We start from the raw sequence: 54,086 nt of genomic DNA, 5'->3' as shown, positions 1-54,086 counted from the left end.
GCGTGGTTTTTCCAGCCAACCTCAACATTGGCTTGCCATTGTTATGCGAGATTGCAAGAAAAAGGTACCCAACATGTTTCATGTAGGAGCACAGCATCTATGGTTTGACGTTTGGCAACGAATATCAATTTAATGCGCCAAGTCATAGCAGAAATGTGCGTCGCAAACCCCGTCATGGAAAATTTGCTTCCAAACTTTGGCTAAGAAAAAACAACAAGAGGCAGGCGTTTGGCAATCTGACTCGTTTGGTGTACCTTGGAATAGATCACGTTCGAAATATCATAATAGACATTGCCAGATTATCCGAGCATTCGGTGGTCACTGCCATTGATTCATACGCAAAAGGTATCAGCTCCAAGAAAACTATTTTTGAATGGTCAGAACAGCTCAGGGTGTTGCAGGACGAGGTAGGCGACCTTGCAATTGAGCTTATCGCCTGTTACCAGCCTGTAGCGACTGATCTTCGGTTCATTAGATCGTGCATGGAGATTGCATATGGATTTTCAAGATTTGGCCGATATGCCTACGATATTGTGGACGTGCTTGAAACAATGGGCTCAATCTCTGAATGCGACAAGAGTGCTGTTTTGGAGATGGCCAAGACAGCAAGGGGAGATGATACACATGAGCGTGGAGACACTTCAATCCAAGGACAAAAATGCTGCCGAAAAGCTGTACCAGATGGACAACACTGTGGATGCGCTTTACAAAAAGTATTTGCGTGAAGCCATTATGCCACATGAAAAGACTGACAAAAGGTTTACAGATCCTCGCTGCTATATTTCCGCCCTGCTGATACTGCGGTACCTTGAGCGCATATCGACCATGCCTGCTACATCGGCGACTCGGTGCATTATATTGTCACAGGCGAGTTAAGCCCTAGGCGCTAGGAGCTAGGTGTACTATTATATGTGTATATAGAACACATGCAAGTATATAGTGGCATATAGTCTATTCTCGTAAACCGTTTATTCATAGCTTTATTTTACAAATACATGAGAACGGGGTCGGACTATAAGGAGGTCCGCAAGGTGCAGTTCACCGGCAGGTCCACGTATGTTCTGTCGCTGCCAAAAAAGTGGATCGAAGAAATGCACCTTCACGCAGGAGATCAGGTGACCATTGCCCGCGAGCTGGACAATTCGCTGTCGGTGGTCCCGGTCGCTCTGGGGTCGTCAGACTCGCTCAGCGAAGCCACCGCAATAATACTGCCAAGTGAGGGCAGCAGCACGCTTAAGCGCAAGGTCGTTTCCATGTATCTGGCCGGCTACAACATTATCCACCTGAAACTAAAGATGGGCAGGATAAACCCGGCGCTCCGCGACGCTGTCAGGGAGGTAGTAAGGCGCAACCTTGTCGGGACAGAGATGATAGCCGACGCATCCGACAACATCACCCTGCAGGTGCTGCTGTCGCTCCCAGAGCTGTCGGTCAACACCGCGATCCGGAGGATGTATCTCATAGCCTCCTCGATGCACAAGGATGCCATGTCCGCCCTTTCAGAGCTCAACTATGAGCTGGCAAAAGAGGTGATAAAGTCTGACGATGAAGTTGACAGGTTCAGCCTCTATGTCCTACGAAACTTGGTGATGGCCACGCAGAATGGCCGGGTGCTCCGCGAAGTGGGGTTAAAGAATCCGTCTGACTGCCTGAGCTACCGCGTAGCAGTCAAGAGCATCGAGCGGGTGGCCGACCACGCATGCGGGATAGCCGACAAGGCAGCCAGGCTGAAGGACAGGATTCCAAGGGACTCGCTGCAAAAGATAGAGAGGATGAGCCACCTTGCCCTGATGGTGCTGGGCGACTCGGTCGAGGCGCTGCTGCGGCGCGACTACCATCTGGCGGACAAGACAGTTGACAACGCGGAGAACATCCACAAGCTTGAAGACTACACCATAGCGGCAGTGGAAAAGGACAGGGTGCGCGACTTGGCAAGCATCAAGCTGGCGCTTGAAGACATCAGAAGGACGGCCGAGTACGCAAGCGACATTGCAGAGGCGGCCATGAACGAGACGATTGATGAAGTGATAGAGAAGCACAACAGCAGCCCCAGCAGTCGCGGCAAACAATAATACACGATATCATGGTTAGTCCCTGCTAGAGTTTGGCAGCTGTTGACATACTGCAGGCGATAATCCTAGGCGCAATTCAGGGGCTGACAGAGTGGCTTCCTATCTCTAGCTCGGGCCACCTAGCCCTCGTCCAGCTTGCCATGGGCCTCAAGGTTCCAGTTTTTTATGACGCCGTCCTCCACTTGGGGACACTGACGGGCGTTTTTGCAATATACCGGAAGGACATCGCCAACGTTGTAAAATCGATCTTTGGCCAGAACAGAGCAGAAGCAAAAGAAGGTGCGCACCGCCCTCAGGGGGGAAGGATGCTGTGGTTTATCGTGCTTGGCACGATACCAACGGCGACGATAGGTCTGGCCTTCAGCTCTTTCTTCGAGTATTCCTTTTACGATCCACTCTCAATTGGCGTCGGCTTTATCGTAACAGGCGTCTTTGTGCTGATCACGCTATTCCTAAAGGCTGGCAGCAAAAAGCTAGATGCAGCCGACGCGGTGCTGATCGGAGTCGGGCAGGGGCTTTCAATATTCTCAAGCATTTCAAGGAGCGGCGCGACCGTTGCTGCTGGGATGTTCAGAGGTGTAGAAAGAGAACAGCTTGTGCGGTACTCGTTTTTGCTATCTGTCCCCGCAATTCTGGGCGCGGCGGCAGTCGACATGATTTCGGCAGACGAGCAAGAGCGAGCTGAATTGTACTCGATAGGCATCGAATCGTACATCGTAGGGGCGGCAATTTCTGCGGCAGTAGGCTACGCGTCCATCCGCGTCCTTATCAGGCTAGTGATCAGGGGCAAGTTCTACCTCTTTGCGTTCTACTGCTTTGCAATAGGAATCGCGACTTTCCTTCTACTCTGAGAGATTCATCTTTCAAAAGAGAAAGCCTTCATTTTTGAAGTGCTGATTGAAAGCGTTATCTGCCATGCGGCGCAAATTTGCACATGACGACAGCCGAAGTCATGACGTGCGTGTGCACTAACTGCTCGCACGAGCTGCGGGCCGACTGCATCAACATGCAGTGCACATGCTGCATGCAGCAGGACGCGGAGGACATGCTGACGCACGCCCAAGATTAACTAACGGCGAGGATACTGCGTCCAGCTGATCTTTCTTTTTAGAGCCTGCTCGCCGGCAGCAGGCTTTCTCATTATAAAGAGGTATTTGAAGCCGCGGAGGTAAAAGTTGAAGCGGAGCGCGCGGCTGTGCCACAATCCAGTGTTGGACGTTTGGCTTCTCCTTGCCACGCACACAATATCGACTGTATCAAAATATTTGCTCAGACCTTCGTATACGTTAAAGCCCACTGGCGTGAACTTTTTCTTGACCCACTGGTCGCCTATCAGCCAGCCGAGCACCTTGCCCGGCTTTAACACGCGGTGGCATTCGGCCATGACCATGTCAAGCGCTTTGTAAAACTCGTCAGTCTCAGCAGAGAGCTTGCCTATGTTACCCGGCTTGTCATTGTAGTCGATGTTGTCGCCATACGGCGAGTCAATAAATATCATGTCGACGCTTTCGTCGGCAAGCGGGATCTTGCGGGCATCGTTCTGCTTGATATCCGGCCTTGTAGGCGAAATGTCGTACGCTATGCACCTGCGGCCCTCCTCCTTACACACGTCTATGGTGGTGCCGCTTCCGGCCATCGGGTCGAGCACGAGGTCGCCCGGTTCTGTGTAGCGCTTGACCATGTTGTAGATCACGAACGCCGGCGTCACTCCAGCGTACTTATTGTTCCCCTTTTGCGTCTTGCCGTAGCTCTGTCGGGGATAGTCCCACAGCGTGGTTGATTCGAGCCGGGGCTTGTCCTCGATAACATCCTTTTTTGCTATCTTGATTATTGCCTTGCCATCCGGGTTCTCGATGTATTGGGAGAGAAATCGAGCCTGCTCGCCGTCAAGCGTGTCCCGCCAGCTTAAACCCATGCCTGATAGGACTTTTTTCGCACCCGCAAGCGAATGAACAGCACCGTTGCGCGATACCTGCACTTGGTAAGGGTACTTCCCATTCCACGCTTCGGGCACCAGATCCTTGGCACCGGCAGATTTTGCCCTGAATGTTCCATAGAGCGTATCGGTATCCAGATTTAGCAAGAACAGCAGGTCGCCTTTTTTTATTTTCAACACGCTTTCGCCGTAGACTCGGCTTGTCGCAAAGAGCATGCGGTCAAAGCATTCCCGCTCGCTCTTGCTGGTGCACGCGAAAATGTGCCCGCAGGTCGCCTTCATCTGAAAATTGCACATTTGCTGCGCCTAAAAAGCATTTGGAGATCTAGATAACCGATATGGAGGCTCGGGCAAGATGATGATATCAGAGGATATGTCAGAGAAAGGGTTTGTGCTATGGTTTACCGGCCTACCATCGTCTGGCAAGACCACTCTGGTCGAAGTGTGGCTGATAAATTAAGGGAGCTTGAGGTCAAAGTGGAACTGCTCAATGGCGACGAAGTGAGAAAATCATTATCTCCCGATCTTGGCTTTTCCAAGAAAGACAGGGAAGCCCACGCCCAACGCACGGCGTACCTATACAAGCTGCTCTCCAGGAACGGCATAGCATCGATAGTATCATCGCTCATTTCGCCGTATAGGGCGTCGCGCCAGCAGGCCAGAGAACAGGTCGTTAGACGAATGCGCTGCAAAAATATTGCATTATCTGGCTGAGCGCAACTACCTAAAAAGATACTACTACAGCAGCCGGTTTGACAAAACCTTTTACGGCGGCATGTGCATTACTATGGTATATGACCCTATGTTACATTTGCAACATAAGGACGGCTACGATGTCATGTCCCGAATGCAAAAAGCCTGTGTGCAAAAAATGCACAAAGGATTTCCCGTTCTCTAAAAGCGCGTGCTTGGAATGCGCGGCCACAATCAAGACGGGGCTTGGCGGCATAAGGAAGGACGAAGAGATATTCTGAACACAACCTGCAACTTTATCTATCTTCCAAGTATGAACATGCTGTTTTTAACCAGCAAAGCATTTCAGCACACCAATCGATTGACAGAGTAGGATCTGGATGGCTTTTCTTATGCTAACGAGTATATTCATAATTCAGTACTTTTCCAGTACCGATTTAACCACAGAGAATAAAAGAATCCAAAGATCCAGAGTGTCATGGCTCATACCACTCCAGAATATGAGCGTAGAACCACGTTACTTCCAACAATCATGATGATTATCATTACTGCCGTGCTGGTAGTAGATATCTCGCTCTCGTTTGTTCCTGATCTTCAATCGATACCCGGTAGCTGGACCAATGCGACTTTTGTGGTTCTTGTTTCCATATTTGCGATCGGTCAATTCATAGTCATACGCTATATCGAACAACTGATCAATAAAGGCGCCGTGCGGGCGAGAGGGATCAAAATCTTTCATAAGGTCACCAAGATTGTCCAATATGTATTGGCAGCAGTTCTGGTCTTTACTGCTCTGCAGCTCTTGTTAACGTCAGAATATAGTACTGTCATTCTCCAAATGGGATCCAGCATTGCATACGGCTTGTCTGTAGCAGTAATGGCCTTTCTCTCTTTCTTGTTCTTGTCATGGTATAGGTCAAACAAGAATCTCGTAGTGTTTTCCTATGGTGTGTCAAGCGCAATTGTTTGCATAAGCTTATCCTTGCTAATCGCCCAGAATTACGCACTTTTATCTGGCTTGCCAGCTGAAAGAGATGCACAGTCCGAGCCAAATCTCCCTTTCCCTAATGATATCATGTATCTGACTGCTCTTTCTAGTGCGGTGAGCTTTTTCTTGCTATGGTTCAGTACAGCCCTCCTTTTGCATCACTATTCATCTAGAATTGGACGTGCCAAGTTTTGGCTGATTATGGGCGCTCCAATATTCTCTTTTGTTATCCAGTTTTCAGTATTACCTCAAATCACGGCAGCCTATGCGAACCCATATACAGATATGCTCTACTTGGTGCTTCTTGGCAACGTATTGCCTGCAGTAACAACTGGCATTCTCTTTGGCGTGCCATTTTGGATAATCTCACGGACTATCAGGAATGAAGTCCTAAGAAGATGCATGAGCATAGCCGCGTGGGGGTCGGCCTTATTGCAGCTCTCCTCTCTAGCGGGCATCTATCTGGCGCTCTATCCTCCCTTTGGGCTTTATGGTTCATTATCTACCGGCCTTGCATGCTACCTGATTCTAGTTGGCATATATTCCTCGGCACTGATGGCATCAATCGACAGAAAACTGCGCCTGTTCATAAAGAAGAACACTATTGAAAGGACAATGAAGCTCATCAATGTCATCGGTGAAGCCGAAATGAAAAAGGAAATAGAGGGACAAGTCTTGCAAATCTCGCAAAAATACGCAGATAAAATGACCGACGAAACAGGGATGCCTTCTTCAATTACTCAGCAAGAAATCGAAAAGTATGTTGAAACTGCAATAGAGGAAGTGAGGAATAGCAAGTCTCTTGCATTAAAAAATGATGCAAGAAGAAATTCAAAGGCTGATAGCTTGGCAGAATAAAGATCTAAAATGACATACATCCAATAAATGAATCAATATCGATGGAAACAAGATGGCAAGATTTGTTGCGCAGTTTTGCCCGTAGAAATTCATACCAACAAAACTTCTACTTTATTGTTAAAAATTGTCTAATACAACAAAAACTCGAAGTTTCTAACGAATTATGTAAATACAATCATTTAAACTCATATTTTCCAAGCCATGATGGAGAAATATTTTCTCCGCGTCACTGTCCTTGCAGGGTTTTTCTTCATGTTGATATTGAGCTTGCCCGCTGTGGCAGTAGCGCAACTTTATTTTCCTCCAGCTGATACTAAGGCAGAAAAATTGTCGCCAAAGAGATCGCTCAATATCAATTTTCTAACGATAGACGAAATTCTCAAGGCTCAGAAGAAACTGGGTTCAGACATATATGTACAGATAAGCAATACCAGCCAAGGTCAGCCAAGCGAGGTGCAAGCAGTTGTCTTGGGGAATACCATGTACGTCACATGGATTGGCAATGGGACTACCGTCTTTCTGGCCAAAGTGCAAGGTAAAGGGGCAGTCCTTAACTCGCCAGTAGTTCTTTCGCCGAAAGCTATTTCGCTAAACAATACTGTCAATGCTAGCAACTTGCAAATTAGCGTCGAGCATAATCTTGTTGCAATAACGTGGTTAGCGGTAAAGGCTGATACCGGACTGTCAACAGTTGATGGTAGCCTGAGCCGCGATGGTGTAAATTTCCATTCATTCCAAATAAGTACTAATGTATACAATGCTTCTGCTCCCTTCCAGCCTAATGCTCATTTCGTCATATACATAGTGCATGATGATCCGAATGATGACAAAAATCCTTGTGGCCCTCCCCGCCCGCCACTTGACAGATATGCACTCCTTGATAATAATACCAGTATAACAACTGTAACAATACCTGACTTGCTGGATAGTAGTAGTAATAATGCTACAACGACATCTAATTCCGGGCAGCAAATCTCGGAGGCCATTAGTTTACCTGGACGCCCTCCTGATATCGTCTGTTTGTATCGGTGGGCGTAAAGGTGGGTGGATGGTTGATTTGACTTACAGATAGGATTCGTTAACGTTTAAGGAACTTTTGCCAACCTTGCATGTATGCTGCTGATTGCAGCAATAATTATGGCTGCGACAACAGCGGCATTAATTGTGGCTGTATAGAATATATCGACTATTTGCTGCAGATAGAGCATACTAAACAATGTAAATGCTATGATGGATGCCAGTGCAGGAGCTCCAATAACTAATGTTGCGTTCATCAATCGTAGAGTTCTCCGCCAATGAATTAAACTGTTACAAAAGATTTTGCAGGTTCACACCCTCCTTCCCTCGATCAAGCATACTGTGAATATATACCAAAAAGAATTATTTCATTTGCAACTAAAGCCTATAAGCAAGTCTGGCTTAAGTCTCAAACAGTTCTATGACCCAATCTATCGCCTTTCACTCGTACAAGGGCGGTACGGGAAAGACCACCATAGCCTGCAATCTGGCGGCAATGCTTGCAACAAAGGGGTACAACGTTTCCATGCTTGACTTGGACGTGTATGCGCCCAGCCTTCACGCTTACTTTGAAAAGACTCCTTACAAATGGATAAACGATCTCCTCTCGGACAACGCCAAGATTGACGACGTGATGGTGGATATGACATCCGTTATAGAAGAATATGCAGGCCTTGGAAAAAAGGGCGGCAAGCTATGGATAGGCTTTTCTAATCCGCAAAAAGAAGAGGTGTACAAGCTAGAAGGCGGCGGAGGCAAGCAGGCCAACGCCAAGATACAGCTCCTTCGCAAATTCATACAACTTCGCGAAGACCTGATCTCGGAATATGATTCTGACTACATCATAATTGACACAAGCCCCGGCATAAGGTTCTGGTCGATAAATTCCCTGGCGATCGCAGATACCCTTTTCCTGACGCTAAAACTTGGCGACCTTGATATTGAAGGCACGAGAAAAATGGCCAACGACATTTACGGATCGTTTACAAAGTTTGGCGCCAAGTCCTACCTGCTGCTGAACAGGGTAGGCGGCTACTGCGTTCCTAACACACCGATTGTTCCACGTAATAATCATCACAGATCAGAAGAAGAAGGGAATGATGCCGTCGCCCTGCCGCCGCAATACGATGAAGCCGACCTTGGCAAGTCTTTATCTGACGAGGTATCAATGGACCTCATTTCTGCCATTCCATGCTACTGCGACATACAGTTCAGCAGAAAAGAATTCCTGACAGTCCTGCAATATCCTAACCACCCATTTGCAAAACAGCTCGAAAAGCTTGCCACTGCAAAGCAGATCAAAGTTTAATTATCAACCAGAGCCGCTACTACCTCAGAGAGAGACTGACTGACTGTTGGACATCGCCACTGGCTCAAAGTACCCACAGATCCCTGGCATATCCGAATTTGTAGATGGGACCATATCATCAGGACTGCTACTGCTTCTTACAGGGCCGGCAGGCGCGGGCAAGACCATGTATTGCCGGCAATTTCTTGCTGATGGATTGCTTGATGGCGACTACTGTCTGTTAGTCAGCTCTCGCCTGACAGAAAAACAATGCAGGGACCTGTTTTCCAGAATTGATCCAGAGCTGGTTAAAAATCTCAAATTTGTAAACCCTTGCGCCAGTTCGTCTTCAAGGGTAGATGTTATAAAAAATTTGTCAGCGATCTTGAAGGATGTCCGCGCTGCCATGGATAAGGCAAGCGAGACTGGAAAATCAGTTCGCATAGTTCTCGATTCACTTACTCATTTGCTGCTCTTTAGCGGCGAGAAACCGCTGCTAAAGTTCACTACCGATCTGTCCCTGATATTGAGAGACGGCCCTGCCATGGCAATTTGCACCCTTGCATCGGAAGAGCGCTTGCGCAGAATGCTAAGCGCCGTTGCCGAAGGCATCCTAGAAATGAAACTTGAAGACAACAACGGGGCGCTTGATAGGAGCATCAGGCTTTTTTCCATCAAGGGGATTCACCACGAACCCACATGGGTAAAATTCAAAATTGCCGATAATGGCGAGCTCTCTTTTGAAGGCCGCGCGTCCCCTGTTACGTTAAATTGCACGCTTTGCGGAAAAGCTATTACGGGAATACCCTTTACAGAGTCGGATTTTGTCTTTGACACCAAGGCATGTATGGAGACTTACAGAAAGCTTGCCGATGCCTATGGCTCTAGCATCTCCGAGACGGGCCTCCCATTGGAGGTCTTTAACGTGAGCTTTTTCTTCATAGACATCGTCGGGCTGTCGGATCCTTCCCTCTCTGTCAGAAAACAGATCCAAAAGATCGAGGCCCTTAACAGGCTCATAGCTTCCTGTGACGCCTTCAAGACATCAGGCGGCAAGAGGATCATTCTGCCAACGGGAGACGGCATGGCGATTGGATTCTTGCTAAACCCGGAACTGCCAATAGAATTGAGCATCCAGCTTCACAGGCAGCTCCGTGCCTACAACAAGGGCAGGGTGGAAGAGGACAGGATAGGCGTGCGGATCGGTCTGGGCTCCGGCCCGGTGTTTGCAGTCACCGACATGAACAACGTCCAGAACGTCTGGGGCCCGGGTATCATACTGGCCCGGAGAGTGATGGATGCAGGCGACAATGGGCACATCCTTTTGGCCGACAAGCTTGCAGAGGAGCTCATTGCTCTAAAGGACGAGTACCGTTCGATAATCAAGCCGATCTGTCAGTCATATGAAATAAAGCACGGCCAAAAAATAACGCTGTATTCTGCGTATTCGCACGACTTTGGCAACCCTGAACTGCCTGTCAGGGTTCCGCGCATCAAGTGAAATTGAAGCAAAAATCGCTTCCGTATACGCTCTTTAGCTTTTTTAATGTCAGCGCGCATTCCTGCTTGTCAAAAGAGTATTCCCTGCCGTTTATCTTCTCAACTATCGGTCTTGCCACAATGGGCTTTCCACAGAGTATGCATGTGTCCCTGCCTGCCACCTTATCGCCAGTCTGTTCTATAATTGTAGGGGTAATACTTTAGTTTTTTCCACTATCAGATCTCAGATTATCCTTCATCGGCCAAACTCCACTTCCTTCTATACACCTCGTCTTTGAGCTTCTGGCCTTTGAACATCTGGAAATATGCCTGCCTTACCTTGCCCTGCCTTTCAAGCTCTGCCTGAATCCACAAGTTCTCAAACATTGAATAATACGTGAACACCGTTGATTCGCTGTTGGAGTAGGTTGATAGTCCTGTAGCCGCAGAAAAGTCATTCTTAGAATCGTCGCCAACCTCAATTGCCAGAGAAAAAGTTTGGTCGATAATGATTGTAGTGATCTTGCTTCTTACGGACCTCTCGATGAAATTGACGTTGATGCGCTCATGCTTTTGCTTGATTTTCTGCTTTGACGCATCTTTCACTGCTTCGTCGTCAATCTTGATCAGCACCTTGACAGCCACGCCATGGCTGCTGGCTTCGCCTAGCAGGTCCAGCAAACCATCTTTCTCTGCCCTGTAGAATGAATTGATGGTAGAGAAGAGCACAAGGATTTCAAATGACGCAGAACGCACAAGCTCTTTTGCCAGCTGCAGCGCCGAGGAAGGATCCTGGATCGTTTCAATAAATTCTCTCTCGGTCCCCCTTTCGATCTGTTTTAGTTTTTCTTTTGCCGGCACCACCCTGCTCAGTAGGTTTTCAAAAAGCTGCTGCTGCATTTTGACAAACTGGGGGTGCGTAGAGTACAAAAGCCGATGGGGCCGCTGCTTCTGGTGGTCGTCAACGCCATCGCTTTCTTGCACGTCATAGAGATACGCGCTGCTATCAACTATGTAAAAGCTGCCAGAAAATCCCTCCATGTGGTATACTTCTGAAGACTTCATCAGCTGCTTGATGATCGGCAGGCTGTCTTTGGTGATGTTTGTGACAATATGTATCTGCAACTCTTTTCTTTTCTTAGGCCCTGCAAGCAAGTCCATAAGCTCTTTTGCAAACGATGGGTCTAGCTTGGAAACGTGATCAAAATAGCAATCGATTCTTTTTGATGCGCCTGAAAGAAGCCGCCAGAATATAGAGTTGTAGCTGTCTTGGTCATCATCGGTTACTGTCCCAAAAGCATCCTGATTATTATTATTGTCGGCGATCTTGCCCAACTATAGGTCTCTCCACAGAATCAGGATATAAAGTCACTTTACTGCACGGGACCTCAATTATAGTAGTTTTTCAAAGAAATCTTATATATTGCAGGTGGTTCTGTGAATTGTGCCAATCTTCCTCGATGTCCACAAGGTGCCGTTTAGCGAGGCAAACCTCAAGGAGCTATGCATGTCTCCTGTGGATGAATTTGGAGTCAGCCACGTCAACCTGTTTTACAACAAGGACTCTGGGATCTGCTTTTGCCTGCTGGAAGGCCCTGACATGGACGCCATAGAGAAGCATCATGCAAAGGTCAACATCAAGTGCGAATGGATCACCGAAGTTTCTCTTGCAAGGCCGTTCAAGCCGTCCAATTGATGCTAAAAGAAATAAGGCATCCCGGGGATAAGCAATTAATCAGGTTATGGACCAAGCCTGCATATTTGCGCTCTACCACCTGTCAATTGCCTAACCTTTGATTGCATGACAAGATATGTATCACAATGGCTCAAAGACGTACATTTCCGACAGGTTATTGTGCTCTCCGCAATTGGGACAAACATAGGTGTTTTCATCAAACTTGTTCAATTCTGCTATTATGAACTGGAAGGCGCATTTTATGCAAAATCCGCGCTTCACCTAGTCAATTTCTCCTGCTTCTACTTACACATGCATGGTAGATTAAGATATTGGTTAGAGCAGGCCCTCATAGCTTGGCGTGTAATCCTTGCAAGGATAGCAGCAGGCTGATTGATTAAGGTATTGTTAATATCGGGCAGAGAATGATTCACAGCAGTAAAATAATGCCTGCTATGCTTGAAAAGCTCGTTGATCAGGATTTTGGCAAGATATCGGGACAGATAGAACGCTCTATCTCTGGCTATGTTTCGAAGAGTTCAGCCAAGGGACTGGTCGTGGGCCTGAGCGGGGGTCTGGACTCTTCAGTGGTTCTCAAGCTGGCAGCAAACGCACTTTTGCCGTCAAGGGTGCTTGGAATAGTCATGCCAAGCGACACCACGCCAAAGGAGGACGTTGATCACGCCGTCAAGCTTGCCGCGTCGTTTGGAGTAAGATACCATGTCATAGACATCAACCCGCTGCTTGAAAAATATGCAGAGGTGCTGCCAGAAGACAAGAAGGCAAGGGGAAACCTGATGGCAAGGATCCGCATGAACATTCTGTATTATTATGCAAATATTAATGGCTACATTGTTGCAGGCACGTCCGACAAATCGGAATTGCAAATCGGTTATTTCACAAAATTTGGCGACGGGGCTGCAGACATTTTGCCAATAGCAGGCCTGTACAAAACACAGGTAAGAGCCCTTGCAAGACACCTAGGCATTCCAAACGAGATCGTTGAAAAAAAGAGCAGCCCCCGGCTGTGGCTTGACCACTTGGCAGAGCAGGAGATAGGAATGGACTATGAAGTCATGGACCCGATACTCTACCTGCTGGTCGACAGAAAGATGAAGCCAAAGGCTGCCGCAAAAAGGCTGGGACTGCCAGTAAGTCAGGTTAACAGGGTTAAGGGTATGATCGAGACAAGCTTACACAAGCGCAGCATGCCTGTGGCAGTCTCTTCTATCAACAACTCTTCTTTTTAGGTTGCTGCTATAACATTCAAAGCTAAAAAACATCCTGCAACTTGACGGCGTCCTAGTCAGTATTGTGTATCCCACTACTTAAGCGAACGGGCAATTTTCATTAGTTCTTCATATGCAAGCATGCTCTGAATGTAATAGCTATCTCTGGCTTGAAAGAGATTTAGTGTATTGATAGTATATTCTGTACCATTCCAATTTAGCGATCTTGTACCCAATACAACAGGGTTGCCATCGATGTATTCTATTTGGTATTCTGAGTTGTTAGCATGAGAAGCCACAATCTTTGACTTGTTGTATCCAGTATTGCTTTCCCATCCGCTTGAAACGAAAGGATTGGTGTAACCTATCGTTATTCCTCCTTCAGCTAGAAATTCATTTCCCAGGTACCTATCAGAATCGTGATTAGAAGGCGCATAGGCTGCTATAAATTAAAGTTGCTGTTATGAATCCTGCATCGCAAGCTATAACTCTGGAAGATACATTGGAAATTTTGGGTCACAGCTCCATCAGGCGAATAGTAGGACCTTGCTTCGTTTATGTCATTAATGCACATAGGATGTGGTCTTTTGGTTATCGTTCCCTACAGCCCATACGGCATTACAGTATGAAATATGTCCGTGTAAAAGGGCCGTCTTGAGATTGTTCATCCAGAACATCTCTTCCATAGCTTACCTGAAGCATCTTGCCTGCCGGTATAATCCGTTCAGAGATTCTTGAGCCATTATTCTCCTTCATTGGAATCAATGGATTTTCGTACTCTAGCGTACTTCCGAGCCCAACTTGTTGATAAAGAGGACAGTAGCATTTACATCGCCGCTAGAGACAACAGTATCCGGATTCAGTATTGTCGGCTTGCCATCTTCGCTTGATGTAAAGTTGACTGTGACGAACCTGACATAGCGAGGATAATAGGTGTCAAAGTAAATCTGAGCCCAATATTGATTTTCATTATACTCGAAAAAGCATTCAAAGATGTAGGTGTTGTCTTGGATTTGGCGGAAATTCTGCCGCGTGGTCTCTATCTTTGAATAGAAATGATACTTCTTAAGTATTTCCAAAGTACTATGATTGTCCACACCTTGAACGGTGGACCATGAATATACGAGAGGCCCGATTTCAGAGCTTGGAAGGTCCCTTTGCTCTTCAAAGTTTCTGTCCGCCTCGGAAATAGAATCAATTACACCTGCAGGAAATTCTTGTTTGTTCTGCTCTGTAATGGCAAAGCAATTTCTATCCGGTATATTTTGGATTGTTCTTGCAATTGAAAAGCTCATTTCTCTTGAAATGAGATCAGAATATTCTATGCCTTTATAATTGAATGACGCCATTGCGGATTGACAGTAGAATAGGCGAATGTCAGATATTGTGTTGCCCTATGCCCAACTTGAAAAAAGAAATCGGTGTAATTGTAAATGATCTGGGAATCTACCATAAAGGGCTTGAAGTTGCCGTAAGACGTAACAACATCAAAGACGAGGTCAGCTATGCCCTCTCTGCCATCCTACCTCTTGAGCAAAAGGCAGAGGAAACAGAACTGGTCAAAAGCTGGGCATACAAAAAGACATTGCAGATTACCGTTCAAAGGTCAACAAGTTAAAAGGAAAACTAAAGGAATTGAAGTAGTAGCAGCCTCTAGAGTCCCACTATAGAGGCAGACTCTAGCAAAAACCAAATGATTTATGTCTGTTCCCAGATATGGACACAAAAGCACCAGCACAAAATGGCCGAGGACAGCAACCTTAGATATCGAAAAAGAAAACAAACCATAGAAGGAGCATTGGAAGTGCTAGGGCCACAAGCAAGGGAAATCATTCTTGCCTACCTCTTGCATCAAAAGAAAATCATTATAGGAAATGATTATTGCTCACCCATCGCCGAAATAGAAGCATCTCTTAGAGAATTGCTCGGCGGGACTACGCTCATCGTACATTCAATAGTGACCAGAGAGCGCGGTGCAAACTGACGAGTATCACTGATCCTTGGAAACTCTTGCAGCGGTGCTGTTGATTACTGCTTCTGCATATCTCGCTAAAGGGCCGTTATCTTGGTATATTGCCGGGTATTGAACCTCTGACAATGTCTGCTGCCCATTGTCCCTATCTATCATCCACTTTACAAAATCCAATGTTGCATTTTTGGTAGTGTCTTCTAGCATATCATCATCGCCGGGCAGCGAGGCGTAGTAAAGCCCAGTAAGGGGATACGAGCTGTTCCCAAACATGCTTGCGTTCAGGAAAGGCGGGATGGCAGCAGCTTGGTTGATGACGCCAGTAATATTTTGAACCTGCATCGAGCTGTTAACTGCCTGCCATATCGAGTCGGCTGAAGGGAGGATATATTCGCCGTGGCTATTTGCAACGGCTGCAAACGTCATCCTTGTCTGGGTCGCGTACGAGAAATCGACATATCCAATAGAGTATGGTGTCTGCCTCACCGTGGCGGCGAGCTCGTCGGGCCCAATCACGCCGACGCTGTTATCTGGCCACCTGATGATATTATTATCTTCTTCTGCTGAAAGGTACCTTTCAAGCAGAGCCAGAGTGCTGCTGTTCCTGTTTTCGTGAACTACAACTATCCTTTCGGCTGGAAGGTTGAGGTTTTGGTTCAGATCCCTGATAGCCGGATCGTTCCATCGAGTCACCGTGCCGTCAAGTATCGACGACAGAATAGTTGCATTCAGCTTCAGCCCAGATGGTACGTCTGGAAAGCTAGGGATGTTGTAGACTATTGCTGCTGCCTGGGCGCTTACAGGGATGTTGTGTGACCCGCTGGCGGCGTGCCGGACGTCCTCTATAATCATCAGATCGCCTAGAGCATTGGGCCTCTCAAGATAATAGTTGAGCTCTATGCTGCCTAGGGCGTTTTCATCGTTGTTGTACTGGGAGGCCCACCGCTGGACGAACGGAAACGCGGACCTTGCAGACATGACGCCGACAACCTCCTTTGGAGCCGGCTCCGTGCCGTTGGCTACGATCGTCCCACCGTCTCCGGGCGCTTCGGGCCTTGGCTGCAGCAAGGCTACAGCTGCCAATACCACCATTGCGATGGCCGCTATCGCTGCAACAACGATTGCAACCATCGCTCTTTTATTGCTCACAGCAGTACATCATGTTATTCGACTGCAAAACTATTAAGAAATGTCACGTGTCCAGCTGCTCCGGCACAACCGGCATTTTCCTAATTATTCTAGAAGTAAGATAGTACAAGAAAAGAGCCCCCCCAAATGCGACAGGATACCACCACACTATTCCATAAAACGAGATGTGGAGGGGCGTCATGACATCCTTTGGCCACTCTCCAAAAAGCACCCAGTAGAACATGTCTTCGAGCCATACGAAATTTAGGATGTTGCCGGTGCCCCACAAGAGCCCCTGCAGCCTTATGTTCCTGCTTGTTCTGAATATCAGCCTATCAAAGAATGGGTTGAACGAAACCAGTATCGCCATTATCAGCATTATAACATGGTACAAGTAAAGCTGGCCGGCAAGATGGATGTTCATGGGGTACGTCAGCACGCTGATGCCTAGCGGGCTTGCAAGCAGCATGTGTTCTATCAGGCCATATATCATTGCAAAAATAAAGATCGATACTGCCGACGTGATGTTTACGGGCCTTAGCGGGAACCTTTTCTTCTTGGTGTAATATGGCCGCATATGCAGTTTATGTATTATTTACAGCAACATTGCTATTATGGCTGCTATTCCCTCTCTGTTATCCTGTAGATCTTGCCGTCAAGGTACGTCAGCACGTATAGGTACCCGTCAGGGCCTGTCTCAATATCGGTTATCCTTCCAAAGCGCTCGCCAATTATCACAGGAGACGCCTCTCCTAACATGTCGTCTCCGACAGGATCGGCGACCAGATCCGCCAGCCCATTGATGGAATCTAGCTCAAGGCCGTCCCTTTCTTTATTGAGCTTGAAGAAATAGAGGTTGCCATAGTTGATGTCGCCCACAAAGATGTTGTTTTGATATTTTTCCCCAAGCTTTGGAGAATCAAAGAATTCGATATCGGTCACCCCGATCGGAGCGCGCCAGCTAAAGACAGGATCCCTGTATTGCGAGCCGTTAAAGAGGACAAGGTCGCCTTCAGTCGCGTTGGTCCTTGAGATCGGGCCCATGACCTTGTGCCAGCCGCTGTTAAAGCCTGGCTCGACCACATTTATCTCGTCGTAGCTATCCGGGCCGTTTTCCGTGATCCAAAGCCTGCCAGTCAGTGGGTCAAAGTCCAAGCCAAAGCTGTTGCGTATGCCGTAGGCGTAGTATCGCCGGAGCTTTTCCATGTCACCGGTGTAATTGTTGTAGTAGAACGGGTTGCCCTCCACGGGCATTCCAGTATCCCTGTCCACGCGGAACACCACTGACTTGTCGTCAGGCAGCCTGCCTAAAATCTGGTTGTCGAGCATGCCTCCACCGGCGTTGACATCGCCGATCACCGCGTACAGGTTGCCGTCAGGCCCTATGGTGACCTTGCCGCCGTCATGGAACGGCCCCGGCTCGCCAGGAAGATCTAGAATTCGAGCCCTGTTGATAAGGGTCTTTTCGTTTTCGTCGTAGAGGTATTTGTATACCCGGTTTCTGATCTCGCCGCTGTTATCATCAACTTCTGTGAGGTAGAGAAATACTGAAGTAGTATCGTTGCCGCCATCCCACACGGCTATTCCAAGCAGGCCGCGCTCTGCCTCATTGGCTACGTCGACTTGCAGGACCGGCTCCTCTGCAAGCCTGCCGCCTGAAACAAGCCTGACCTGGCCGTCATTTTTTTGCAGAACCAAAATGCTGCCGCTGTCATCATCAAGGAAGCGCATGCTTGTAGGGTACGCCAGCCCTTCTGCGACAAGCTCTATGTCAAGCCCCGCGTCGTGCAGCAGGGGCATGTTTTTTTCTTGCTCGTGAGCAATACTGCTATCGCTGGCAAGCGCCAAAAACAGAATCACGGCTACTATCCCTACAGCAGCGCCGGCTGCCAGAACGTACACTGCGAACCTGCTCTTTGAGCCTATTATTGCTGATCTGGATATTTCAAGTAGCCTTGATTATATCACGCGCCAAGCTATCTACTGCAAGAATTTTCGTATATCTTGCAAACCATTTTTCTACCTGTGATGATTCTCGCTGCAAAAAATTGTCGTGACCGGTAATGGTCATGGCGTGCTCCCCGATATCCAGCAATGGTAACAAAGGCAGCATGTAGTGTATTGCAAATTTCATACAAAACTGTAAAAAAGTGGAGAAATCCTCCAGCAAACTTATATGGAAATTAACTTCAGTTTTGATATGGAAAATTTAAGGTACCTGCTTGCCACCATAGCAGCACTTACCCTAGTATTGTCCATAGTCAGTAGCAGCATTGACCCGAATTATTTTGTGGGCATGAACGCATTTGCTGAAAATGGCGAGGAAGACAACAGCGACTCGACATCGAACAATGAAGAAGACGTGCTTATCGAGTCTCTGGGCAACAGCAGCAAGGTTACTCTGAAAATAGACGACGATCATGTTAACCTGAAGGTCGAAATAGAGGACAGCGACCTTGAAGATGGCACCTATGATGTCATGTTCGCTTGCAACAGCTCTAATGTCAGCAAGGAATTCCTCGACGCCCTCGATGTAGAGGAAGGACATGGCGAATTTGCCACAGAAGTGGCTCTGTCAAACGGCACCTACATGGGCTGTGAAGTCGATGTAGGAGAGCTCTCTGCGACATTTGCTTCATTTAGCGTGATGTCGGATGAAGATGACGGAGAAGACGACAGGGGCAACCCTGAAAGGGAGAAGCATGAAAGAGGAGAACGCGAGCACAAACAAAGCTCTAGGCTAGAGACCGAAGACGAGGGCATCGAAATCAAAGTCGAAGTGGAAGGTCTTAACATGACAGACGGCTCGTATGACGTAGTCTTTGCATGCCAAAGCCCGAACCTTAACAGGACGCTTGATAACGCGTTTAAAGTAGAGGACGGCAAGGGCAAGTTTGAAGCAGAGATCAGGCTAGCAAACGGCACCTACAGCGGCTGCGAGGTTACCGTTGGAGACACAGTGCTGGCATCGTTTGACGCATTTACGGTAAGCGAAGAAACAGAAGAAGAGCAGGAAAGCAGGGTGGAAGAGAAGCGAAAGGAAAAGAGAGAAAGAATAGTGATCGCCACAAGCGGCAGAGAAATCCACGAGAGGCACCGCAGTGAGAACGCTGCGAACCCAGGCGAGTACGAGCTTGGCTGGAACTACGTGCTGACGGCCAATGGCACAGCCATGCAACGTAACCAGAGTGGAATTGCCGACAGACCAGTTGCCACGGTTGACATCAACATGACGGTATGGAAGTCAACTGGAGCAATAATACTGCTTGATGTGCTCGACGGCACGGTCGAAATTGGAAACCAGACCTACACAGTTGTGCTCGGGTATGCGCTATACATGATACCCCACGACACGCTGAGAGTAGGAGCGCTGGTTGTCGATGACGACGGCAATGTCTACAAACTCAAGCTGCGCGGAACTGCTGAAGAAGATGACGCTGAATTCCCGATGGAGTCAGGCTCGATTGACCTGACATTTGAAGGAAGCAGCGGCCCCTTGAACAACCGGCTTGGAGACTGGGAGCTGACGCTCGAAGGCACCGTCGAAGCAGGCTAGAATCCAGTGCTGCCACACACAAGCGGCAGCATCGCCTTTTTGTTTTAACAAAATTTTTCCAATAGAAAAGGGCAAGTATTACCACACTAATCGTCATCTGTGCCCTGCAGGGACATCTGCACATCATACAAGGCTACAAGGCAGGAGCATGGCAGCTACTACAGCAGCGGCTACAAGCGGTGCAACGAGTGCGAATTGTTTCTTAGGTGGGATGGGCCAAAATGCCCCTGTTGCGCAAAAATTTTGCGGGCTCGACCGCACAACACAAAGCTCAAGGCTAGGCTGAGATAAACGGATCTGGGGAATTAGATTCTGGTATATCGGTGCGCGCGCACACATTTATCGGGATATACAATAATAAAATACCTTTTAGTTGATTATTGACAGGTAAAAGAGCGCGAATGGGTCACCTCGCCACTGCCTGCGTCCACCATTACGTGAAACCCTCTGTAAGGCGTGCAGTGCCATATTTCACTTGTCTTGTACCGGACCTCGACGTTGTATAGCAACTGGCCGGTTGACGAAATAAACATCATCGTCCTATCTGCACTAGCACGGTCAAATTCGTACAGGTAGCTGCGGAATCTCAAGTCAGAGTGAGTCCTCAGTTGCAAGTCCATGTGTTCTCGGGCGATCTTTTCGGCCTCTTCCAAGCTGACCCTCATTTCATAATTGCGAACGTCGCTTTCATCGTACCACATGCCAAGCTGGATGATAGTATTGTCAGAAAGGAAATGAAAATCTGCTGCAAACCCTTCTGCTTTGCATATGGCACCACCCTCCTCGCGTGGTTGAACGTGGCTGCAGATATCTATGATCTGGTATACCTGCACCATTTTGCCAAACCTGTCGTCCGGTTCATAATCAACATCAAATATCTCATGTTTGTTTAACTGATAGCCAGACCTCTCTAGGAACGATTCTGCATAGTCGAGTGCTTGTTGTTCAGTGATAGGAAATCCCACGTCTGGGCCAATTGATGAATTAGTGCTGTATGTGATCAGATAGTCGCATCCGCTTCTGCACTCCGGGATCATTTCCCTCGAAATGGCAATTTCGCCTCCGTTCCTTGTAGCGTATAATCTCGTCATCGCCTGCCCGCCGTCTCCACGCTTTTCACTGACTATTTCGTCATCTTCAGCATTTGCAATCACGGTTGCAATCTCTTCTGGGTCCTTTGCAAGCAGACTGATTGGCTTGATGCCGGGCAAAACCTCGTATGATTGCGGAGCCTCGTACACGTAATATGCGCCAGCCGGCTGTGTAGTTACAAAGTAGTTGAACAAAAGTACAAATGCAATCCCTGCTGCAAGGCCAACCAGAACAGGAATGATGGCAGCTCCCACAACTGATGCAAGGCAGTAGCACTGTTTTAAACTTGTCACATTCTATATGCATATGACAATGTGGTAGTTTCATGAATAAGGCTACACAGAGGATTGTGTCGAATCATCTGCCGTACCTGCGCACCCTGCGCTGGTACGTCCTTATTGCCCTCATGAGGTCTATCTTGCGGAACTCTGGCCAGAACACATCCATGAACATCAGCTCACTGTAGGCGCTCTGCCATATCAAAAAGCCGCTCAGCCTCTTTTCACCCGACGTCCTCAGGATAAGGTCCGGCGACGGCTGCGGCAAGTGCGACGTGTACAGGCACGACTCGATCGTCTTTTCGTTTATTTCGTCAACTTTGATCTTGCCATCCTTGGCCATCTGCGCTATCTTCCTTACCGCTTCGACAAGCTCTTTCTGCCCGCCGTACGCTATGGCGATGTTCAGGAACATCGAGTCATATTCTGCAGTTGACTCTTCCAGCTTTGTCAATATCTCCTGAAGCTTGCGCGGTAGCAGTTTGGTGTCGCCTATCGCCTTTATCTTCATCCTGCGGTTGTGCACGCGCTGGTCGTTGTAGAGCTTTTTAAGCTTGATCTCTAACAGCTTGTAGATGTTTTCAAGCTCTTCGTCTTTCCTTTCAAGGTTCTCCGTCGAAAGGATGTATAGGGTGGTAATCTTGACTCCAATGTCGTGGATCCAGTTGAGCAGCTCTTCTGCCTTGTCGGCCCCGTGGTTGTGGCCGATGGCCGGATCAAGCAGGTGGAACCTGGCCCACCTCCTGTTGCCGTCAAGCACTATCGCAACGTGGTTTGGCAGAGGCGACTTTAGAATTTCTGACTCCAGACGCTTTTCGTAGAAAGAGTAGATGCCGCTGAGCTGTAGGAATGTGTGCGCAAGTGCCCTGCCTCCCTTGTCAATATCTGTCTGGAGCCCCATATTTCGCTGTCAGCTTTTTTACTCTACTGCATTGTTATCATGTGTTTCCATATATGTGGTGTGTTACTATCGTGTATCAAAAGGTCAGAAAAACTTCCTCAACCGGCTCCCTTATGCCCATAGCCCGCACCGACTTTTCAAACTCGCGCTTGCCGTCCGACACGAGGATCTGAAGCTTGCCTGTCCCGCTCTTTTTCGCCATCCTGTAGAACTTTAGAAACTTTCTCACGTCCTTGGCCACGATCTGCGCTGGGTCGACGAATCTGACTGTCGGCAGGAGCGCGTTGAGGTATGTTTTCACAAACGGCAGGTGGGTGCTAGAGAGCGTTATGACGTCCATCTTTTCGTCCACGCCTTCACCCAGCACCCGGGATATTATGTCAAACGTCCGCCGCTCGTTCTCAAGATGGACGCCGTGCTCTATCAGCTCAATTATGGGCGAGGCGTTGAACTTGGTTACAAGGATGTGCTGCGGCACCTCTCTCCTGATCTGGATCTTCAGCTCCTTGCTTCCTATCGTGCCCTCGGTGGCCATGATCCCGATGTGCTTTTTCTTTGTGAGCCTGGCTGCTTCCTTGAGGGGAGGCCGGACCCCAATGATAGGGAGGTCGGTTATCATCCTCCTTACCTCATCGAGCACCTGGACAGAAGGCGTGTTTGAGGCGACCACCACGAGTTTTGGCTTGTATCGCCTGAGGTAGTTTATGGTATTGACCATAATCTCGCGCAGCTGCTGGTGAGACTTGTTGCCGTAAGGAAAGTGGGCCCTGTCTGCAAAGTAGAGCAGGTCCTCGTTTGGCACCTCACGCTTTAGCTCCCGTATTATCGAGAGCGAGCCTATGCCAGAGTCAAACACGGCGACAGGGTTGTTCGTCAACTGTTGCCGTTCTCTAGGTTATGATGTAAAATAAATGTACAGTCTAGAGGTAACATTTACAAAATCATGACCCGCAACCTAACAAAACTTGAAGTGCTATCTTTAAAGCACCCTTGAAATGATTGCCAATGACTGATCGTGAGCATAAAGGGCGCAGTAATAATAGCAGCTGGTATCGTTTTTGTAGCTGCCCTCATCGGGCTCTTTGCCTGATTATTCGACAATAGCAGAGGAGGCTTTTGTCTGGCAAGAGAGTCTTGCTGCGGCAGCTCTTATGCTATTTGTTTTAGCGGCACTGCGGGAACAACAACTATACAACAAGCGCGTCGCCGGCCGCCGGCACCGCTGCATCAGGCTTGAAAACGATCATTGTCGTGGTTGATCTTATGCCGCCTATCTTTCTTATCTGCCTGATGACATCTTCCCTTAGCTTCTCCTCGCTTTCTGTCTCTGCCTTGAGTATCAGGTCGTAGATCCCCGTTGTCATGTGCACTTCAAGCACTCCCTTTATCTGGCTGACATGATCCCTTATCGTTTCCTGGTTGTTTGTGTCGCAGTTGACAAAGATAAGCGCCTGCGTCATTGATATTTTTTCACGCTCCACAAAAACCATTTCAGCTCGCTATAACCTTCAAGCCAGAAATAACGCACGAGCCCGTCGATCTGTACTATGTCTTCGTATTCGGAATGCTGGTACCTTTCTAGGCTCTGTGCTGGTAAACCGCTTTTTGCAGTCATTTTGCATCTTCCAACCCATAACATGCATGTGATTTAAGGAACGCGAAGTGTTGTTATAGTATGTAGAAAAGTTGCTATGCGAGATATTCTGCAATTGACTCCACGTGTTTTACACAGTACGACTGTCGCTGCACACACAGTGATGATTGACATCGGTAAATCAATTGCTTGTAGATCGAAATCATGCATCGTTGCAACATGGAGTCAATCTTTAGTACAAATCTCGAACAAATACTATAATTTTAATATGGAATTCTGACATGCAAGAAAATAGAAAAGATGGTCTTTGAGGGGATACCGACAGGCTATGAGCTGCGCTTTCTGGTAGACATCGGGATCGCACTGGCGTCCGGCTTTGCCATAGGCGCAGAGCGAGAATCAAGAGGAAAACCCGCAGGGATCAGCACGCACTGCCTTGTAATTGGCGGAGCGGCGATTTTTACATTCCTCTCGTCACTGATTGATCCCAACTCTACATCAAGAATCGCAGCGCAGATAGTAAGTGGCATTGGTTTCCTTGGAGCAGGTATCATCCTAAAGAGCGAATCAGAAAAGAGGATCACAAACCTGACCACCGCCGCAGCCATCTGGTACGCAGCAGCGATCGGCATGGCCATAGGCTACGAATTCTATTTCCTGGTAGCTGTAGCTACTGCGTTTGCAGTTGGGGTGCCGAGGATACCTCACATCTCTAAATTGATCAAGAAAGGCGAAGAGGAGTAAAAGAAAGAGGAAGATCATACTGAGTCCTCCTAAAACAATGGTCTTGTGGCAGCTATAACATAGGCATTATGAAAGCAATCGCCCAACAACAACTTGTTATGGCATCTTGCAATTGCAACAAGTAAAGAGGCTGGCAAATTAATATGTATGTACACCTTTCTGTATCAATGATCCTGCCTGATCACGTACGACATCTTCCCCATGTGTTGTATGTGGGAGTACTGTGGTGAAAGTAAGGGATAATTTGAAGATTGACTGGATTAGGGGTGATTGGAAAGGTGAATGAATCTGCGAAAATGGCAATAAGAATATTTAAACAGGCTAATAATCGGCAAACGCTAATCTCTGCCATCATTTTATGACGTCTTGCAGCGGTGTCATTACCATTTTCTACTTCTCTCTCTTCATCATGATCAGTTCATATTCAATTGTGGCAGCAATACCTACAGACTGCACCTGCATAGAGTATATGGGTACAATAGATTCACACTACCTGATTCCAGTGTCAGAGGTCATCGAGCTGATTGAGAAGGGTAAAGACAAGTTCTATGTGATGGATTACAAAACCCAGAACAAAGTCTATGTCAATGTTGCTCAGAAGAAGGAAGGCATGAAATACATCAGGACAGAAGCTTACGATACTTCCTATGACAGGTTGCTGAAGGTTGGCTATTGCAACGTTACAAGAAGGGCTCCATACGAGAGCGGCCCTATGATTATACAGGAAATTAGAGACCTGTTAGATAGCTAATTAAAAGAAGTGATGCAGGCTCATAAGCTTCTAAACTAAAGGCAACATAGTCAGTCGAATTGCTCCAAATCGTGTGTTTCCCCCATTCTTACAAAACCTTATCTGTTGCATAAGGCATAGGTTATAGCTGGAATCGCTATTTGCAATTGGTAAGGAAGGCTAGGAATTGACAATCATTCGTCTAGTTTGCCCACAATGCAGGCATCAAGATATATATGAAGAAACCTTGATACTTCGAAGGAAATAATCTGTGCTTCTTGCGGATTTTCCGACTTGCCTATGGCGTTTGAATTGGCAAAAGACAGCGAAACCAAAAACTGGCAGTTTGCAAAAATCGCAATCATCGTCCTAGCTGGAATTGCATTCATATTTCTTGGGCTTTCGGTTATCACATTAGCTGCATTTTATGCGCCAATTATTATAGCGGTAGTGATTCTTATCGTGTTGTACGAAAGATGGAAAGAAAAGAAGGTCAGGTAGATAAAATCTTCTTTCCAACTATTACCCGGATGCTATTATGTCTAACTTGATTAGGATGGCTATTCTTCTGGCAGATATTGCATTCTTTGAAATCTCCTATCTCTACGTGTGAACTGGAAAGAATAATATCGAAAGAGCAACCCTGCTGATGAAACTCGGTTTTCTATATCTGGGGTTTTTGCCATCTTTATAGCGGTTCTGGTAATCAGGGGTTAATCTGAGTCTCTATGCACCTTAATTGAATAGTATCACTGCATGGGTCGATATTTGACAGCATTTTCTACGATCCGCTTAACCTCTCATAAGGGCTGCTATAACTTGTCGTTTGCTCAAAAAGATATTTAAGATAAAAGCCTAGCCCCGACGATAAGTTAAGGGCGGCCCCGCCAATCATGTCTGCCATCAACAACTTACCAGAATTCTTTTACATAGTGTTTATGAGTTTCTTACGCATTTTATTTTCATTGAATTACCAAATAATAATCTTGTTTCTATATCGTTAGGCCTGCTGTTGATTTCCCTTGGTATGCCTTGGTTGGTAGTCAATCCCTTTGGACAACGATCATACTCTAGGCTTGATAATATGAGGTTCTTAGCCAATTTGCAAGAAGAAGATGAAGAAGAGAATAGTTCAAATGCATCAAGAAATGATGATCCAGTTCTGTCAGATTTAAGATCGGTTTACCCAAACAGTTCGTCCTCTTTTATTCTCAGTATGGTGGTATTGTATCCAGTATCTATCATAACCATATTGCAGCAGTCATTTTCACAGCATTGAGAAAAAATACGTGAAAAAAGGTCGTCGCTGCCGTCAACTATTGCTCTGGCCGCCGGCATTTTAGCCATAATCGGCGGAGTTACTTGGGTATATTCAATTGAATCGTTCAAGGCTCAGTTTAGCCGTGATGCAGAGTTGTCCGGCGGAATAATAGGTGAGGAATGGAAAGGCAAAGCTGACGTTTTTGTAGACCGGTTAATTGTCATGGGAGTTGGTCATTATATCGTGATCATAGCAGGAGTCATTGCAGTCTGCATATTTTATAGAAAGGACGAGCAATTACCAGAGACAAGAACATCATCATACCTCTTCTTTTTCTGGAAACGCAATGTCTTGACAGTTGACAAGTTCATTGGATAATAATATATGCTGCGTTGAAAAATAAAAATAATAAGAAAAAAGATTGGGTTGAAGAGGAGACATTGTTTTTCCTCTCTACTAATCTTTGTCTTCACCACACGATTCGGTTATCTCCTTGCCTGCTTCTGGCCATTCACATTCAAGGTCATCATTTTCATCTTGGCCTAGCGCATGCGGACTATCTACTGCAAAGACGTATGGTGGAAAGTCTGGTACCTCATCGCTTGGATCCCAAAGCGTTACTACTTTGCCGTATGTATGTTTCAGTGTATCAAGCAACGCTGCACCGTCAACACCCTCTGGGAGACTGATTATTTGTGGTTCTCCTCTTTCAGGTGTTAGCTCAACTGCATGGTTATGCCAGTTAAACTTTTCCTTTTCTGGAAGCTGCTGGTACTGCTCGTCTGTGATGATGAATTCTACCTGAGCAAGATGTGCTTTAGTGTCGGTGCCATCAAAGAGCAGACACACTGCAACTATCTTGTCATCTAGCTTGCAGTAATGATCCATGTCGTGGTCAAGGTTCTCGCTGTCGTGCTTGTTTACAGTCACATGAATGTTAAACCCCTCTGTGGGGCTCTCACTGTTGCTGTCATTCGCCGCAATCGAACTTTGAAATGACATTACTCCTCCAATCAGAATGGCAGCCACTGTAGCTATCATCGCGCCAAGAAGTATTTTTCTCCTGTCGGTATACGCTGACATTGAAAGAGTACGTGTTATAGAATATTTACGTGGTCGGAAACTAGCACTGCTAAAATTAACATTTCATTCATTTACTCTTAAATTGTCTTACTTATTTTATTGGAGATCATTTTCCAAATTACGCCTAGATTCACTGTAATGGTAGCTAAATCGGCCCATTGGCTCTATCTTTTGTTTCTGAACACTAAATCCAGAACTGCTCCTTAGGCACTAGAAGGTAGAATATGTTGCTGCTTATTATTATCCATTTTTCATGTTGAATGGGCTCTGTTAACTTATTGTCAGCTATGCTTCTATCTCTCTCCAGTGTGTTATTGAGCAGACGAAAAGTTAACAACATATCTCAAGAGCGTTTAAATATTAGGCACGCCTAATTAGGCGTGCCTAATTAAGGAAGTCTGGCGTTGGCATCTACCAACAACGAGTCATCAAACACCCGCCTGCCCAGCTAGCAACATGCTGGGCAGGCTCCTCTCCAGCTTTTCCTGACAGACAAGAAAGTGAAACAGAACATATGCTGGCAACAACAGCCGGACGCGCAATGAAAGAAAAATCATTGCAATGAAAGTTCACCTTAGATATCATCATGTGTTATTGCCAGAAGCGGGCTGCAAGTATTATCTGGCTAACTTCTCCTTATCTGGTCGACAAGAGTCCCGGACCTGATCTCGTCCACTTTAACAAATTCTACCGAGTCGACCATAGCGTACTGCGCAAGCACGTCAAATTTTTGCGGCTTTGTCAGGTCGTGCCAGCCAAACTTGATGAACGTCCTGCCGCCATAGCTGCTCTTGAACTTGTGCAAGCTATCCAGACTTGAAAATGACCTATAAAGTATGTGGTTTATCTTGTCCGGCTTTAGTTCCACCGGATAGGCGATAAACTCGTATTTTCCCGTGTGCTCTACAAACACTGCGTGAAACAGCTGCGGCTCCATCACCCTCGCCCAAGCCCGCTCGGCGCTCTGCTGCAAGTCAAAGATGGGGGCAATGATGTGCTGCCTGTTGTCGCCAAAGTAGCCTATCCCAAGAAAGTCTGAGAACCTGACGAGCGGGGTAGCGGAAGAATCTTGCAACCTGCCTCACTGAGGCTCAAATCGGTATATAACGCTACGTCAATGTTATATCTTTGAGCCTACAATGTATTATAGTAGCAATGTTCCACAAGATAGGCGCCGTCATCCTGCTTGTTTCAGACATGAAAAGGTCGACCAAATTCTACCGCGACACGCTTGGCATGAAATTAAAACAACAGTCAAAGGACTGGACAGAATTTTCAGAAGGGGGCACGGTGCTTGCACTCCACCCATCAAGCAAGAAAAGGATAAAAAAGAACAATAGCATGCTCGTAGGTTTCAGCATAAGCGACTTTGACGATGTGGTTAGTAGTCTGAAAAAGAAAAAGGTAAAGTTTTACAAAAAGCCAAAGGAGGAGCCGTTTGGCAAGCACGCGATAATTCAGGACCCAGACGGGCACTTGATATCAATAGTCCAGATGCCTCAGGAAGAGCTTGCGCAGATCCCCTACTATCACGGGTTTGCGCCGGCCTGATCGCGGAACCACACGTACACTGGTATAAGAGGGTGAGCCAATCCTGTTTCCTGCGCCCCCTTTCTGTTGCAGCACACCATGACCATCCTGCCGGCAAGCATCGGCCGGATGTCAGACGTTATCTCTGAGTCCTTGAGCGGGCCGTACAGCTCAAAAAAATAGTCCTGCTTGTAATAGGCGATGTGCTGCGCAAAGCAGTCAGACAGTATGGCCGGGTCGCCGGCCATTCGCTCAGGCTTGTTTTCAACAGTCAACTGCAGCTGCCTGTTGATGTACTTGCCCCTGATGTATTCGGGGTCCAGCTTTGCCGAGCTGTTGGCGTAAATGTCGATCTCTTGGCCCAGCTGCGAAGCGGTGCGCTGCGCAAACCCGTTGACCTCTTCAACTTGTTTTTCGCCGATAACCCCTCCGGTCTTGCCGTACAGGTACATCATGCACATCAGCTCATCACGGCCGACAATCGGAAAGCTGCGCCTGCCGGCGATAAACTCTGAAATGCGTGTCGCGATATCGTCTGGCAGCACCATTGCCATGTACGAGTCTAAGACTATCATAATATACGCCGTCTGAAAAACAAAACATTTATCATCTTTATAGCCCTATGCATCTCGCATACATACACAATGTCCGAAATAGACAGCACGAAAAAGGTTCATCTTATAGTTCACGGCCAGCGCCAGCTACTAGAGCCGGTGAAGGACAAGCTTGCAGGCAGGTTCAAGCGGGAGAACATGCAGCCGGCGTCGCTTGACAAGGCAGGCGAGGCAGGCGAGTACGTAGCGATGCTGTGGCCGCCAATGGCAGCTAAAGAGATCGTGGTGAGCCAGATCACCGGCACCGGTGGAAGTGGCAGTGGTGGCGGCGGGCGAGGCATGGGTGCGTGGGGCTCTGTTAGCCAGAAGGAGCTCTTCCGGGTGCCGTTGTAACATTCTCAACCTCCGGGGAGTAATTAGCTAAGCTTATGGTTTACCGGATTACACACCCGCAATTAATAGCAAATCCTAGTAGGCATTCGCATGACTGGTTTCGATAAGAACTGGAGCAACCAGAGTAGGGCAAGCGCCAGCGAGAAACTCAAAGAGTCGCTGAGGCCGCAGGGCCCGCTCAAGCCAAGGATCGAGACTGCCGTTAACAAGCTGCAGTTGCAGACATCAAAGTTAGACACAATGATTACAAAGCTGAACGAGAGGGACGCCTCGCTGTTCCGAAGGGTGGTCGATGCCATGCAGAGGCACGACACAGACAGCGCCAAGGTGCTCTCAAACGAGCTTGCAGAAGTGCGCAAGATCGCAAGAACTCTGGGACAGGCCAGAATGGCGCTAGAGCAGGTATCAATGAGGCTGTCAACGATACACGAAATGGGAGACGCTATGGTCGCGCTCGGCCCGGCGATATCCTCGATAAAGAGCCTCAAGCCGAGCCTTGGAAGGTTCGTTCCAGGCGCAGACAGCGAGATAAACAACATGCAGACTCTGCTGAATGGAATAATGATGGAGTCTCTGCAGGGAAGCAGCGTTGGAATCGAGCTCAACACCAGCGCCGGTGGAGCAGATATCGACCAGATCATGATGGAAGCGTCGGCAGTCGCAGAGCAGAAGGTGAACGACAAGTTCCCATCCATCCCGGCTGGAAGCTTCAGGATCTCCGATACCGAAAGTCATCAACAGTAAGAGAGAGAAGGAGGAGGAGAAGACATGGCAAGAGGGCCTGTACTTGCAATATTTGGGGCGATAGGATTTGCAATAGGGTTCCTATCGTTCCTGGCCGCGCCTCTGATCGCAAACTGGGTGCCTTCGATAGTGATAGATCAGGCTCTGGCCTTTGCAACCATCAGCGGTGCAGCAGGGGCAGCGATCAGCACTACAGTAGTAAGCCTATGGGCGAGAAGACCGTAAAAACCCTACCCTATCCTTTCTTTTCTTCTTCTTTTACTACTGCTTTTCTGTATCCGTGCGTGAATCCTGCATCATACACCTTGGAATATTCGTATTTTGCAGGAGCGATCACGTCGCCTACGATTATCAGCGCAGTCTTGATTATTTTTGCTTCCCTTGTTTTTTTCGCAATGTCGCCTAACGTCCCCTTGATTATTTTTTCGTCCTCCCAAGTCGCCCTGTATACAACGGCGGCCGGCGTATTTTCAGTGTAGACGCCACCCTTTAGCAGCTCCTTGACAACGTCGCCTATCAGGTGCACGCTCAGGTAGAACACCATCGTGGCGCCGTGCTTTGCAAGCTCGGCTATTGATTCGCGAGCTGGTACAGGTGTTCGAAGCTCTGCCCTCGTCACTATCAGGGTCTGGGTGATGCCCGGCAGCGTCAGCTCGAGGTTGAGGTCGGCCGCGGCCCCAAGTATCGCAGTGACGCCGGGTACTACCTTGCACTTTATGCCGTCAGCTTCGAGCTTGTCTATCTGTTCGCGAATGGTGCTAAAGAGCGCCGGGTCGCCATCGTGGAACCTTATCGCAAGCTTGCCCTCCTTTGCAGAATCCCGGAGGATCTGGTAGATCTTTTCCCTGTCAATGACTGCCGCGTCGTATAGCTTGGCATCCTTTCTTGCATACTCCAAGTTCTTTGGGTTAAAGAGCGAGCCGGAGTAAATGATAACGTCTGCCTGCTCTACCAGCTTTTTGGCCTTGAGCGTGATAAGCTCGGGGTCGCCCGGTCCAGAGCCCACGAAATATACGGTGTTACTACTCTCTGGCATTTTTCTTTGCCACCATTATTGAAAAGTACTTTTCAGTTGGGCCTTTCTTGCCGCGAAGCTCTGACAATTTTTTCACGTCAAGTATTTCGCCCTCATCTGAAACGTCCTGCGCTATCGCAATGTTTGCATTATCGGGAAAGCCGGACTCGCCCAGCATTTCGATCACGCTGTCAAAGTACCGCCCGTCCTTGAGAAAAATGACCGTGTCGCACGCGGCCGCGGTGCGCCTGACCCTGTCCATGTCGTAGCACGCCGGCACTATGGCCACCGTCTCCTCGCCTTCTGCTAGGCTGATGCCTGCCTTTGCAGCGATGGCAAACATCGACGCGATCCCCGGCACTATTTCAACTTCAATGTCTTTGTGGTTCCTTTTCAGCTCGCGGTGGACATAGATCCACGTGCTGTACAGCGCCGGGTCGCCCACCGTAAGGTAGACCACTTTTTTGCCGGACCTGACTGCTGCCGCAATGTCGTCGGCGTTCCTCTTCCAATAGTCCTTGAGCGACTCTTTGTCCTTGACCATTGGAAAGACAAGGCTAGCGGTCTTGGCCGTCTTGCTAACATATTTTTCAACAACTGAAAGCGCGATGCTTGACTTGCCCTCCCTTGCAGTGGGCGCGAATACCACCTCCGCGCTTTTTATCAGGTTGACGGCCCGCACCGTAAGAAGCTCGGGGTCGCCGGGTCCGCATCCAACACAGAAAAGCTTCATGGGTTGCTGCACCCTCTCACGGCAATTTAAGTCTACTACGGGTACAGTTGTTCGCCCGTGTAACGGTCGATTATCTTGATCGCCTTGGTGGGGCACGTGGCAGCTGCGGCGTGTATCCTTTCATAGTCGGCGCAGGTCTCGCACTCCACTACCGCCTTGGGGTTGACCCTCTTGTTCTTTTCAACTACAAAGACCTTTGGTGCAAGGGTCTCGCAGCTGCCAAACGCCATGCAGAGAGACGGCTCGACAATAATGTGGAACCTTCCCTTTGGCGTGTCAAGGAAATACGGCCCATTGAAAAAGTCCGCGACCACGTTTTCGTTCGCCATTTTCCAAGGCTCCGGGCTGTTTGGCTGCTGCACCGGCTCTGGCTCGTACGTAGGCTCAGGCTCTGGCGCACTGTCAAACTCGCTCCTATCGTACTGCGCCCTTTTTGTTTCATCAGACAGCACTTCAAACGCGGCGTTTATCTTTTTGATCATCTCTTCAGCAAAGGCAGAGTTGTTCCTGTCAGGATGATACTTGCGAGCAAGCCGCCGATAGGCATGCCTGATCTCCTTGTAGCTGGCTTTTTCCGAAACGCCGAGAACTGCATAGTAGCCCTTGCTATCAGCCAAGATTGGACAGATGATGGTTCAATCAACTATTATGTCTTATTCCAAAATAACGAACGTATTTAACTGCAAATCGGTTGTCAAAGATCCCGTTTCGTGCCTTTGCCAGCCCCACAATCAATAATGTATACGATTTCAAAAATTCTGGATCTAGCTGTACTTGGCCTGCTCGTCGTCTTTTTCATCGGGGTGCTGGCATTTGAGGTCGCATATTTTGGATTGTCCGAACCTATCATTCCAATTCCACACGAAGCCGAGCCTTACTTTGAAGTCCTGCCTTGGGTCATCCTCGGCCTTTTGATGGCAGACATTTACGTCAAATATGTAAAGCTGGGCAGCGACTGGAGGGCGCTTGTCAGGCAACACTGGCCTGACATCATCACTGATCCCGGTGTTCATGCCGATCAAATTCATTAAGCTAGTAAAGGCGCTAAAGACGGCAAGTCCGGCGTGAAAATAATCCAGAAGGCAAAAAAGATGTTCGCCTAGTAGGGTTTCAGTACTTCTTAACAGCTCAAATATCGCTAGCGATATCAATATGCGATTCCGGATTGATCCGACCCAAAAAGAACAAGCTTAAGAACAAGTGCTTATCAATGCTAACCGTATGGCAAAAGCCAAAGCCAAAAGCAAGGGAAAGAAGGGAAAGCAAGCCAAGCTCTCAAAGGGAAATAAGAAGGGGAGCGCAAAGAAAGTCGCGGCAAAGCGCAAGGGTGCCAAGAAAAAGGCAGTAGCCAAGCGAAAAGCAGCGCCAAAGCCACGGGTCACCCGCACAGAGACGGCGTCTGCTCCTTCAGCAGCATTCACTGAAATTGCGCCGGAAGAAATAACGCCATCCGCGCCGGAAACGCCTGAAGAGCCGGTGAAGGGATCATCATCGTCGACTGAATCAATGGGAACTGGCGACAGCGGGTTCACCTCGACCGATGACAACAACGGCACATCAATGTAAGAAAAAAGAAACTGGAAAAACGCCTCTGTTGCATTAGGGAGACCGCACAGAGGCGACTATCACAATATGGAGACTCTTTACATTTTTGACTCACACTATTGTTTAATATTTTCCTGCTAATTTCGAGCAGGGAAATGATGAAACAAAGTTCTATAAGATTCGTCGCAGGAGCGCTTGCCCTGCTGCTGATGGTTCCAGCTGCGGCCGGAATCAACAGCGGCAACAACATGCAGGCTGCAGACGCGGCAACAGCAACCGGAATCATGGTCCCTCTCTACACATACCCGGGAGGGACATGGAATAGAGTCATAGAAACAAAGAACGATCACCCAGACGTGCCGGTTGTGGCCATTGTCAACCCGGCCAGCGGCCCTGGAGGATCGAGGGACTCTAACTACGTGTCCGGCATAGGCAAGCTGAAGGATGCCGGCGTCATCGTGATTGGCTATGTTTCCACTGCCTACACCAACAGAGCCCTCAGCGCGGTCAAGAGCGACATCGACAAGTGGGCCAGCTGGTACGACATCGACGGCATATTCTTTGACGAGCAGACGAACTGGGCCGGCAAAGAATGGTACTACACGCAGGCTGGCGACTATGCAGAGTCAAAGGGGCTTGACTTTACCGTAGGCAACCCCGGCGCAAACTCGATCCCGTCATACCTTGATACAGTGGACGTGGTGCTCATTTACGAGAGCCCCGGACTGCCAAACCTGAACAACTACCAGTCATGGTCGTCATATGATAACGGCAAGCTTGGCATGATCCCGTTTGGCGTGGGCTCGCTCCCAACCAACTGGATCAATAACGCCGCCAAGCTGGTAGGCTGGATATATGTCACAAACGATGTCCTGCCAAACCCGTGGGACTCGCTGCCGCCATACTATGACGAAATGACTGCACTCCTTGACAACGGCTCGACGCCAGAGGAGCCAGGGCCAAATCCTTCAGTGCCAAAATACACGCTCACCGTCAGGTCAGTTGACCAGGATGGCAAGGCCATCAACGGCATGTGGATGGAGGTCAAGAAGGCGGGCGGCTCGACCATCAGGACGGGCTTTACGCCGCTCAGCCTGACGCTGGAACAGGGGACGTACACCGTGTCTGCTGCCAACTACAAGCAGATCATATTCGATCACTGGTCTGACGGCACCACCCAGTCAAGCACGATATCGGTGAACCTGTCCGCCAACACCGAGATAACGGCCCACTACAACAACGGCGAGGCCCCCTCGCCGCCGCAGCAACCGTCGACTGTTACGCTCACAGTGAACACGGTCGACTCTGCCGGCGAGGCGATAAACGGCTACTATACGACGTTGTCGCAGAATGGCGCGACAATTAAGACAGCATTCTCACCGGCCTCGTTCACGCTCAACAGCGGCCAGACGTACCAGGTGGCTGTTGCGGACTATGGCGACTATGTGTTTGATCACTGGAACGACGGAAGCACCACAAGGCAAAAGACAGTCACGTTGCAGCAGTCAGCGACTCTCACGGCGCACTACAAGTCCAAGACGACGGAGGTGCCGCTGCAGGAAGAAGCGACCTTGACAGTAACGTCGGTAGACCTCAGCGGCAAGACGGTGACGGGCCTCTGGACGGTGATAAAGAAGAACGGCGCGACCGTCAAGACCGGCTACACCCCGCTGACGTATAGCGCGCAGGTCGGTTCGACATACGAAGTCTCTGTGGCCAACTACAAGAACTATGTCTTTGACCACTGGGAGAGCGGCAGCAAGAGCAGCACAAGGCAGGTGACGGTGAATGCCGACACGACCCTCACCGCCTACTACAATACCAGATCGTCAAAGATGACTATCACCATAAAGTCGGTGGGGCTTGACGGCTCGCCCATAACAGGGCTCTGGACTGTCATAAGTGGCGCAGGCTCGGCCACCGGCTTTACCCCGTTGTCCTACACTGCCAACATAGGCTCGCAGTACACGATAACAATGGGCGAATGGCAGAACTACAGGTTCGACCACTGGGACAACGGAAGCACCAGCAGATCACGGATCATAACGCCTGACGGCAACAACAGCAACATAGTGCTTACTGCCTACTACAGGCAGTAAACGTCCTTTCTTTTTATTCGAATCCAAATTATATATGGGATCAATCCCAACAAGAGTGTATATATGAGCGATTTTCCAAAGGCCGGCTTTGCCAGGCTGCTAAAATTCTTTACCAATACTGATGATGTTGTCAAGCTTACAAGGGCATTTGGCCTTGCAACCAAGATCCACAAGGGCGAGCTTTTGAACAAGACCGAGCCGTACATCAACCACCCGCTGAGGGTGGCCCTCATTCTGGTCGAGGAGCTCCAGATGCGCGATGCCGACCTTGCATGTGCTGCCCTTTTGCACGACGCCCATGGCAGCATAGTGGACGAAGAACTCAAAGAGCACGGCGAGCGGGTCTACTCTATCGTGCGCGCTGCCGCTACGCAGGCCAGCGCCGATGATCAGTTTGCTGCCATGTCCAAGGCGCCCAAGGATGTGAAATACATCAGGCTCGCCGAGCGGCTGGACAGCGCCCGATCGATGAAGAATCACGCATTTAGAGACAAGATGATAAGGTTCAAGGACGAAACGGAAAAGTACGTCGTGCCAATCGCGACTGCTACTGACGACAGACTTGCGTTCAAGCTTTCAGTCGCGCTCTATGAGCTGAAATAGCTATACTACTATTACTAGCTAGCGGTGCACGCATTTGCCGTCAGGATCGACCTTGTGCTTGGCCCAGTGCTTGCCACAGCCGATCATCCTGTGCTCGCTGCACCCACATATCGGACAGTGCTTTATCTTCTCCTCCTTTTCCTCCATATGCTCTATGCTATTATGTAGCCATGGCCGCTATTTGAGGTTACATTTTTCTTTCATGTTTATCTTGCATTAGGGTCATTGGTGTGGTGATGACGACATCAAGTTTACGTCATGAAGGCCCTGCGGCGAGAAGAACAGAGAAAAGGAAGGCTCTTTGGCAAATTATAGTCCTTGCAGCCGCTCTTGGAGTTGTGCTTGCCGCCACGACATTTCTGCTCCGGCCAATCTTTCCAGATCAGTATGTGCTTTATTTCCACGCGGCAGAAGTGGCTATGGCAGGCTTTTTTGTTATACAAATCTTAAGCAGCATTTCTTACAACCTTACACTGGCCCATTCCGCGCAGACTGCCAAGTCAATAAAGAGCCTTGTGAGGATCACCGGCGCAATCATTATCATAGCCTTTATCATTTCCTATCTGAGCCAAGACCCGGTAATCGCAGCGTCGATAAGCACGATATCCGGTCTTGTTATCGGGTTTTCCTCTGCCAACATTATCGGCAACGTCATTGCCGGGATGTACCTGGCAATTGCTAGGCCGTTTAGGATTGACGACAGGATTAAGGTGTTTGGAGAGGTGGGAGTGGTGCACGATATAGGCATGCTCTATACCCGGCTGACGCTGGAGAACGGCGACGAAATGCTCGCCTCCAATACCTCAATGGTGACCAGTACCGTGATACTGAAAAAGCGAACGGAACAGAGCGAAACTACCCAAAAGGACGTAGCTGCCTGACGTGTCATTGCGCGGATAAATATGGAGCTACTTGAAGTGTTCATTATTACAGCACATACATCATGCCGCCAGAGACAAGCGTCACAAACTCGACCCCTGCCAGCTCTTTTGTCCTTGCCACTACTGCGTTGAGCCAAAGGCTGTCTATGCCCTGACTCCAGATCGTGACTTTTTTGTAATGCTTTTGGCTCCCGTGGAAAAACCCGACGCAATCTTCGACGGTGCTGTTTGGGTATTTCTGGCCCACTTCGTCGATCACCGCCTTGGCCTCAGACGGCAGGTACAGTATCGTGAGAGTCGGAAAAGGTATCGCGGCCGCAGGCGCCGGTGACGAGGAAGCGTCGCCAGATGACATTCCACTAGCTAACCACTGGCGATTATATCATGATTTCGAAACAGAATTTTGTGTAGTCCGGCTACCGGATCGTGTTACCTAACTTGTATTAGAAGAGATTTTCTTCAAAATACTGAACAACTCGTTAAATCTCTTTTAATGGCTCTTTGTTTGAGTCGGATTGTTCAAGGAACGAAAAAAATTCGCGTTGCTGTCGATCTTATCAGCTCTCGTTGTTGTATCGACTGCCTTTGTAGGCGTCTCGATATACGCGGAGGGGACTGATGACAGCGAGCTGACCACGTTTGAAGAAGAGGCGATCAAAGCTGGAGAAAAGTTTGAAGACATGGAGAGTAAGGCAAGATCAGACGGCATCACCGATGATAGCAGTAGCACTACGACGATAGCTGAAGTTTCGTCGTTATTCGATAGTCTGGTACTCTGCGATGTAGGCACCACCGAGGTCTCAGGTAAGACGCAGACGGCAGGGTTTGACAAGGAATCACTCACCACGCCAACAGTCTCTGTAAAGGTGATGACCGAGGCAGAGATTGCCAACGAGACATCGACGACAACAACAGCGGCATCATCATCTGCAGCAGATAAAGAAGAAACATCAACGACCTCATCATCGATTGACTGCGTATCGATGGGTAAAGGCGGCTCGACTTCAACAGCCAGTAAGGCCAAGGACGACGGAGCAGATGCCGCCACTGCATCCAATGGAACATCGACCGCAAGCGCGCCGGAATCTGACGACCAGATTCTAGTGATAGAGGGCCAGGACTTCGTACCAAGGCAAGCAGTCCTGATATTCTATGAAGGCGCGCTGGTTGGAATAGACGAAGTCGCCAAGGACGGAAGCATCGAAATAAAGATCCCAGTGCCTAACAGCGGCGGGACGGCGTCAACAGCAGCCGGCAACAACACTGCTAGCAGCGCCGAGCTCAAATTCGTAGAGACCGGAACGCAAAGGACCGGCATCTTCGAGTTTGACGGCGAGACGCTGACAGCGGCGGCCGAAGGCGGAGAAATAGAGGCTGAAAGTGGAGACGACGGGGCAGCAGCAACAATGCCCGCTCCTTCTTCAGATAACGCAACAACCTCTTCAGAGAGTGCCAGCAGCAACAACAGCAACTATACAGCGCAATAACAACTAGGTTATTGCCACCATCTCCTTTTTCATTTTTTGTGCAAAGGAAAAGTTAATTCCTCTGTCTTTTCTTCAATACTCTAGAAAATGGCAAACAAGATCAAATGCTCTCACATTCTAGTGCAGAAGCAGAGCGAGGCCATTGCAATACTTGACAGGTTGAAGAAAGGCGAAAGCTTCTCCAAGCTAGCGCAGGAGCTATCAATCGATAGGGGCAGTGGCAAGCGCGGGGGCGACCTAGGATACTTTGGCCGCGGCATGATGGTCAAGCCCTTTGAGGATGCTGCCTTCAAGCTGGAAAAGGGTCAGCTGTCAGAGCCGGTCAAGACAGAATTTGGCTACCACATCATCAAGAGGATTGACTGAAAATTGGACGCTTATCTGGAAGAAGAGCTGTACGATTTGCTCACCTACTGCATCCAGAGCCCGCAGGCCCCGGACTTTGCTGACAAAAAGGGGCGGGTGCAGGAGATAGGGCGCGAGCTTTACGCCGACGGCGGGACCGATGCCCTTGAAAATATGTTCTTTTCAATAGAACATAGGGTAAAAGAAGAGATCGGGCAGGACGCCCGGCCGTACCGGGCGTGGTGGAACGGCATCTCGGCCGAGTGGAAGTACTAGGCTTTACTTTCTGGACTTGAAGAGCACAAAGAAGGCTATCGCCCCCATCATGCCGGCAAGCACCATGAGCACCTGCATCGTAAAGGGTGGCAGCGACAGGCTGGGGTTGTCCATCTCAACTCTGATTATTTCCTGACCTCCTGCCTTCTCGATACTAGTGAACCCTGCGATCTCTATCTGTGAGTTTGGTTGCGGGGTGGAGATGTGCACCTGCACCGGCGTGCCGTCAATGCTCACTGTTGTGTCACTCTCTTTCGGCGGCGGGCACCCTTCCCTGATGCTGCATTCGCCAAGCGAGTATACCGACATAACCTTGGCCCTGCCTATGCCCTCGCCGCTCAGTATGCCTCCGGTGCTTGCTTGGCTCCAAGTCGGATCAAAGAGCCAGTGCCACCTTTCCATGGACATCGCTCCCACTTCGCTAAAGTCAAGTATCGGCTCTTCCATGATCTGCCGCGCTTCTTCAGAAGAGCCGGCGAGCCCTTCTGCAAACTCAGGGAACGCCAGTGACAAGAGCCCGATCGGCTGGTTGACGTTCACCGTGCCGTGCTCCGGGGAATCGACCAGCACCGGCCCATCGATCACAAAACCCCTCCAGTTGATGTCTATGGGTATGTTGTCAGTGGCGTTCCTATCGAGCTTGAACCCGGAGAATGTTGGGATGAACTCGACGCTGTATGTAAGCATGAGCCTGTCAGCCTCGCCCCTGATTGCGCCAGAGTATGTGAGGTTGGCACTTACTATCTGGACTGGGCTCTGAACCCTAAGCAGCGCTTGGTTGGCCGCCGCTATCAGCCTGTCAATTCCGCTTGAGTTTGTCCCCGGTATGGAAAACTCGATCCTCTCTGTCCTGCCATTGAACAGATCTGCCACCGCGCTCCCCGGCTCGTATCTCATTTGCACAAACTTTACTCCAATAAAGCTGCCTGCTGCCCTGTCAAATTCCGGTATCAACGACGCGTTGATCTGTGCAGCATATGCCTGGTTGGCAAGGCCGACTATCAAGAGCGCGGCCACGGCAGACGAAATGACGGCGGCTGGAATATTATTGCTTTTCACACGTATTGTATACATTGGCTTGTCTTATCACTTGTTTTTGCATGTTTTTTCGCCCCTTCTCATGCACTTGTTCATTTGCAGGGTTCACTTTTGGGGCTCACTTTCAGGGAGTAGTATGGAGAGAACCCATAATAGCCCTGTCAGCATATATCTAGTGTACGACACCGCACGATCCATTTTCAGACTGGGCAGCGCTCATCAACAGGTCGGTGTACTCGTCAGACCGGAAAAAGGTAGGATTCCTTCGGAAAACTCTGCCAGAATACATGGTCGTGAAGAAGGGATTGATAGGGCTTTCAAGCTACCTGATACCCAAGTCGCTTGCCGAGTCCGTGGACAAAAAGGGGATCAGGCTGAGGATAACAGCGTACGAAGCGAGGCACAAGTACTCACATTCAAAGATGAAGCGCCTAGCAATCTATGGGCAGGTGCCCAAGTCGGCCGTCCAGCAGAGAATCGTCTACGACCGCCTCCAGACGCTGCGCTACAGCACGACAAGGAACAGGCTCGCAGCAGGCATCGCATTTGTCTCTGGCATCCTGTTCCTATTGTCCGGCTACCGGGCAAACATCGAGATCTACAACCTGATACGCGACCAGCTGGTGATAAACACCGCCAGAGATTTCTGGACCTATGCCGTGATCCCGATAGGGTTTCTGGCGCTCCTGAGCCAGCTTGGCGGCCTGACTGTGCTCATGGGCGCCGGGCTGTTTGCGGCAAACCGGGTAAACATTGGCAAGTTCCTTGTATTTGTCGGAACCGGGCAGGGGCTGATCACGGTCCTGATCCGCATCGCGCTAGAGTTCTGGAGCGGCAGGCTGGCCCTTGACAACAACTATATCACATGGCTCACGTCAACTGCCACCGGGCTTGGGATACTATTTGCGGTAGTTGCTTCCTATATTACAAAGGGCAAGGGCGAGAGCGTCTATGTCAAGGCGATAAGATTCATCCTGCGCAAGAGGAGTGTAGCTAGACGTCCGCGTACATAGAGAACTCGTGTGGGTGCGGCCTGACTGCCAGCTCGACGTGCTCCTTTTCTTCGTGCTCTATTATCCTGTCTATCGTTTCGCTGTCAAATACCGGCTTCAAGAAAGCGTTGTCGCTCTCTAGTTCCTCGTACGCTTCCCTGAGGCTTGCGGGCAACTGAGTTATTCCAAACTCGCGCCTCCTCTTGGGGCTCATCTTGAAAATGTCCTCGTTGACAGGGTCGCCAATGTCCCTCTTTTTCTTGATGCCGTCGATGCCGGCCGCAAGTATGGCCGAGAACGCCAAGTACGGGTTGCACGACGGGTCCGGCGCCCTGAACTCTATGCGTTTTAGATTGGCAAACTTGGGTCCCTTGTAGTGCGCTGGGATCCTGATTATCGCGGATCTGTTGCCGGTGCTCCATGCAACGTATACCGGCGCCTCGTAGCCGGGCACGAGCCTCCTGTACGAGTTGGTCGTGGGCGCAACAATCGCGGCAAGTGCCTGCGCGTGCTCTATGATGCCGCCGCCAAAATAGCGCGCAGTCTGCGACATTTCGGCATACTCGTCTGCAAAGTCGTAGAACAGGTTCTTGCCCTTGTTCCAGAGGCTGACATTGACGTGCATCCCGGAGCCGTTATCAAGCGCAATTGGCTTGGGCATCATCGTCGCTATCATGTTATGTTTTTTGGCGATGTTCTTGACGATGTACTTGTAGCTCTGCACAGCGTCGGCCGCGTTGACCAGAGTGTCAAAGCGAATATCTATTTCGCACTGACCGGCGGTCGCAACCTCATGGTGGTGCGCATCGCACACTATGCCAAAGTTGTTGGTGAGGACGTCAACGCACTCGTTTCTGTACTCCATCAGGGTGTCGCCGGGCGCGCTTGGCAGGTAGCCTTCCTTTAGCCTCAGGGCATAGCCCACGCTATCCGTTGACCAAGGCGCCTCCCTCGATTGTATGTGGTAGCTCTGACCCTGATATGGGGTCATGGTGTTGACTTCGAGCTTGTCAAACACGAAAAACTCTACTTCCGGACCCCAGTAGGACGTGTCAAATCCCTGATCTATGCAGTACTGTTCGGCCCTCTTTGCAATGCCGCGGGGGTCGCGGGGGAATATTTCGCGCTTGCTACCGCCACTCAGGATGTCGCATATCAGCCTGGCTGTCGGCGTCCCGATCCAAGGCACGGTGGCAAATGTGGAAGGGTCCGGCCTTATGATGAGATCCGATTCGTGGATCTCGGTAAAGCCACGGATAGACGACCCGTCAAGCTTGGGCAGGCCGTCGGTGAAATCCTCCGCCCTGAACATCTTGGAATCCATCGTGGTATGGTGGAACCGGCCAAAGAGCCCAGTGAACTGCAAGTCAAGGAACTTGATCTTGTCTTCCTTGAGCCGGCTCATTACCTGATCTGCTGTAAATGTTAACGGTTCGATCCTGCCGTCAACTAGTTTATAAGGCAACTGGAATATCCCATCAGTAGGCACTAAAACGCTATAATTTAAGGCTTGTCAAGTGATCTAGAAATGTCATCAACCGCTGAGGCGCAAAATCGCGGCGAAATGGATGCCGGGGACGACAGCAACAGCGGCGGCCACCTTGCGCTCAAGGATGTCTACAAGCTCTTGAAAAAAGAGATCGAAACACCGTTGCTTCAGGCGATAGAGCCCGACACTTTCCAAAAGATAGCCGCGGCACTTGGCAACCTGAGGGGGCAGGGCTACGAAGGTGTCGAGGCAAAGGTAAGGGATCGCATGGCCGAGCTCCTTGCAAGCTCGGCGCAGCTGCTGATAGAAGCAAGGCAGGCCAAGATCCGCTCCGGTGGCGAGCCGCTTGACTACTCCAAGTTGACAGACGAGGAAAAGTACGTCCTTGACGGCAGGCGCGAGTCCGAAAGCAGGATTGATGAAGTTGTCGCCGCCACCATCAAGGGGCGGCCAAAGGTGCTCGAGTCGATCTCTGCAAGGATGCGCTCAAAGCAAATAGTGGTCAGGTTCCTCAGGCCGACCGAGGCATTTGTAGGCGTAGACATGAACAAGTACGGCCCCTTCCAGCAGGAAGATGTCGCGTCGCTGCCTTTTGAAAACGCGCGCTCGATAATCGAGGGCGGCGCGGCGGTCGAAGTGCATGTCGAATAATAATAAGCAAATAAATACCTATTTTGCGCTCTCTTAGCTGATGCCTCACCTAGGCATTGACATCGACCAGTACATCCTGCTCACCATCTATCCTGCAGCCGCGTTCTTTGTCATCGGCTATATTGCAAAAAAGACCCATATGCACCCGGGGATGTCGTACTTCATACAGGCGATAACGTGCATCACGTTCGCAGTCGCCTATATTTTCGTGGTGCCTAACGGCGGCGCTCAGGGGCTTGCAATAGTACTTGGCATGTTTGGCATGCTACTGCTGTTCATGGCAAGGAAGCAAAAGATACAGCGGCAGGAAGAACAGAGCACCTAGCTCTACCGCGAATTGAGCATCTTGTTTGCGCGCTCGATCCTGCTATCCATCAGGCCCTCGATCCATGTGTGGAATTCGCGCTCGGCAACTTCAAAAGTGCAGTTGTTCTTGCTCATGTATCTCTGGACAAATTTCACCTTGGTCCACAGGTAGGCCAGCTCGTCATTGTCATCGAGGCTCATGAGCGCACAACTCTAAGGATGTACACATCGTACTTAAGGTTGACGCCCATTGCAAAAGCATATTACGACGAGCATAACTGGATGATAATAGAATAATAATATGACAATAAAGGGCAAAGTTGCGATAATAACAGGGGCGAGCAGCGGCATAGGCTACGCCACCGCGCTTGCTTTGTCCAAGGCCGGCGCCAAGGTAGCGGCAGGCGCAAGGCGCACCGACAGGCTAGAATCCCTGCAAAGCGAGATCGCAAAGAACGGCGGCGAGGTTTTCATCCAAAGGCTGGATGTCACTAAAAAGCAAGAGTGCGATGCCTTTGTCGATGCCGTCATCAAGAAGTGGGGAACCGTGGACATTCTGATCAACAACGCCGGCCTCATGCCACTGAGCTTTTTCAAGAACCTCAAGGTTGATGAGTGGGACCGGATGATTGATGTCAACATCAAGGGAGTGCTCTACTGCACCGCAGCTGTCATCACGCACATGATCAACAAAAAATCAGGGCACATCATCAACATTTCTTCCGTGGCCGGTAGGACGGTATTCCCTGCCGGAAGCGTCTACTGCGCGACAAAGCACGCGGTAGTGGCCTTCAGCGAAGGGCTGCGGCAAGAAGTCAGCCAAAGGGCAAACATACGAGTCACCTGCATCGAGCCGGGTGTAGTTGCGACAGAGCTTTTAAACACCATAACCGACAAGTCGCTTGAAAAGTACGTCCAGACAACTAAGCAGCAGGAGGCGCAGCAGCTGCAGTCCGAGGATATTGCAAACGCGATCCTGTTCGCCGTTCAAGCTCCAGATCATGTGAGCGTGAACGAGATACTGATAAGGCCGACGACGCAGGAACGCTAGGCTTCTTTCCTTCATTGCGCAGCAAAAGCGGATAATGCGACAGACAGGCTAGGATGATGGTTATGAAGAAGAACTTATCTCTTCAAAAACATCGAAGTGTCTTCGCATGCCGTGGGTCTTGATGTACCTTAGCAGCGCGTCGTGATCTTCCTGCCGGAAATAATGCTTCATCCTCTCAATGGTTGCATCATCATACAATGCATAGTCCTTTTTCTCTGGCATCATTTGTGAATCGCAATCATGACTAAAAAGTTTTTACATAGTATTCCGATCTTTTCACTGATGGGCAAGCGAATTTTGATCCTTGGGGCCGGCTTTGGCGGCCTGGCGGCGGCAACAGAGCTCAGGAAAAACTTGAGCTTGGATCATCGTGTCATTATAGTAGACAGGAAAAAGTCATTCATGATGGGGCTTGTGAAATTGTGGGTGCTGGAAGGGAGCCGCAACCTACAAGAGTCCCTGACTCCGCTTGACGGGCTGAACGCAAAGCGGATAGAGTACCTCAATGATGAAGTAACAAAGATTGAGATTGCACAGAGCAGGGTGCAGGCAAGGGATCATGGCTGGATCGAATACGACTACCTGATAGTAGCGCTTGGAGCCGAGCTCGCTCCTGACAGGATAGCCGGCTTTGTCGGGAGAGGATACAACCTCTATGACGCGCAGCAAGTCCCAAAGTTGCGGGACAGGCTGCTCCAGCTTGAGCGCGGCAAAGTGGCGATTGCGATAATGGGGATGCCCTACAAGTGCCCGCCGGCGCCCTATGAAGCGTCGCTGATAATTGACAGCATGTTGTCAAGGCAGGGCACCAGAAACAACATAGAGATCGACATCTACGCGCCAGCCCCGATAGCGATGCCTGTTGCCGGCCCTCAGGTAAGCGCAAACGTAGTTGAGATAATTTCGCAGCGCGGCATAAGCTTCCACTCTTCTCACAAATTAAAGTCGGTCACAGACGACACGCTTGAGTTTGAGAACGGGAGCAAGGCAGACTATGACGTGCTTGTGGGCATCCCGCCCCACAGGGTCCCAGAGGTGGTCAGGAGCGCCGGCCTGATAGCAGCAGAGGGCAACAGCAACTGGGTGGCAATCGACAGGAACACCATGAAGACCAGATTCAAGAACGTCTTTGCGGTAGGCGATGTCACCGAGATAAAGGTGGGCGCTATGGCCCTGCCCAAGGCTGGCATATTTGCCGAGGAGCAGGCAAAGGTCGCCGCTAGGCAGATCATCGACGAGATCAGCGGCAGGCCAGCGGTCGCGGCGTTTGCCGGGCAGGGCTACTGCTTCATGGAAATGGGCAACGGGCGCGCTGGCTACCTAGAGGCCGACTTTTTCAACCCAGCCGGCCCGGCGGTCAGACTTGAAGCGCCGTCCGAGCAGAATTTCCAGAAAAAGCAGGACTTTGAAAGAATTAGGGTAAAAGAGTGGCTACTCTAGCTTTCTCTCCGGCTTGCTCATGGTGTAAAAGCCATGGGCCGAGATCAGGAACGCGGCAAGCGACATCTTGGTCGCAAACACCAAGTTCCACGGCGTATTGGGACTGGGATATTCTACATTGATGTCATCGAAATTTATTATGCCTCTCATCACATCTGCCGTCATGAGCGAGTTCCACACGATAAAGTTGTAGACGAATTCATAGAGCGACACGACCGCGATTGCAAGCACTATCAGCTGCAGTATTGACTTGAGCCACTTGGGGATACTCTTTACCTTATCCCCGCCAAGCCTGACCACGCAGTACCAGCCGACTACAGAAACTATCATCAGGTACGTCACAAGCTTAGCAAGGCCGGGGAACGGAAACTCGGTTTCCACCAGCACCTCGCCTATCACGACCCTGCCCGTCTGCATGTATTCATTGAGGCTGACATAGATGGCATAGAACGTTATGATGGCCATCATAAAGGCGCAAAAGTAAAAGATGCCAAGGAATATCTTTCTCGCCTTCAGGTCGTCCTTTTCAACGGTCGCACGCACGGCGTAAAAGTATCGACATTCCAGATATATTGATTACTTGAGTACTTTTAGCAGCCTGTCTGCCGGGAGCGTGTTGAGTACGTCTGCGGGCGTCGCCCAGCCACGCCTTGCCTGCGCGACGCCAAACATGAGGAACGCATAGTGGATCGGGTGGTGGGCGTCAGAGTCGACAACCAGTTTCACGCCTTTTTTCACTGCCATCCTAGCATACTCGTCCTTCAGGTCCAGCCTGTCATAGTGGGCATCGATTTCAAGGACGGTGCCGGTGTCCTTTGCGACCTCGATTACCTGCTCAATGTCGACGGGGTAGCCGAGCCGCTTGTTGATGAGCCTGCCAGTCGGGTGGAACAGTATGTCTACGTTTGGGTTCTTTGCAGCCCTTGTCAGCCGCTCTGTCTGCGCTTCGACTGGCAGGTTAAAGTGTGAGTGGATGGCCGCACCTACGATGTCGAGCTTATCAAGCACATTGTCTGCTATGTCAAGCGAGCCGTCCTTCATGATGTTGACCTCTGCAGACGCAAGGACTCGGAATCCTCCTTCCAGCCTGTCGTTGAGCTCTGCTATCTTTTGTGCCTGCTCCAAAAGCTCCTGCCCGTCAAGGCCGCCGGCAAGCGCAAGGCTCTTTGTATGGTCGGTGATCGCTATGTAGTCGAGCCCAAACGCCTTGGCTCCGCGCGCCATCTCTTCTATCGTGGCCGTGCCGTCGCTGTTTTCGCTGTGGACTTGCAGGTCGCCCTTCAGGCTTCCATATTCCACTAGCTTTGGGATCCTGTTCTGCCGGGCAAGCTCTATCTCGCCGGCGTTCTCCCGCATCTCTGGCGGCATCCACTGCAGGCCAAGCGCCTGATAGACTTCCTCCTCGGCCGCACCTGCAACCCTCTTTTCTCCCTTGAAAACGCCCCACTCGTTCAGCCGCAGGCCCTTTGAAAGCGCTATCTTGCGCAGCTCGACCGAGTGCTCCTTGCTCCCGGTGAAATACTGGAGCGCTGAGCCCCAGCTCTCCTCCGGCACTACCAACAGGTCGGCGTCTATCCCGCTTGTCAGCCTGACAAACGCCTTGGCCGGTCCCCTGCCGAACACCTCCTGAACCTCAGGCATTTTTGTGAAAAAATCCATCACGGGCTCCGGATCGCTGGCAGCAACCAGATAGTCGATGTCGCCTATGGTCTCTTTCATCCGGCGCACCGAGCCGGCGGCAACAGCGTTTTTCACGCCTGCGACCTGCAACAGGCTCTTTTCGATCTGCTTTATGAGCGGGTAGACCTCGCCTATTATGTGCCGACCCCTTCCTGTCCTGAAAAACTCGATCTTTTTCAGCACGTCCTGCTCTTTTCTCTCAGTAAAGCCCGGCACCGTCCGCAGCCTGCCTTCTCTGGCGGCCTTCTCCAGATCTGCAAGGTTCTTTACCTGCAGCTTGTCGTACAGCGCCCTGATCGTCTTTGGGCCGACGCCCTCTAGGCCGTACAGCTCGTCGATGTTGATTGGGATCTCTGCCTTCATCTTCTCAAGCGTGTGCACCTTGCCTGTCTTGATGTACTCCTCTATCTTTGCCGCGATCGCCTTGCCGATTGAAGGGATTTCTAAAAGCCCCTTGATGCCGTTCCTGCTGTACATGACGGCAACGTCCTCCGGCAAGCTCGCTATCGTGTCTGCCGCCCTGTAGTAGGCTCGCGCCCTGAATTGCGCGTTTGGGTCGTCCTCGCCCACCTCGGTAAGAAAGCCAAGGTCCCGCATCACCTTGGCAACGTCAGAATTTTTCTTCGTCAAGCAATAGTATAGACCGGCCAGCCTGCTTCTTAACATTTATCTGCCCGGCTGCCCCAACAAGAATGCTGTTAACTGCGGAAACGGTGATGATGACCGCTTTTCTAGCGCTGAGCCGTTTCCAATTTTTGGGCTTTGTTTAAAAAGTCAACAATCCATGCTTGGATAGCTGTTTGATTGCATGACTTTGTTTTTATGAGTTATTACTTTTTACACAAAGCCCAATTTTTGAAAACATTAAAAAACAACAACATGGAAACGGGTGGAAATGCCGTTTTTATTGCTTGCCCGTTCCCATGTTGTGCCTTGTATGTGTAATTGTCAGCAAGACAGCATGCGATTTTACCTTTGGTAAAACGCGTTCGTGCGCTATCATAAGCATGTTTGATTACTCTAAAGCGCCGCTGATAATGTTGGCAGGTTGCGATGATTACACCGCGCCTCTGAGCAGGATTAATCTTTCATCCCATCGTTAACATGGCTGTATGGAAATGCTCGAATCGCTCGGATGGATCGTGCTTGGATTCGCGCCGACTCTGGTTGTAATGGAAGCTGCATGGAGGATAGGCAAGCGCCGGCTGGCTCTAGCCGAGGCAGGGGTCCGCTGATGATAATAATGATGATAGATTACTACACAATAGCAGCACTGGCTGCCGTGGCGCTTGCAGCAGCGCTGGTAGGGTTCCGACTGGCAAAGGATGAAATGCTGCTAAGACGCAAAACGCTAGTAGAACAACAATAATAATTATTTCTTTGAAGGCCGGCGCTCAAACAGTGGTGGTGCCGGCTCCTCTCTCACTTTGCTTTGCCAGCTCCTTGTTTATCGAGGCCACCACGAGCGAGGCCCCTTCCCCTAGGATCTGCCTCAGTGCGCCCTTGATCTCCTCAAGCGGGCAACAATCCTTCTTGTCGACTGGGATTTTGTAGGTGTGCGTGAGGTGGAACAGTAGCGCCTTTTTTGACGGCTCGCCCAGCATGCCAAGCGACCTCTCAAGTGCCTTTGCAATGTCTGTCTTGTACATTTATATAACGTCGGATGCAGGACCTTTGCTTTCAAAGTTGGTGTAAATTTAATTACAGTCCTTGGTGCAATTTTAGCCAGCAACAAAAGGCTGCTGACCTGTTGCAAGCTTTTGTTGACCGCAAGGACCGACCTCCCTGCGCTGGGATAATAATATGTGGCACTATATGGGGCAGGTCTATGAAATCCACAAGTACAGGGGAGAGTCGTTCCTTTACGTCGTGGCTCGCACAAACAAGCACTCTGAGAATTACGTCAGAGGCGACGTTGAAAAGATGAACGCGATGCTGACGCCGGAAATGAGGTCGGAGGGCGTGCGGTATGTCTTTGCGCTGGGCACGGTGGATAGCATGGGCAAAAAGACCGGCGACCGTACGCGCAAGAAGGACAAAAGCATCCTTGACCCTGAAGGCGCTGCGGCCACCAGCTAGCTAACATTTTATAGCAATCATGATTTTACTGCTACCAGAGAACAATACATGCAGAGGCCAGACTGGGACACCTATTTCATGCTCCAGGCAGAGATAGCCAAGCTCCGCTCAAACTGCCTGACCCGGCACATCGGCGCAGTCATTGTCAAGGACAACCGGCAGATAGCCACCGGCTACAACGGCACCCCGCCGGGGATAAAGAACTGCTTTGAAGGAGGCTGCCCGCGCTGCATGGCCCGGCTCAAGGGCGAGATCAAGTCCGGAGAAGGTCTGGACCGGTGCCTGTGCACCCACGCAGAAGCAAACGCGATAATGCAATGCGCGCTGTTTGGCAACGCGGGAAGCACCAGAGGGGCGACGCTCTACTCCACCTTTGCGCCCTGCATAGAGTGCAGCAAGATGGCGATAAGCGTTGGGATCAAGAGAATAGTGGTGATCGCCGACTACCCCGAGGACGGAACCCAGCTGCTAAAGGAGGCAAACGTCGAGCTGGTAAAGCTGGACACGGAGCGGCTAAAGCCGTGGCTCACGATCATCCCAGCAGACCCGGAATCGTCGGCAAAGGCAGTGAGCAGGTAAGAAAAATGGATGTCCACATCACCCAGTTCAACGTGCAACTTTACTTCAAGCAGCCGATCTTGGGCATGGACAGGCTGAACGCAGCTTTTAGCGAGTCGGAAGGCTTTTCCGCCAGCCAGATGCGGCCGGGGGACCACCCGATGCAGGATACAATGTCGTTCTTCCGGCAAGGCTTTCGGATCGCGCCCGTGCAATCAAACGTCCTGCCGTTCAGGATATTGCAGGTGATGAGCTACCCAAACGCGCTGCAAAACCCGGATCAAGACACAATGTCGTGCCTCCATTACGTGGCCGCCGCGCTCAGACAGCACCTTGGCGCTGACATTGAAAACGACATTTACGCGGTGAGGGTGGTATTCCATTCAATTGTGACTGGTAAAGACAACAACATCCACCGGATACTGACAAAGCTGGACAGCATAGAAGGCATCCCAAGCCTTGCCGGCAAGTACGTCGGCCACAAGAACCCGATGGACGCCATACAGCTAACATCCAAGACGGGCAACGAGCTGTCGCAGAAATTCTGGAATGATATGAGGATAAGCCAGTTTGATACCCATTCCTATGTGGTTACCATATTCAATGAGACCGACTCGCTTGCCGCCGCGCTCGACTTTATCAGGGGCGTCAGGCAGTTCGTCGCAACCCTTATGCGCGAGATGGAAGAGGCGGCAGCTGTTAAAGGGACTTGAACATCATCCGGCCAGCCAAGAAATCGGACAGGGAGGAGATCCTGAGCTTTTGCATAAACACGTTCAGCTGGGGCGACTATATCCACAGGGTGTGGGACTATTGGTTCAGGTCGGGCCGGCTGCTGGTGGCAGAGAATGAAGGCAAGAAAATTGGAATGTCGCACGTGGCGATATGCCCGGACAGCAAAAGCATGTGGCTTGAAGGGGTGAGGGTGCACCCGGACTACCGGCGATCAAAGATAGCGACACAGCTCTTGGAAAAAATGATCGAGTACGGCAAGAAAAAGGGGGCACTGCAGGCGTCTGCCATCGTCGACGTGACAAATGTCGCCTCGCAGCACATGATGGAAAAGAACGGCTTTGAAGTGGTTTCAAGGTGGGCGTACTATAGCACAGCAGACGGCAGGCCGGGGAGGAAGAGAAAGAAAAGGTCAGCGGCAAGGTTGGCTACTGTGGCCGATCTTGGCGACATCTGGGAGTACCTGCAGAACTCAAAAATCTATAGCCTTTCTGCAAAACGATACGTAAAATCGTGGCACTGGTACATGCTCGATAAAAAGGTACTCCGCAGCTTCATAAGGGACAAGAGCGTGATAATAGTTACCGGCCGCCGGCCTATAAATGGCATCGCAATAATCAACCGGCATGGCTACTGGGACAGGGAAAACATACTGCAGGTGGTGTACCTTGACGCCGCATCGGTCCGCCCGCTTGACCACCTTGTCTCATTTGTCGCGAACATATACCTTGACGGCGGGTTCAAAGAGCTCCAAGTGGTCTGCCACAATAGTAAAAGGCTGACATCATTCATTGAAAAATTCATGGCCAAGGACGAGGAGCAGTTCCTGCTCTACAACAAAGTATTTACAGCAAAAGCTGCGCCTTCCAGATAATAACATAATTGAACTACCAGTACCTGCAGGTTGACAACCTGCGCCTTAGATATGTCGATGTTGGCAGCGGCGAGCCCGTGTTCCTGATTCATGGCCTTGGAGGCTCGATCAAAAGCTGGACAAACAACATCGATCACTTGGCAAAAAGCTTCCGGGTCATAGCAGTTGACCTGCCAGGGTTCGGGTTGAGCGACAAGCCGAAAATCAACTACACGATCAAATTCTACAAAGGATTTGTCGTCCAGTTCCTAAAGCTCCTACAGCTGGATCAGGTATCGATAGTCGGATCGTCGCTTGGCGGCCACATTGCGGCCGAAGTCGCTATAAACCATCCTTTCCTTGTGAGAAGGCTCGTGCTGATAAGCCCGGCGGGCGCGCTCCCGCGCTCTTTCAAGGGATCGCCGGCACTCCGGAAATACGTCAGGGTGATAAACGCAAAATCGCCCCAGCAGGTCAAGCGGCTGCTTTCAGCGATCGATAACAAGCCTGTCAGCGACTCGTACGCGCAAATGGTCTACCAGAAATTCCTGATGCCAGGTGCAAAGGAGGCGTTCCTGTCGTCTCTGGCAGGGAGCGCGCGGGCGCCACGGCTGACCAACCGGCTGAACAGGATAAAGGCGCCCATGCTGCTTTTGTGGGGCAAGAATGACTACATGATCCCAGTCAAGTTCGCCGAGCCCTTTGTCAAGATGGAAAAAAACTGCCGGATAATCCTGATTGAGAACTGCGGCCACCGACCGCACTTTGAGCGACCGGAGCTGTTCAACAAGATCGTGTCTGACTTTTTGCTAGCGTAGCTCGCGCTCTAGCCTGTCCACCTTTTGCAGGAGCTCTAGGTTCTTTGACTTGACCCTGTCAAGCTCTTCTCTCATCTGGGCGACTTCCTTTGGCTTCTTTGTTGCTTCCTTGATTATATTTATGCACTCATCGGCCACCCTCCTAACCCTGTGGTCAAGGTCATGCTCGGCTACCCACGTAAGATCGGGGATCGCCTTTGTCAGCTCCGCGTCTGCAAGGGCCCTGCACGCGTTGATGCGTACCCTGAACCACCGATCAGTCAGCAATGATTTCAAATGATCAAAGACAGCGTGGTTGTCTGCAAACTTGCCAAGGGCAAATGTGGCAGCCTCTCTCACTCTGTGGTAGTTTCCGTATTTGCTCTTTTCAACTAAAAAGTCAGCAATGTCCTTGTCGCCGGCAAACTCTTTCAATCCCGCTATCGCGCCCTGTGCGACGACATTCTGAAAGGTCTCGGTGGCAGCCGCCTTTTTCAATATCGCAATAGCCTGCCTGCTCTTTGTCTTGCCGATCGCAGTCGCAGCCTCCGACTCGACAAAGTAGCTCTCGTCCTTTTGCAGCACGGGCTTTAGAAGTTCCAGCGTCTCTTCCTTCTTGAACTCGCCTATCGCCTTTACGACGG

At 49.8% G+C, this 54,086-nt stretch carries 71 protein-coding genes (1 of these 71 only partly in view); 43 read left to right on the top strand and 28 right to left on the bottom strand.

From position 1 onward, the window contains the following. Positions 1-248 precede the first annotated feature (248 nt). From NGAR_RS18130 to NGAR_RS19035, 5 genes are all read left to right on the top strand, one after another. Complete coding sequence (locus NGAR_RS18130; RefSeq protein ID WP_187147593.1) at positions 249-725, top strand: PhoU domain-containing protein; 477 nt, start codon at positions 249-251, stop codon at positions 723-725. Beyond that, the gene (locus tag NGAR_RS19500; protein WP_407637181.1) at positions 616-876 is read left to right on the top strand and encodes a PhoU domain-containing protein; all 261 of its coding nucleotides are present in this window, start codon (positions 616-618) and stop codon (positions 874-876) included. Before NGAR_RS18130 ends, NGAR_RS19500 begins: the two co-directional genes overlap by 110 nt. A gap of 119 nt (positions 877-995) precedes the next feature. Further along, positions 996-2,072 carry a phosphate uptake regulator PhoU gene (locus NGAR_RS16765; protein ID WP_015021018.1) on the top strand — a complete coding sequence of 359 codons (1,077 nt, stop codon included), beginning with the start codon at positions 996-998 and terminating at the stop codon, positions 2,070-2,072. 32 nt (positions 2,073-2,104) lie between these two features. Next, the gene (locus tag NGAR_RS16760; RefSeq protein ID WP_015021017.1) at positions 2,105-2,923 is read left to right on the top strand and encodes an undecaprenyl-diphosphate phosphatase; all 819 of its coding nucleotides are present in this window, start codon (positions 2,105-2,107) and stop codon (positions 2,921-2,923) included. Positions 2,924-3,006: 83 nt separating this feature from the next. After that, positions 3,007-3,141, top strand: a complete 135-nt coding sequence (locus NGAR_RS19035) for a hypothetical protein (RefSeq protein ID WP_266190348.1) — start codon at positions 3,007-3,009, stop codon at positions 3,139-3,141. Here the strand turns inward: NGAR_RS19035 and NGAR_RS16755 are convergent, their stop codons facing one another. Then, positions 3,142-4,290 carry a DNA methyltransferase gene (locus tag NGAR_RS16755; RefSeq protein WP_015021016.1) on the bottom strand — a complete coding sequence of 383 codons (1,149 nt, stop codon included), beginning with the start codon at positions 4,288-4,290 and terminating at the stop codon, positions 3,142-3,144. 162 nt (positions 4,291-4,452) lie between these two features. Here NGAR_RS16755 and NGAR_RS16750 point away from each other — a divergent pair, with 162 nt between their 5' ends. The 4 genes from NGAR_RS16750 to NGAR_RS16740 all read left to right on the top strand — a co-directional run bounded on the left by NGAR_RS16750 (position 4,453) and on the right by NGAR_RS16740 (position 7,585). After that, complete coding sequence (locus tag NGAR_RS16750) at positions 4,453-4,722, top strand: adenylyl-sulfate kinase (protein WP_187147591.1); 270 nt, start codon at positions 4,453-4,455, stop codon at positions 4,720-4,722. Positions 4,723-4,841: 119 nt separating this feature from the next. Next, positions 4,842-4,982 carry a hypothetical protein gene (locus tag NGAR_RS18125; RefSeq protein WP_187147590.1) on the top strand — a complete coding sequence of 47 codons (141 nt, stop codon included), beginning with the start codon at positions 4,842-4,844 and terminating at the stop codon, positions 4,980-4,982. Positions 4,983-5,179: 197 nt separating this feature from the next. Further along, positions 5,180-6,547, top strand: coding sequence for a hypothetical protein (locus NGAR_RS16745; RefSeq protein WP_015021014.1), 1,368 nt, complete (start codon positions 5,180-5,182; stop codon positions 6,545-6,547). Positions 6,548-6,748: 201 nt separating this feature from the next. Beyond that, on the top strand, positions 6,749-7,585 hold the full coding sequence (locus NGAR_RS16740; RefSeq protein ID WP_015021013.1) for a hypothetical protein: 837 nt from the start codon (positions 6,749-6,751) through the stop codon (positions 7,583-7,585). Between the two features lie 47 nt (positions 7,586-7,632). Here the strand turns inward: NGAR_RS16740 and NGAR_RS16735 are convergent, their stop codons facing one another. After that, positions 7,633-7,821 carry a hypothetical protein gene (locus NGAR_RS16735; protein ID WP_148681670.1) on the bottom strand — a complete coding sequence of 63 codons (189 nt, stop codon included), beginning with the start codon at positions 7,819-7,821 and terminating at the stop codon, positions 7,633-7,635. A gap of 164 nt (positions 7,822-7,985) precedes the next feature. Here NGAR_RS16735 and NGAR_RS16730 point away from each other — a divergent pair, with 164 nt between their 5' ends. After that, on the top strand, positions 7,986-8,873 hold the full coding sequence (locus tag NGAR_RS16730) for a MinD/ParA family ATP-binding protein (protein ID WP_015021012.1): 888 nt from the start codon (positions 7,986-7,988) through the stop codon (positions 8,871-8,873). 46 nt (positions 8,874-8,919) lie between these two features. After that, positions 8,920-10,353 (top strand): DUF7504 family protein, encoded by a 1,434-nt coding sequence (locus NGAR_RS16725; protein WP_015021011.1) that lies wholly within the window; start codon positions 8,920-8,922, stop codon positions 10,351-10,353. Here the strand turns inward: NGAR_RS16725 and NGAR_RS18120 are convergent. Both NGAR_RS18120 and NGAR_RS16720 read right to left on the bottom strand, forming a co-directional pair. Continuing rightward, the gene (locus NGAR_RS18120; RefSeq protein ID WP_015021010.1) at positions 10,346-10,513 is read right to left on the bottom strand and encodes a hypothetical protein; all 168 of its coding nucleotides are present in this window, start codon (positions 10,511-10,513) and stop codon (positions 10,346-10,348) included. The genes NGAR_RS16725 and NGAR_RS18120 overlap by 8 nt on opposite strands. A 67-nt stretch (positions 10,514-10,580) precedes the next feature. Then, the gene (locus NGAR_RS16720) at positions 10,581-11,666 is read right to left on the bottom strand and encodes a hypothetical protein (protein WP_015021009.1); all 1,086 of its coding nucleotides are present in this window, start codon (positions 11,664-11,666) and stop codon (positions 10,581-10,583) included. Positions 11,667-11,775: 109 nt separating this feature from the next. Here NGAR_RS16720 and NGAR_RS16715 point away from each other — a divergent pair, with 109 nt between their 5' ends. After that, positions 11,776-12,027, top strand: a complete 252-nt coding sequence (locus tag NGAR_RS16715) for a nickel-binding protein (protein ID WP_015021008.1) — start codon at positions 11,776-11,778, stop codon at positions 12,025-12,027. A 425-nt stretch (positions 12,028-12,452) separates the two neighbouring features. Further along, positions 12,453-13,256 carry an NAD+ synthase gene (locus NGAR_RS16710; RefSeq protein ID WP_015021007.1) on the top strand — a complete coding sequence of 268 codons (804 nt, stop codon included), beginning with the start codon at positions 12,453-12,455 and terminating at the stop codon, positions 13,254-13,256. Positions 13,257-14,014: 758 nt separating this feature from the next. Here the strand turns inward: NGAR_RS16710 and NGAR_RS16705 are convergent. Beyond that, positions 14,015-14,584: a hypothetical protein gene (locus NGAR_RS16705; RefSeq protein ID WP_015021005.1), complete on the bottom strand. Its 570-nt coding sequence runs from the start codon at positions 14,582-14,584 to the stop codon at positions 14,015-14,017. 56 nt (positions 14,585-14,640) lie between these two features. Here NGAR_RS16705 and NGAR_RS16700 point away from each other — a divergent pair, with 56 nt between their 5' ends. Next, positions 14,641-14,853, top strand: a complete 213-nt coding sequence (locus NGAR_RS16700; protein ID WP_148681668.1) for a hypothetical protein — start codon at positions 14,641-14,643, stop codon at positions 14,851-14,853. A gap of 186 nt (positions 14,854-15,039) precedes the next feature. After that, complete coding sequence (locus NGAR_RS16695; RefSeq protein WP_148681667.1) at positions 15,040-15,219, top strand: hypothetical protein; 180 nt, start codon at positions 15,040-15,042, stop codon at positions 15,217-15,219. 6 nt (positions 15,220-15,225) lie between these two features. On the opposite strand, the gene NGAR_RS16690 is transcribed toward NGAR_RS16695, so the two are convergent. The 3 genes from NGAR_RS16690 to NGAR_RS16680 are packed head-to-tail and all read right to left on the bottom strand — an operon-like array spanning position 15,226 to position 18,234. Continuing rightward, complete coding sequence (locus NGAR_RS16690) at positions 15,226-16,353, bottom strand: substrate-binding domain-containing protein (protein WP_148681666.1); 1,128 nt, start codon at positions 16,351-16,353, stop codon at positions 15,226-15,228. 43 nt (positions 16,354-16,396) lie between these two features. After that, entirely contained in the window at positions 16,397-16,909 is a 513-nt protein-coding gene (locus NGAR_RS16685) for a hypothetical protein (protein ID WP_015021001.1), read from the bottom strand. Positions 16,910-16,953: 44 nt separating this feature from the next. Beyond that, positions 16,954-18,234, bottom strand: a complete 1,281-nt coding sequence (locus tag NGAR_RS16680; protein WP_015021000.1) for a PQQ-dependent sugar dehydrogenase — start codon at positions 18,232-18,234, stop codon at positions 16,954-16,956. A gap of 298 nt (positions 18,235-18,532) precedes the next feature. Here NGAR_RS16680 and NGAR_RS16675 point away from each other — a divergent pair, with 298 nt between their 5' ends. Next, entirely contained in the window at positions 18,533-19,888 is a 1,356-nt protein-coding gene (locus NGAR_RS16675) for a hypothetical protein (protein WP_148681665.1), read from the top strand. A 377-nt stretch (positions 19,889-20,265) separates the two neighbouring features. Here the strand turns inward: NGAR_RS16675 and NGAR_RS16665 are convergent, their stop codons facing one another. The 4 genes from NGAR_RS16665 to NGAR_RS16650 all read right to left on the bottom strand — a co-directional run bounded on the left by NGAR_RS16665 (position 20,266) and on the right by NGAR_RS16650 (position 23,640). Then, positions 20,266-21,234: a PepSY domain-containing protein gene (locus NGAR_RS16665; protein ID WP_015020997.1), complete on the bottom strand. Its 969-nt coding sequence runs from the start codon at positions 21,232-21,234 to the stop codon at positions 20,266-20,268. A 103-nt stretch (positions 21,235-21,337) separates the two neighbouring features. Then, positions 21,338-22,159 carry a polyprenyl diphosphate synthase gene (gene uppS / locus NGAR_RS16660; RefSeq protein ID WP_015020996.1) on the bottom strand — a complete coding sequence of 274 codons (822 nt, stop codon included), beginning with the start codon at positions 22,157-22,159 and terminating at the stop codon, positions 21,338-21,340. A 76-nt stretch (positions 22,160-22,235) separates the two neighbouring features. After that, on the bottom strand, positions 22,236-23,036 hold the full coding sequence (gene murI, locus NGAR_RS16655) for a glutamate racemase (protein WP_015020995.1): 801 nt from the start codon (positions 23,034-23,036) through the stop codon (positions 22,236-22,238). Positions 23,037-23,346: 310 nt separating this feature from the next. Continuing rightward, positions 23,347-23,640 carry an Lrp/AsnC family transcriptional regulator gene (locus NGAR_RS16650; RefSeq protein ID WP_228369223.1) on the bottom strand — a complete coding sequence of 98 codons (294 nt, stop codon included), beginning with the start codon at positions 23,638-23,640 and terminating at the stop codon, positions 23,347-23,349. A gap of 413 nt (positions 23,641-24,053) precedes the next feature. Between NGAR_RS16650 and NGAR_RS16645 the strand changes: the two genes are divergently transcribed. The 4 genes from NGAR_RS16645 to NGAR_RS16630 all read left to right on the top strand — a co-directional run bounded on the left by NGAR_RS16645 (position 24,054) and on the right by NGAR_RS16630 (position 26,866). Then, positions 24,054-24,497, top strand: coding sequence for an MgtC/SapB family protein (locus NGAR_RS16645; RefSeq protein WP_015020993.1), 444 nt, complete (start codon positions 24,054-24,056; stop codon positions 24,495-24,497). 469 nt (positions 24,498-24,966) lie between these two features. Next, entirely contained in the window at positions 24,967-25,248 is a 282-nt protein-coding gene (locus NGAR_RS16640; RefSeq protein WP_187147589.1) for a DUF3892 domain-containing protein, read from the top strand. A 291-nt stretch (positions 25,249-25,539) separates the two neighbouring features. Further along, positions 25,540-25,728 (top strand): hypothetical protein, encoded by a 189-nt coding sequence (locus NGAR_RS16635; RefSeq protein WP_148681663.1) that lies wholly within the window; start codon positions 25,540-25,542, stop codon positions 25,726-25,728. Positions 25,729-26,641: 913 nt separating this feature from the next. Beyond that, positions 26,642-26,866 (top strand): hypothetical protein, encoded by a 225-nt coding sequence (locus NGAR_RS16630; protein WP_015020988.1) that lies wholly within the window; start codon positions 26,642-26,644, stop codon positions 26,864-26,866. Positions 26,867-26,944: 78 nt separating this feature from the next. Here the strand turns inward: NGAR_RS16630 and NGAR_RS16625 are convergent, their stop codons facing one another. Beyond that, positions 26,945-27,571: a DUF1264 domain-containing protein gene (locus NGAR_RS16625; protein ID WP_148681662.1), complete on the bottom strand. Its 627-nt coding sequence runs from the start codon at positions 27,569-27,571 to the stop codon at positions 26,945-26,947. 625 nt (positions 27,572-28,196) lie between these two features. Then, positions 28,197-28,646, bottom strand: coding sequence for a hypothetical protein (locus NGAR_RS16620; protein WP_015020985.1), 450 nt, complete (start codon positions 28,644-28,646; stop codon positions 28,197-28,199). 80 nt (positions 28,647-28,726) lie between these two features. Here NGAR_RS16620 and NGAR_RS16615 point away from each other — a divergent pair, with 80 nt between their 5' ends. Continuing rightward, complete coding sequence (locus NGAR_RS16615; protein ID WP_015020984.1) at positions 28,727-29,122, top strand: VOC family protein; 396 nt, start codon at positions 28,727-28,729, stop codon at positions 29,120-29,122. Here the strand turns inward: NGAR_RS16615 and NGAR_RS16610 are convergent. Further along, the gene (locus tag NGAR_RS16610; RefSeq protein WP_015020983.1) at positions 29,101-29,676 is read right to left on the bottom strand and encodes a hypothetical protein; all 576 of its coding nucleotides are present in this window, start codon (positions 29,674-29,676) and stop codon (positions 29,101-29,103) included. The genes NGAR_RS16615 and NGAR_RS16610 overlap by 22 nt on opposite strands. Before the next feature lie 69 nt (positions 29,677-29,745). Between NGAR_RS16610 and NGAR_RS16605 the strand changes: the two genes are divergently transcribed. The 3 genes from NGAR_RS16605 to NGAR_RS16595 all read left to right on the top strand — a co-directional run bounded on the left by NGAR_RS16605 (position 29,746) and on the right by NGAR_RS16595 (position 31,017). Beyond that, on the top strand, positions 29,746-30,048 hold the full coding sequence (locus NGAR_RS16605; protein WP_015020982.1) for a hypothetical protein: 303 nt from the start codon (positions 29,746-29,748) through the stop codon (positions 30,046-30,048). 90 nt (positions 30,049-30,138) lie between these two features. Next, positions 30,139-30,792, top strand: coding sequence for a Snf7 family protein (locus tag NGAR_RS16600; protein ID WP_015020981.1), 654 nt, complete (start codon positions 30,139-30,141; stop codon positions 30,790-30,792). A gap of 24 nt (positions 30,793-30,816) precedes the next feature. Continuing rightward, on the top strand, positions 30,817-31,017 hold the full coding sequence (locus tag NGAR_RS16595; protein ID WP_148681661.1) for a hypothetical protein: 201 nt from the start codon (positions 30,817-30,819) through the stop codon (positions 31,015-31,017). 10 nt (positions 31,018-31,027) lie between these two features. Here NGAR_RS16595 and cobM read toward each other — a convergent pair whose 3' ends face one another. Genes cobM through NGAR_RS18115 form a run of 3 tightly spaced genes read right to left on the bottom strand, consistent with a single transcriptional unit; the run spans position 31,028 to position 33,157 of the window. Next, positions 31,028-31,828 (bottom strand): precorrin-4 C(11)-methyltransferase, encoded by an 801-nt coding sequence (gene cobM / locus NGAR_RS16590; protein WP_015020980.1) that lies wholly within the window; start codon positions 31,826-31,828, stop codon positions 31,028-31,030. Then, complete coding sequence (gene cobI / locus NGAR_RS16585; RefSeq protein ID WP_148681660.1) at positions 31,815-32,540, bottom strand: precorrin-2 C(20)-methyltransferase; 726 nt, start codon at positions 32,538-32,540, stop codon at positions 31,815-31,817. The genes cobM and cobI overlap by 14 nt, the downstream gene beginning before the upstream one ends. Positions 32,541-32,575: 35 nt before the next feature. After that, positions 32,576-33,157, bottom strand: coding sequence for a ferredoxin (locus NGAR_RS18115; RefSeq protein WP_187147588.1), 582 nt, complete (start codon positions 33,155-33,157; stop codon positions 32,576-32,578). Positions 33,158-33,256: 99 nt separating this feature from the next. On the opposite strand from NGAR_RS18115, the gene NGAR_RS16575 reads away from it, so the two are divergent. From NGAR_RS16575 to NGAR_RS16560, 4 genes are all read left to right on the top strand, one after another. Then, a complete protein-coding gene (locus NGAR_RS16575) occupies positions 33,257-33,571 on the top strand; it encodes a hypothetical protein (RefSeq protein WP_148681659.1) in 315 nt (104 codons plus the stop codon). Positions 33,572-33,761: 190 nt separating this feature from the next. Further along, positions 33,762-34,106: a hypothetical protein gene (locus NGAR_RS16570; protein WP_148681658.1), complete on the top strand. Its 345-nt coding sequence runs from the start codon at positions 33,762-33,764 to the stop codon at positions 34,104-34,106. Positions 34,107-34,240: 134 nt separating this feature from the next. Further along, positions 34,241-36,184: a spherulation-specific family 4 protein gene (locus NGAR_RS16565; RefSeq protein ID WP_148681657.1), complete on the top strand. Its 1,944-nt coding sequence runs from the start codon at positions 34,241-34,243 to the stop codon at positions 36,182-36,184. Between the two features lie 63 nt (positions 36,185-36,247). Beyond that, positions 36,248-36,787: an HD domain-containing protein gene (locus tag NGAR_RS16560; protein ID WP_015020975.1), complete on the top strand. Its 540-nt coding sequence runs from the start codon at positions 36,248-36,250 to the stop codon at positions 36,785-36,787. Between the two features lie 18 nt (positions 36,788-36,805). Here the strand turns inward: NGAR_RS16560 and NGAR_RS19030 are convergent, their stop codons facing one another. Continuing rightward, entirely contained in the window at positions 36,806-36,934 is a 129-nt protein-coding gene (locus NGAR_RS19030) for a hypothetical protein (RefSeq protein ID WP_266190347.1), read from the bottom strand. Between the two features lie 89 nt (positions 36,935-37,023). On the opposite strand from NGAR_RS19030, the gene NGAR_RS16555 reads away from it, so the two are divergent. Next, complete coding sequence (locus NGAR_RS16555) at positions 37,024-37,668, top strand: mechanosensitive ion channel domain-containing protein (protein ID WP_015020974.1); 645 nt, start codon at positions 37,024-37,026, stop codon at positions 37,666-37,668. A 46-nt stretch (positions 37,669-37,714) separates the two neighbouring features. On the opposite strand, the gene NGAR_RS16550 is transcribed toward NGAR_RS16555, so the two are convergent. Further along, entirely contained in the window at positions 37,715-38,023 is a 309-nt protein-coding gene (locus NGAR_RS16550; protein WP_015020973.1) for a hypothetical protein, read from the bottom strand. Positions 38,024-38,183: 160 nt separating this feature from the next. Here NGAR_RS16550 and NGAR_RS16545 point away from each other — a divergent pair, with 160 nt between their 5' ends. The 3 genes from NGAR_RS16545 (at position 38,184) to NGAR_RS16535 (ending at position 39,776) form a co-directional block, all read left to right on the top strand. After that, positions 38,184-39,155 (top strand): hypothetical protein, encoded by a 972-nt coding sequence (locus NGAR_RS16545; RefSeq protein WP_015020972.1) that lies wholly within the window; start codon positions 38,184-38,186, stop codon positions 39,153-39,155. An 87-nt stretch (positions 39,156-39,242) separates the two neighbouring features. Next, entirely contained in the window at positions 39,243-39,521 is a 279-nt protein-coding gene (locus NGAR_RS16540) for a peptidylprolyl isomerase (protein ID WP_015020971.1), read from the top strand. Positions 39,522-39,524: 3 nt separating this feature from the next. Further along, positions 39,525-39,776, top strand: coding sequence for a hypothetical protein (locus tag NGAR_RS16535; protein WP_015020970.1), 252 nt, complete (start codon positions 39,525-39,527; stop codon positions 39,774-39,776). A 3-nt stretch (positions 39,777-39,779) separates the two neighbouring features. Here the strand turns inward: NGAR_RS16535 and NGAR_RS16530 are convergent, their stop codons facing one another. Continuing rightward, positions 39,780-40,835, bottom strand: coding sequence for a hypothetical protein (locus tag NGAR_RS16530; RefSeq protein WP_148681656.1), 1,056 nt, complete (start codon positions 40,833-40,835; stop codon positions 39,780-39,782). A 209-nt stretch (positions 40,836-41,044) separates the two neighbouring features. On the opposite strand from NGAR_RS16530, the gene NGAR_RS16525 reads away from it, so the two are divergent. Next, positions 41,045-41,827, top strand: coding sequence for a hypothetical protein (locus tag NGAR_RS16525; protein WP_015020968.1), 783 nt, complete (start codon positions 41,045-41,047; stop codon positions 41,825-41,827). Here NGAR_RS16525 and glnA read toward each other — a convergent pair. Further along, positions 41,808-43,211: a type I glutamate--ammonia ligase gene (gene glnA, locus NGAR_RS16520; RefSeq protein WP_407637212.1), complete on the bottom strand. Its 1,404-nt coding sequence runs from the start codon at positions 43,209-43,211 to the stop codon at positions 41,808-41,810. The genes NGAR_RS16525 and glnA overlap by 20 nt on opposite strands. A gap of 123 nt (positions 43,212-43,334) precedes the next feature. Here glnA and NGAR_RS16515 point away from each other — a divergent pair, with 123 nt between their 5' ends. Both NGAR_RS16515 and NGAR_RS16510 read left to right on the top strand, forming a co-directional pair. Next, positions 43,335-43,946: a DNA replication complex subunit Gins51 gene (locus NGAR_RS16515; protein WP_015020966.1), complete on the top strand. Its 612-nt coding sequence runs from the start codon at positions 43,335-43,337 to the stop codon at positions 43,944-43,946. Positions 43,947-43,986: 40 nt separating this feature from the next. Next, a complete protein-coding gene (locus NGAR_RS16510; RefSeq protein ID WP_015020965.1) occupies positions 43,987-44,271 on the top strand; it encodes a hypothetical protein in 285 nt (94 codons plus the stop codon). Positions 44,272-44,273: 2 nt separating this feature from the next. Here the strand turns inward: NGAR_RS16510 and NGAR_RS16505 are convergent, their stop codons facing one another. Next, on the bottom strand, positions 44,274-44,453 hold the full coding sequence (locus tag NGAR_RS16505; RefSeq protein ID WP_015020964.1) for a hypothetical protein: 180 nt from the start codon (positions 44,451-44,453) through the stop codon (positions 44,274-44,276). A 100-nt stretch (positions 44,454-44,553) separates the two neighbouring features. Between NGAR_RS16505 and NGAR_RS16500 the strand changes: the two genes are divergently transcribed. Then, positions 44,554-45,303, top strand: a complete 750-nt coding sequence (locus tag NGAR_RS16500) for an SDR family oxidoreductase (RefSeq protein WP_015020963.1) — start codon at positions 44,554-44,556, stop codon at positions 45,301-45,303. A gap of 60 nt (positions 45,304-45,363) precedes the next feature. Here the strand turns inward: NGAR_RS16500 and NGAR_RS18110 are convergent, their stop codons facing one another. Further along, positions 45,364-45,528, bottom strand: a complete 165-nt coding sequence (locus NGAR_RS18110; RefSeq protein ID WP_015020962.1) for a hypothetical protein — start codon at positions 45,526-45,528, stop codon at positions 45,364-45,366. A 57-nt stretch (positions 45,529-45,585) separates the two neighbouring features. Between NGAR_RS18110 and NGAR_RS16495 the strand changes: the two genes are divergently transcribed. After that, complete coding sequence (locus NGAR_RS16495) at positions 45,586-46,743, top strand: NAD(P)/FAD-dependent oxidoreductase (protein WP_187147586.1); 1,158 nt, start codon at positions 45,586-45,588, stop codon at positions 46,741-46,743. Here the strand turns inward: NGAR_RS16495 and NGAR_RS16490 are convergent. After that, positions 46,735-47,286 (bottom strand): hypothetical protein, encoded by a 552-nt coding sequence (locus tag NGAR_RS16490; protein WP_015020960.1) that lies wholly within the window; start codon positions 47,284-47,286, stop codon positions 46,735-46,737. The two genes, NGAR_RS16495 and NGAR_RS16490, sit on opposite strands and share 9 nt — an antisense overlap. Before the next feature lie 33 nt (positions 47,287-47,319). Then, positions 47,320-49,053 carry a DNA polymerase/3'-5' exonuclease PolX gene (gene polX, locus NGAR_RS16485; protein WP_187147585.1) on the bottom strand — a complete coding sequence of 578 codons (1,734 nt, stop codon included), beginning with the start codon at positions 49,051-49,053 and terminating at the stop codon, positions 47,320-47,322. 553 nt (positions 49,054-49,606) lie between these two features. Between polX and NGAR_RS18105 the strand changes: the two genes are divergently transcribed. Further along, positions 49,607-49,792 carry a hypothetical protein gene (locus NGAR_RS18105; protein WP_187147584.1) on the top strand — a complete coding sequence of 62 codons (186 nt, stop codon included), beginning with the start codon at positions 49,607-49,609 and terminating at the stop codon, positions 49,790-49,792. Positions 49,793-49,817: 25 nt separating this feature from the next. Here the strand turns inward: NGAR_RS18105 and NGAR_RS16480 are convergent, their stop codons facing one another. After that, complete coding sequence (locus NGAR_RS16480) at positions 49,818-50,072, bottom strand: hypothetical protein (RefSeq protein ID WP_015020958.1); 255 nt, start codon at positions 50,070-50,072, stop codon at positions 49,818-49,820. 166 nt (positions 50,073-50,238) lie between these two features. Between NGAR_RS16480 and NGAR_RS16475 the strand changes: the two genes are divergently transcribed. The 5 genes from NGAR_RS16475 to NGAR_RS16455 are packed head-to-tail and all read left to right on the top strand — an operon-like array spanning position 50,239 to position 53,463. Then, positions 50,239-50,502: a hypothetical protein gene (locus NGAR_RS16475; protein WP_015020957.1), complete on the top strand. Its 264-nt coding sequence runs from the start codon at positions 50,239-50,241 to the stop codon at positions 50,500-50,502. Between the two features lie 48 nt (positions 50,503-50,550). Next, complete coding sequence (locus tag NGAR_RS16470; protein WP_015020956.1) at positions 50,551-51,081, top strand: deoxycytidylate deaminase; 531 nt, start codon at positions 50,551-50,553, stop codon at positions 51,079-51,081. After that, entirely contained in the window at positions 51,024-51,773 is a 750-nt protein-coding gene (locus NGAR_RS16465) for a hypothetical protein (protein WP_187147583.1), read from the top strand. The genes NGAR_RS16470 and NGAR_RS16465 overlap by 58 nt, the downstream gene beginning before the upstream one ends. Continuing rightward, positions 51,770-52,666: a GNAT family N-acetyltransferase gene (locus tag NGAR_RS16460; protein ID WP_015020954.1), complete on the top strand. Its 897-nt coding sequence runs from the start codon at positions 51,770-51,772 to the stop codon at positions 52,664-52,666. Before NGAR_RS16465 ends, NGAR_RS16460 begins: the two co-directional genes overlap by 4 nt. An 8-nt stretch (positions 52,667-52,674) precedes the next feature. After that, on the top strand, positions 52,675-53,463 hold the full coding sequence (locus NGAR_RS16455; RefSeq protein WP_015020953.1) for an alpha/beta fold hydrolase: 789 nt from the start codon (positions 52,675-52,677) through the stop codon (positions 53,461-53,463). Here NGAR_RS16455 and NGAR_RS16450 read toward each other — a convergent pair. Then, a protein-coding gene (locus NGAR_RS16450; RefSeq protein WP_187147582.1) for a M1 family aminopeptidase crosses the window boundary here: on the bottom strand, positions 53,455-54,086 show its 3' end. 1,876 nt of this gene lie beyond the right edge of the window; 632 of the gene's 2,508 nt are visible here — the last part of the coding sequence; its start codon lies off the right edge, out of view; it ends in the stop codon at positions 53,455-53,457. The two genes, NGAR_RS16455 and NGAR_RS16450, sit on opposite strands and share 9 nt — an antisense overlap.

Source organism: Candidatus Nitrososphaera gargensis Ga9.2, from assembly GCF_000303155.1.
Lineage (GTDB): Archaea > Thermoproteota > Nitrososphaeria > Nitrososphaerales > Nitrososphaeraceae > Nitrososphaera > Nitrososphaera gargensis.
The sequence above is the reverse complement of the archived record's forward strand: the minus strand, read 5'-3'. Positions and strand labels throughout refer to the sequence as shown.

Bases quoted from the DNA above. Each gene is read 5' to 3' on its own strand.
- NGAR_RS16560 (WP_015020975.1), top strand. From the start codon at position 36,248: ATGAGCGATTTTCCAAAGGCCGGCTTTGCCAGGCTGCTAAAATTCTTT.
- NGAR_RS18110 (WP_015020962.1), bottom strand. From the start codon at position 45,528: ATGATGCCAGAGAAAAAGGACTATGCATTGTATGATGATGCAACCATT.
- NGAR_RS16710 (WP_015021007.1), top strand. From the start codon at position 12,453: ATGCCTGCTATGCTTGAAAAGCTCGTTGATCAGGATTTTGGCAAGATA.
- NGAR_RS16540 (WP_015020971.1), top strand. From the start codon at position 39,243: ATGGCAAACAAGATCAAATGCTCTCACATTCTAGTGCAGAAGCAGAGC.
- NGAR_RS16595 (WP_148681661.1), top strand. From the start codon at position 30,817: ATGGCAAGAGGGCCTGTACTTGCAATATTTGGGGCGATAGGATTTGCA.
- uppS (WP_015020996.1), bottom strand. From the start codon at position 22,159: ATGGGGCTCCAGACAGATATTGACAAGGGAGGCAGGGCACTTGCGCAC.
- NGAR_RS16735 (WP_148681670.1), bottom strand. From the start codon at position 7,821: ATGAACGCAACATTAGTTATTGGAGCTCCTGCACTGGCATCCATCATA.
- NGAR_RS16705 (WP_015021005.1), bottom strand. From the start codon at position 14,584: ATGGCGTCATTCAATTATAAAGGCATAGAATATTCTGATCTCATTTCA.
- NGAR_RS16740 (WP_015021013.1), top strand. From the start codon at position 6,749: ATGATGGAGAAATATTTTCTCCGCGTCACTGTCCTTGCAGGGTTTTTC.
- NGAR_RS16515 (WP_015020966.1), top strand. From the start codon at position 43,335: ATGTCATCAACCGCTGAGGCGCAAAATCGCGGCGAAATGGATGCCGGG.
- NGAR_RS16555 (WP_015020974.1), top strand. From the start codon at position 37,024: ATGACGACATCAAGTTTACGTCATGAAGGCCCTGCGGCGAGAAGAACA.
- NGAR_RS16640 (WP_187147589.1), top strand. From the start codon at position 24,967: ATGGGTACAATAGATTCACACTACCTGATTCCAGTGTCAGAGGTCATC.
- glnA (WP_407637212.1), bottom strand. From the start codon at position 43,211: ATGAGCCGGCTCAAGGAAGACAAGATCAAGTTCCTTGACTTGCAGTTC.
- NGAR_RS19500 (WP_407637181.1), top strand. From the start codon at position 616: ATGATACACATGAGCGTGGAGACACTTCAATCCAAGGACAAAAATGCT.
- NGAR_RS16550 (WP_015020973.1), bottom strand. From the start codon at position 38,023: ATGTCATCTGGCGACGCTTCCTCGTCACCGGCGCCTGCGGCCGCGATA.
- NGAR_RS16685 (WP_015021001.1), bottom strand. From the start codon at position 16,909: ATGCGGCCATATTACACCAAGAAGAAAAGGTTCCCGCTAAGGCCCGTA.
- NGAR_RS16510 (WP_015020965.1), top strand. From the start codon at position 43,987: ATGCCTCACCTAGGCATTGACATCGACCAGTACATCCTGCTCACCATC.
- NGAR_RS16675 (WP_148681665.1), top strand. From the start codon at position 18,533: ATGGAAAATTTAAGGTACCTGCTTGCCACCATAGCAGCACTTACCCTA.
- cobI (WP_148681660.1), bottom strand. From the start codon at position 32,540: ATGAAGCTTTTCTGTGTTGGATGCGGACCCGGCGACCCCGAGCTTCTT.
- NGAR_RS16570 (WP_148681658.1), top strand. From the start codon at position 33,762: ATGGCAAAAGCCAAAGCCAAAAGCAAGGGAAAGAAGGGAAAGCAAGCC.
- NGAR_RS16645 (WP_015020993.1), top strand. From the start codon at position 24,054: ATGGTCTTTGAGGGGATACCGACAGGCTATGAGCTGCGCTTTCTGGTA.
- NGAR_RS16610 (WP_015020983.1), bottom strand. From the start codon at position 29,676: ATGATAGTCTTAGACTCGTACATGGCAATGGTGCTGCCAGACGATATC.
- NGAR_RS16605 (WP_015020982.1), top strand. From the start codon at position 29,746: ATGTCCGAAATAGACAGCACGAAAAAGGTTCATCTTATAGTTCACGGC.
- NGAR_RS16765 (WP_015021018.1), top strand. From the start codon at position 996: ATGAGAACGGGGTCGGACTATAAGGAGGTCCGCAAGGTGCAGTTCACC.
- NGAR_RS16480 (WP_015020958.1), bottom strand. From the start codon at position 50,072: ATGTACAAGACAGACATTGCAAAGGCACTTGAGAGGTCGCTTGGCATG.
- NGAR_RS16625 (WP_148681662.1), bottom strand. From the start codon at position 27,571: ATGTCAGCGTATACCGACAGGAGAAAAATACTTCTTGGCGCGATGATA.
- NGAR_RS16505 (WP_015020964.1), bottom strand. From the start codon at position 44,453: ATGAGCCTCGATGACAATGACGAGCTGGCCTACCTGTGGACCAAGGTG.
- NGAR_RS16730 (WP_015021012.1), top strand. From the start codon at position 7,986: ATGACCCAATCTATCGCCTTTCACTCGTACAAGGGCGGTACGGGAAAG.
- NGAR_RS16745 (WP_015021014.1), top strand. From the start codon at position 5,180: ATGGCTCATACCACTCCAGAATATGAGCGTAGAACCACGTTACTTCCA.
- NGAR_RS18125 (WP_187147590.1), top strand. From the start codon at position 4,842: ATGTCATGTCCCGAATGCAAAAAGCCTGTGTGCAAAAAATGCACAAAG.
- NGAR_RS16565 (WP_148681657.1), top strand. From the start codon at position 34,241: ATGATGAAACAAAGTTCTATAAGATTCGTCGCAGGAGCGCTTGCCCTG.
- cobM (WP_015020980.1), bottom strand. From the start codon at position 31,828: ATGCCAGAGAGTAGTAACACCGTATATTTCGTGGGCTCTGGACCGGGC.
- NGAR_RS16470 (WP_015020956.1), top strand. From the start codon at position 50,551: ATGCAGAGGCCAGACTGGGACACCTATTTCATGCTCCAGGCAGAGATA.
- NGAR_RS19030 (WP_266190347.1), bottom strand. From the start codon at position 36,934: ATGGAGGAAAAGGAGGAGAAGATAAAGCACTGTCCGATATGTGGGTGC.
- NGAR_RS16495 (WP_187147586.1), top strand. From the start codon at position 45,586: ATGGGCAAGCGAATTTTGATCCTTGGGGCCGGCTTTGGCGGCCTGGCG.
- NGAR_RS16755 (WP_015021016.1), bottom strand. From the start codon at position 4,290: ATGAAGGCGACCTGCGGGCACATTTTCGCGTGCACCAGCAAGAGCGAG.
- NGAR_RS16500 (WP_015020963.1), top strand. From the start codon at position 44,554: ATGACAATAAAGGGCAAAGTTGCGATAATAACAGGGGCGAGCAGCGGC.
- NGAR_RS18105 (WP_187147584.1), top strand. From the start codon at position 49,607: ATGGAGGATAGGCAAGCGCCGGCTGGCTCTAGCCGAGGCAGGGGTCCG.
- NGAR_RS16475 (WP_015020957.1), top strand. From the start codon at position 50,239: ATGGGGCAGGTCTATGAAATCCACAAGTACAGGGGAGAGTCGTTCCTT.
- NGAR_RS16615 (WP_015020984.1), top strand. From the start codon at position 28,727: ATGTTCCACAAGATAGGCGCCGTCATCCTGCTTGTTTCAGACATGAAA.
- NGAR_RS19035 (WP_266190348.1), top strand. From the start codon at position 3,007: ATGACGACAGCCGAAGTCATGACGTGCGTGTGCACTAACTGCTCGCAC.
- NGAR_RS16600 (WP_015020981.1), top strand. From the start codon at position 30,139: ATGACTGGTTTCGATAAGAACTGGAGCAACCAGAGTAGGGCAAGCGCC.